36 protein-coding genes and 1 rRNA gene (1 of these 37 running past the window's edge) are annotated in these 57,671 nt (G+C 72.1%); 19 read left to right on the forward strand and 18 right to left on the reverse strand.

What is annotated here, in order from left to right; translation table 11 throughout:
• Positions 1 to 145 precede the first annotated feature (145 nt).
• Positions 146 to 262 (forward strand): 5S ribosomal RNA (gene rrf, locus ACIGXE_RS00005).
• 115 nt (positions 263 to 377) lie between these two features.
• Here the strand turns inward: rrf and ACIGXE_RS00010 are convergent.
• Genes ACIGXE_RS00010 through ACIGXE_RS00030 form a run of 5 tightly spaced genes read right to left on the reverse strand, consistent with a single transcriptional unit; the run spans position 378 to position 5,770 of the window.
• Positions 378 to 1,673, reverse strand: a complete 1,296-nt coding sequence (locus ACIGXE_RS00010) for a DUF58 domain-containing protein (protein WP_399740560.1) — start codon at positions 1,671 to 1,673, stop codon at positions 378 to 380.
• A 12-nt stretch (positions 1,674 to 1,685) separates the two neighbouring features.
• On the reverse strand, positions 1,686 to 2,669 hold the full coding sequence (locus ACIGXE_RS00015; protein ID WP_399740563.1) for an AAA family ATPase: 984 nt from the start codon (positions 2,667 to 2,669) through the stop codon (positions 1,686 to 1,688).
• Entirely contained in the window at positions 2,666 to 3,862 is a 1,197-nt protein-coding gene (locus ACIGXE_RS00020) for a DUF4350 domain-containing protein (RefSeq protein ID WP_399740565.1), read from the reverse strand. The genes ACIGXE_RS00015 and ACIGXE_RS00020 overlap by 4 nt, the downstream gene beginning before the upstream one ends.
• Positions 3,859 to 4,539 (reverse strand): DUF4129 domain-containing protein, encoded by a 681-nt coding sequence (locus ACIGXE_RS00025; protein ID WP_399740568.1) that lies wholly within the window; start codon positions 4,537 to 4,539, stop codon positions 3,859 to 3,861. Before ACIGXE_RS00025 ends, ACIGXE_RS00020 begins: the two co-directional genes overlap by 4 nt.
• 4 nt (positions 4,540 to 4,543) lie before the next feature.
• Positions 4,544 to 5,770: a glycerophosphoryl diester phosphodiesterase membrane domain-containing protein gene (locus ACIGXE_RS00030; RefSeq protein WP_399740571.1), complete on the reverse strand. Its 1,227-nt coding sequence runs from the start codon at positions 5,768 to 5,770 to the stop codon at positions 4,544 to 4,546.
• Positions 5,771 to 6,121: 351 nt separating this feature from the next.
• Here ACIGXE_RS00030 and mtrA point away from each other — a divergent pair, with 351 nt between their 5' ends.
• The 6 genes from mtrA to ACIGXE_RS00060 all read left to right on the forward strand — a co-directional run bounded on the left by mtrA (position 6,122) and on the right by ACIGXE_RS00060 (position 13,583).
• Positions 6,122 to 6,799, forward strand: a complete 678-nt coding sequence (gene mtrA / locus ACIGXE_RS00035; protein ID WP_030250475.1) for a two-component system response regulator MtrA — start codon at positions 6,122 to 6,124, stop codon at positions 6,797 to 6,799.
• Position 6,800: 1 nt separating this feature from the next.
• Positions 6,801 to 8,807: an MtrAB system histidine kinase MtrB gene (gene mtrB / locus ACIGXE_RS00040; protein ID WP_399740574.1), complete on the forward strand. Its 2,007-nt coding sequence runs from the start codon at positions 6,801 to 6,803 to the stop codon at positions 8,805 to 8,807.
• 97 nt (positions 8,808 to 8,904) lie between these two features.
• Complete coding sequence (locus tag ACIGXE_RS00045; protein WP_399743640.1) at positions 8,905 to 10,671, forward strand: LpqB family beta-propeller domain-containing protein; 1,767 nt, start codon at positions 8,905 to 8,907, stop codon at positions 10,669 to 10,671.
• A gap of 119 nt (positions 10,672 to 10,790) precedes the next feature.
• On the forward strand, positions 10,791 to 11,621 hold the full coding sequence (locus tag ACIGXE_RS00050) for a ComF family protein (RefSeq protein ID WP_399743643.1): 831 nt from the start codon (positions 10,791 to 10,793) through the stop codon (positions 11,619 to 11,621).
• A 293-nt stretch (positions 11,622 to 11,914) separates the two neighbouring features.
• Positions 11,915 to 12,592: a ribosome hibernation-promoting factor, HPF/YfiA family gene (gene hpf, locus ACIGXE_RS00055; protein WP_399740577.1), complete on the forward strand. Its 678-nt coding sequence runs from the start codon at positions 11,915 to 11,917 to the stop codon at positions 12,590 to 12,592.
• Positions 12,593 to 12,827: 235 nt separating this feature from the next.
• A complete protein-coding gene (locus ACIGXE_RS00060; RefSeq protein WP_399740580.1) occupies positions 12,828 to 13,583 on the forward strand; it encodes a response regulator in 756 nt (251 codons plus the stop codon).
• Positions 13,584 to 13,789: 206 nt separating this feature from the next.
• Here the strand turns inward: ACIGXE_RS00060 and ACIGXE_RS00065 are convergent, their stop codons facing one another.
• Together ACIGXE_RS00065 and ACIGXE_RS00070 are read right to left on the reverse strand one after the other, a co-directional pair.
• Complete coding sequence (locus ACIGXE_RS00065; protein WP_399740583.1) at positions 13,790 to 14,980, reverse strand: winged helix-turn-helix domain-containing protein; 1,191 nt, start codon at positions 14,978 to 14,980, stop codon at positions 13,790 to 13,792.
• 66 nt (positions 14,981 to 15,046) lie between these two features.
• Positions 15,047 to 15,628, reverse strand: a complete 582-nt coding sequence (locus tag ACIGXE_RS00070; protein ID WP_399740586.1) for a GNAT family N-acetyltransferase — start codon at positions 15,626 to 15,628, stop codon at positions 15,047 to 15,049.
• 252 nt (positions 15,629 to 15,880) lie between these two features.
• Between ACIGXE_RS00070 and secA the strand changes: the two genes are divergently transcribed.
• Positions 15,881 to 18,688, forward strand: coding sequence for a preprotein translocase subunit SecA (secA, locus tag ACIGXE_RS00075; RefSeq protein WP_399740590.1), 2,808 nt, complete (start codon positions 15,881 to 15,883; stop codon positions 18,686 to 18,688).
• Between the two features lie 484 nt (positions 18,689 to 19,172).
• Here the strand turns inward: secA and ACIGXE_RS00080 are convergent, their stop codons facing one another.
• Positions 19,173 to 19,601, reverse strand: a complete 429-nt coding sequence (locus ACIGXE_RS00080; RefSeq protein ID WP_399740593.1) for an Rv3235 family protein — start codon at positions 19,599 to 19,601, stop codon at positions 19,173 to 19,175.
• Positions 19,602 to 19,886: 285 nt separating this feature from the next.
• Between ACIGXE_RS00080 and ACIGXE_RS00085 the strand changes: the two genes are divergently transcribed.
• Complete coding sequence (locus ACIGXE_RS00085) at positions 19,887 to 20,393, forward strand: DUF6912 family protein (protein WP_399740596.1); 507 nt, start codon at positions 19,887 to 19,889, stop codon at positions 20,391 to 20,393.
• A gap of 119 nt (positions 20,394 to 20,512) precedes the next feature.
• Positions 20,513 to 21,172, forward strand: coding sequence for an HAD family hydrolase (locus ACIGXE_RS00090; protein ID WP_399740599.1), 660 nt, complete (start codon positions 20,513 to 20,515; stop codon positions 21,170 to 21,172).
• 135 nt (positions 21,173 to 21,307) lie between these two features.
• On the opposite strand, the gene ACIGXE_RS00095 is transcribed toward ACIGXE_RS00090, so the two are convergent.
• Positions 21,308 to 21,865 carry a DJ-1/PfpI family protein gene (locus ACIGXE_RS00095; RefSeq protein WP_399740602.1) on the reverse strand — a complete coding sequence of 186 codons (558 nt, stop codon included), beginning with the start codon at positions 21,863 to 21,865 and terminating at the stop codon, positions 21,308 to 21,310.
• Between the two features lie 389 nt (positions 21,866 to 22,254).
• Here ACIGXE_RS00095 and ACIGXE_RS00100 point away from each other — a divergent pair, with 389 nt between their 5' ends.
• On the forward strand, positions 22,255 to 27,213 hold the full coding sequence (locus ACIGXE_RS00100) for an NAD-glutamate dehydrogenase (RefSeq protein ID WP_399740605.1): 4,959 nt from the start codon (positions 22,255 to 22,257) through the stop codon (positions 27,211 to 27,213).
• A gap of 89 nt (positions 27,214 to 27,302) precedes the next feature.
• Here ACIGXE_RS00100 and ACIGXE_RS00105 read toward each other — a convergent pair whose 3' ends face one another.
• Genes ACIGXE_RS00105 through ACIGXE_RS00115 form a run of 3 tightly spaced genes read right to left on the reverse strand, consistent with a single transcriptional unit; the run spans position 27,303 to position 30,386 of the window.
• Entirely contained in the window at positions 27,303 to 28,706 is a 1,404-nt protein-coding gene (locus tag ACIGXE_RS00105) for a glycosyltransferase 87 family protein (protein ID WP_399740607.1), read from the reverse strand.
• 26 nt (positions 28,707 to 28,732) lie between these two features.
• On the reverse strand, positions 28,733 to 29,464 hold the full coding sequence (locus ACIGXE_RS00110; RefSeq protein ID WP_399740609.1) for an ABC transporter ATP-binding protein: 732 nt from the start codon (positions 29,462 to 29,464) through the stop codon (positions 28,733 to 28,735).
• On the reverse strand, positions 29,457 to 30,386 hold the full coding sequence (locus ACIGXE_RS00115; RefSeq protein ID WP_399743646.1) for an ABC transporter permease: 930 nt from the start codon (positions 30,384 to 30,386) through the stop codon (positions 29,457 to 29,459). Before ACIGXE_RS00115 ends, ACIGXE_RS00110 begins: the two co-directional genes overlap by 8 nt.
• A 287-nt stretch (positions 30,387 to 30,673) precedes the next feature.
• Here ACIGXE_RS00115 and ACIGXE_RS00120 point away from each other — a divergent pair, with 287 nt between their 5' ends.
• A complete protein-coding gene (locus ACIGXE_RS00120) occupies positions 30,674 to 31,288 on the forward strand; it encodes a TetR/AcrR family transcriptional regulator (protein ID WP_399740612.1) in 615 nt (204 codons plus the stop codon).
• A gap of 18 nt (positions 31,289 to 31,306) precedes the next feature.
• On the opposite strand, the gene ACIGXE_RS00125 is transcribed toward ACIGXE_RS00120, so the two are convergent.
• The 4 genes from ACIGXE_RS00125 to ACIGXE_RS00140 form a co-directional block, all read right to left on the reverse strand.
• Positions 31,307 to 32,182 (reverse strand): carbohydrate ABC transporter permease, encoded by an 876-nt coding sequence (locus ACIGXE_RS00125; RefSeq protein WP_399743649.1) that lies wholly within the window; start codon positions 32,180 to 32,182, stop codon positions 31,307 to 31,309.
• Positions 32,183 to 32,226: 44 nt separating this feature from the next.
• Positions 32,227 to 33,744, reverse strand: coding sequence for a carbohydrate ABC transporter permease (locus tag ACIGXE_RS00130; RefSeq protein ID WP_399740614.1), 1,518 nt, complete (start codon positions 33,742 to 33,744; stop codon positions 32,227 to 32,229).
• Positions 33,745 to 33,747: 3 nt separating this feature from the next.
• The gene (locus ACIGXE_RS00135; protein WP_399740617.1) at positions 33,748 to 35,118 is read right to left on the reverse strand and encodes an ABC transporter substrate-binding protein; all 1,371 of its coding nucleotides are present in this window, start codon (positions 35,116 to 35,118) and stop codon (positions 33,748 to 33,750) included.
• 121 nt (positions 35,119 to 35,239) lie between these two features.
• Positions 35,240 to 39,037, reverse strand: coding sequence for an FtsK/SpoIIIE domain-containing protein (locus ACIGXE_RS00140; protein WP_399740620.1), 3,798 nt, complete (start codon positions 39,035 to 39,037; stop codon positions 35,240 to 35,242).
• A 456-nt stretch (positions 39,038 to 39,493) separates the two neighbouring features.
• Here ACIGXE_RS00140 and ACIGXE_RS00145 point away from each other — a divergent pair, with 456 nt between their 5' ends.
• From ACIGXE_RS00145 to prfB, 3 genes are all read left to right on the forward strand, one after another.
• Positions 39,494 to 41,293 carry a protein kinase gene (locus ACIGXE_RS00145; RefSeq protein ID WP_399740623.1) on the forward strand — a complete coding sequence of 600 codons (1,800 nt, stop codon included), beginning with the start codon at positions 39,494 to 39,496 and terminating at the stop codon, positions 41,291 to 41,293.
• 137 nt (positions 41,294 to 41,430) lie between these two features.
• Positions 41,431 to 42,672 (forward strand): serine/threonine-protein kinase, encoded by a 1,242-nt coding sequence (locus ACIGXE_RS00150; protein ID WP_399740626.1) that lies wholly within the window; start codon positions 41,431 to 41,433, stop codon positions 42,670 to 42,672.
• Positions 42,673 to 42,715: 43 nt separating this feature from the next.
• Positions 42,716 to 43,828 carry a peptide chain release factor 2 gene (gene prfB, locus ACIGXE_RS00155; protein ID WP_399740628.1) on the forward strand — a complete coding sequence of 371 codons (1,113 nt, stop codon included), beginning with the start codon at positions 42,716 to 42,718 and terminating at the stop codon, positions 43,826 to 43,828.
• A 75-nt stretch (positions 43,829 to 43,903) separates the two neighbouring features.
• Here prfB and ACIGXE_RS00160 read toward each other — a convergent pair whose 3' ends face one another.
• Positions 43,904 to 47,818: a hypothetical protein gene (locus ACIGXE_RS00160; RefSeq protein ID WP_399740631.1), complete on the reverse strand. Its 3,915-nt coding sequence runs from the start codon at positions 47,816 to 47,818 to the stop codon at positions 43,904 to 43,906.
• A 588-nt stretch (positions 47,819 to 48,406) separates the two neighbouring features.
• Here ACIGXE_RS00160 and ACIGXE_RS00165 point away from each other — a divergent pair.
• The 3 genes from ACIGXE_RS00165 to ACIGXE_RS00175 all read left to right on the forward strand — a co-directional run bounded on the left by ACIGXE_RS00165 (position 48,407) and on the right by ACIGXE_RS00175 (position 56,723).
• A complete protein-coding gene (locus ACIGXE_RS00165) occupies positions 48,407 to 55,255 on the forward strand; it encodes an RHS repeat-associated core domain-containing protein (RefSeq protein WP_399740634.1) in 6,849 nt (2,282 codons plus the stop codon).
• Position 55,256: 1 nt separating this feature from the next.
• A complete protein-coding gene (locus ACIGXE_RS00170) occupies positions 55,257 to 55,745 on the forward strand; it encodes a hypothetical protein (RefSeq protein ID WP_399740637.1) in 489 nt (162 codons plus the stop codon).
• Positions 55,746 to 56,075: 330 nt separating this feature from the next.
• Entirely contained in the window at positions 56,076 to 56,723 is a 648-nt protein-coding gene (locus tag ACIGXE_RS00175; RefSeq protein ID WP_399740639.1) for a hypothetical protein, read from the forward strand.
• Between the two features lie 104 nt (positions 56,724 to 56,827).
• Here ACIGXE_RS00175 and ACIGXE_RS00180 read toward each other — a convergent pair whose 3' ends face one another.
• Positions 56,828 to 57,013 (reverse strand): hypothetical protein, encoded by a 186-nt coding sequence (locus ACIGXE_RS00180; RefSeq protein ID WP_376637865.1) that lies wholly within the window; start codon positions 57,011 to 57,013, stop codon positions 56,828 to 56,830.
• A gap of 225 nt (positions 57,014 to 57,238) precedes the next feature.
• Here ACIGXE_RS00180 and ftsE point away from each other — a divergent pair, with 225 nt between their 5' ends.
• Positions 57,239 to 57,671, forward strand: the 5' portion of a protein-coding gene (ftsE, locus tag ACIGXE_RS00185) for a cell division ATP-binding protein FtsE (RefSeq protein ID WP_345487862.1). 257 nt of this gene lie beyond the right edge of the window; the window shows 433 of its 690 coding nt (coding positions 1-433); its start codon is at positions 57,239 to 57,241; its stop codon lies beyond the right edge, outside the window.

Below are 57,671 nucleotides of genomic sequence, written 5' to 3' on the forward strand. Positions count from 1 at the left end.
CGGATGTGGAAGCCCAGTAATGGGTGGAGCTGACCGGTACTAATAGGCCGAGGGCTTGTCCTCAGTTGCTCGCGTCCACTGTGTTAGTTCTGAAGTAACGAACACGCCCCCCTTCGGGTGGTGCGGCGGTTCAACTTCATAGTGTTTCGGTGGTCATAGCGTTAGGGAAACGCCCGGTTACATTCCGAACCCGGAAGCTAAGCCTTTCAGCGCCGATGGTACTGCAGGGGGGACCCTGTGGGAGAGTAGGACGCCGCCGAACAATCATTGTGGGAAAGCCCCGCACCTTCTGGTGCGGGGCTTTTCTGCGTTTACGGGGTCCTTCTGTGCTGCGGTGGTACCCGGCGTGGGGACTCCCCTAGGGAATCCCCACGCCATCACAGACGGCCGGCCGCCTTCAGGGCGAGGTACGCGTCCGCGAGAGCGGGAGCCAGGTCGTCGGGGGAGGCGTCGACGACGGTGACGCCGTGGCGCTGGAGCTGTTCCGCCGTGCGGAGGCGCTGGGCTTGGGCCTGGGTCGCGGCGGCGGCCTCGTAGACGCCCTCGATCGTGCCGCGGTTGCCGGCCATGCGGTCGATGTGCGGGTCGCCGGGGGAGGCGACCAGGACCGTGTGGCGTTGGGTGAGCTGCGGCAGGACAGGGAGGAGGCCCTCCTCGACGGGGGCCGCGTCCAGGCCGGTGAGCAGGACGATGAGTGAGCTGCGCGGGGCGCGGGCCAGGGCGGTGGCCGCGAGACCGCGGGCGTCGGTCTCGACGAGTTCGGGTTCCAGCGGGGCCAGGGCGTCGACCACGGCGGGCAGGACGTCGCCGGCGGAGCGGCCCTGGACCTGGGCGCGGAGGCGGCGGTCGTAGGCCAGGAGGTCGACGCGGTCGCCGGCGCGGGAGGCCAGGGCGGTGAGGAGGAGAGCGGCGTCCATCGCGGCGTCGAGGCGGGGGACGTCGCCGACGCGTCCGGCGGAGGTGCGGCCGGTGTCGAGGACGATGAGGATGTGGCGGTCGCGTTCGGGGCGCCAGGTGCGGACGGCGACCGTGGTCTGCCGGGCGGTGGCGCGCCAGTCGATGGAGCGGATGTCGTCGCCGGGGACGTATGTGCGAAGACTGTCGAACTCGGTGCCCTCACCGCGTGTCAGGACGCTGGTGCGGCCGTCGAGTTCGCGGAGCCGGGCCAGCCGCGAGGGCAGGTGCTTGCGGCTGGCGAAGGGCGGCAGGACGCGTACGGTCCAGGGGACGTGGTGGTTGCCCTGGCGGGCGGCGAGGCCGAGGGGGCCGTAGGAGCGGACGGTGACGCGCTCGGCCTGGCGGTCGCCGCGGCGGGTGGGGCGCAGCGCCGTGGTGATGCGGCGGCGTTCCCCGGCGGGGACGGTCAGGCGCAGGCGCGTGGGGGTCTGGGCGGCGCTCGGTGCCCAGGCGTCGCGGAGCTGGGCGCGAAGGCGGCGGCGGGACGGGTTGGTGACGGTGAGTTGGATGTCGGCGCCGTCACCCAGTCGAACGGACGTATCACCACTTCGGGTGAACTGGAGCGTTCTTACTGGCGCGGCCATCGCGTAGTCGCACAGAATTGCGAGTGTGAGGGGCGCGTTCACCGCGAGCATCCCCGTCCAACTGGGGGCGAGGATGCCCACGGGGAGTGACCCGATGGCGGCGAGCAGGGCGGTGCGTCCGGTGAGGGCCATGGGGCGCCGTTCTCAGCGGGGTACGGGGACGTGGGCGAGGATCGAGTTGAGGACGGAGTCGGGAGTGACTCCCTCCATCTCGGCCTCGGGCCGCAGTTGGATGCGATGGCGCAGGGTCGGCAGCGCGAGGGCCTTCACATCGTCCGGGGTGACGTAGTCCCGGCCGGTGAGCCAGGCCCAGGCGCGGGCCGTGGAGAGCAGTGCGGTGGCTCCTCGGGGGGAGACGCCGAGAGTGAGCGAGGGGGATTCACGCGTGGCACGGCAGATATCGACGACGTAGCCGGCGATCTCGGCGGAGACCGCCACCTTGGCCACGGCCTCGCGGGCCGCCTCGAGTTCGGCGGGGCCGGCGACGGGGCGGACTCCGGCGGCCTTCAGGTCGCGGGGGTCGAAGCCCTGGGCGTGGCGGGTGAGGACATGGATCTCGTCCTGGCGTGAGGGCAGCGGGACCGTCAGCTTCAGCAGGAAACGGTCGAGTTGGGCCTCGGGCAGCGGATAGGTGCCCTCGTACTCGACGGGGTTCTGGGTCGCGGCGACGAGGAACGGCTCGGGGAGGGGACGGGGTGTGCCGTCCACCGTGACCTGGCGTTCCTCCATGGCCTCCAGGAGCGAGGACTGGGTCTTCGGGGGCGTCCGGTTGATCTCGTCGGCGAGCAGCAGGTTGGTGAAGACCGGGCCGGGCTGGAAGGAGAACTCGGCGGTCCGGGCGTCGTAGACGAGGGAGCCCGTGACGTCGCTCGGCATCAGGTCGGGGGTGAACTGGACGCGCTTGGTGTCGAGTTCGAGCGAGGTGGCGAGCGCCCGCACCAGGAGGGTCTTGGCGACTCCGGGTACTCCCTCGAGGAGGACGTGGCCCTTGCAGAGCAGGGCGACGACGAGACCGGTGACGGCGGGGTCCTGGCCGACCACGGCCTTCGCGATCTCGGTGCGCAGGGCCTCCAGGGAGGCGCGGGCGCTGTCCGAGGTCGTCATGGTCTCGGGGGTCGGGGCGCTCATGAGGTGCGTACCTCTCTTTCGAGGGCGTCGAGTTGGTCCGCGAGGCGGATGAGGGTGGCGTCGTCGGCGGGCGCCGGGCCGAAGAGGAGTTCCCGGTGGTCCCCGGGGGTGGCGGCGAGCCGGGCGGAGAGTGCGGGGAGGAGCAGATCGGGGGAGTGGGCGTCCTTGGTGGGGACGCCGAGGAGCGGGGCGATCCGGCCGCGGGTCGCGGTGCGCAGGACGGTGGCGGCGCGGTCGCGGGCGTCGGCCTTCCGGTAGAGGCGGGCGCGTCCCTCGGTGGCCTCGGAGGCGCGGACGGCGACGGGGAGGCGCTCGGGTACGAGGGGGCCCAGGCGGCGGGCGCGCCAGACGGCGGCGAGGACGGCCGCGACGGCGAGCTGGAGGGTGCCCCACAGCCAGCCGGACGGGATCAGTTCGAGGAAGGTGCCGGTGGGGTCGTCCGCGGCCTCGGGGTCGGCGGGGGTGTCGGTGAGCGAGGGGAGGTACCAGACGAGATGAGGGCGGGAACCGAGGAGTTGCAGGGCGAGGGACGCGTTGCCCTGGTGGGCGAGGTGCTTGTTGTACAGGAGTTCGGCGGAGCCGAGCAGGACCGTATCGGTGGTGCCGGGGCCGGGGAGGCGCACGAGGGTCGGCAGGCCGTCGGAGAGGTAGCAGGCGTCGGCCGCGGTGGTGCCGGTGTCGTAGCGCTCCCCGCCGAGGTCGACGCTGCCGGCGCGGGTGGCGGCGGGCAGGGTGCAGGCCGGTTGCAGGGGTTCGACGGCGGTGCTCGTAGCGGTGTCGAGGCCGGGGGCGAGGGTGTCGAGGGAGGAGACGCCGGCGCCGAGGAGGACCGTGCGGCCGGCCGAACCGGTCATCGCCGCGTGGAGGGTGGACTGCTGAACGGGGGTGAGCAGGTCCGGGGCGGTGACGAGGAGGGTGGTGTCGGCGCCGGTGGCGGCGGTGGCCTCGGTGAGGGTTTCGGCGACGTCGACGGTGACGCCCTGGGCCTTGAGGAGTTCGGCGACGGCCCGGCTGCCGTAGGGGTCGGCGGAGCGGGGATCGAGGAGGCCGTGGTGGCCGGTGGAGCGGGCGGTGGCCAGGACGATCCCGCCGATCAGGAGCAGCGCGAGCACCAGGAGGGTGCCGCGTGCGCGGGTCCAGATCTGGCGGGGGGTGAGCGAGGTGGAGGTGGTGCTGGTGGCCGGTCGGCTCATCGGGGCGCCTCCGTGAAGGCGCCGCCTGCGGCGGCCGTGTCGAAGGACGGTTTCGTCCGCTCCAGGGCGGTGTCCAGTTGCTCGATGCGCCGGTACGTGGGCTCGTCGGCGCTGCGGCCGCCGTATGTGACGTCGTCGAAGGCGCGGGCGGCGGAGCGCAGGGCGTCGGCGTGGGCGGGCAGGGACCGGCCGGCCTCGGCCGCCGCCTCGTCGGCGGTGCGGCCGGGGCGCGGGTCGAGCAGGGTGCGTTCTTCGAGGGAGCGGACGATGGCGCGCATGCGTTCCTGGACGGCCTGGTTCCACTGGCCGGCGGAGGCGTGGCGGGCTGCGGCGGCCCGGTGCTCGGCGGCGGTGCGGGGGCCGTCGTCGAAGAGGGAGTCGCCGCCGCCGGTTGCGGTGCGCCGGGGGGTGCCCAGGCGCCACCAGAGGGCGGCGATCACGGCGAGCACGACGAGGACGACGGCCACGAGACCGACGACGCCTCCGGGCGTGGCTCCGGAGGCCGCGTCGAAGAGGCCGTCGACCCAGTCCCAGAAGCGGTCGAGTCCGCGTTGGAGAAGGCTGGGGTCGTTCTCGTGGTACATCGGCTTGGACAGTTCCCGCTCCGCCGCCTCCTGGGCGGGGACGCGGGGAACCTGCACCGGTACGTCGCCGGCCGTGCCCCCCGTGACCGTCACGCCATCAGCCTCCGTAGCCGGGGAGTCCGGCGGCGCGGGCCAGTTCGAGGTCGAGGGCCTCGCGGCGGATGCGCTGGTCGATGTAGAGGAGGACGGTCACGCCGGCGGAGATCGGGTAGGTGATCGCGCTGGTGACGACGCCTCCGATGCCCATGACGATCAGGTAGGACCAGCTGGTCTCGGAGATGGTGCCGTCGAGGATGTCGCCGATCCCGTCGCCCGCGACGCCCATCGCGAGGAAGGCGAAGGGGAAGGCGATCAGCATCGAGAAGAGGAAGATCAGCAGCTGGGTCAGCATGTTGATGCCGAAGATGCGCCACCAGGAGCCCTGGACCAGCTTCGCCGAGCGCTTCAGCGCCTTCATGACGCCCTGCCGCTCCAGCATCAGCGCGGGCGAGGCGAGGCTGAAGCGGATCGTCAGCCAGACCACGGCCGCGAAGGCGCAGGTGCCGCCGAGGAAGGCGAGGCCGACACCGCTGTTGCCGCCGAGGAGCAGACCGGGCAGCAGGCCGACGAACATGATGCCGGCGGCCATCAGCGGCACCAGCAGGGTCAGTCCGAGCAACTGGAGCAGGCGCGGGCGCGCCTCCTGCCAGGCGGTCCCCAGGGTGACGGGGCGGCCGAGGACGGCGCGGCTGATGACGACGGTGAGCAGTGCGGCGCTGACGAGGGTCGCGGCGACCATGATGAGGTAGGCCGGGCCCATGGCGATCAGGCTGCTCTGCATGGCGTCGACGCTCTGGGAGAGGGCCTCGGCGGGGCTCGCGTCCGGGTTGATCTGCGGAGGCGCGGGGATCAGGTAGCGCTGGGCGAGGATCTCCGCGACCTGCATGACGACGGCGACCGTGACGGAGACGGTGAGGACGGTCTGCCAGTAGCGGCGCAGGGTGGCGACGGAGCCGTCGAGGATGTCGCCGATGGTCAGCGGGCGGAGCGGGATCACGCCGGGCTTGGCGGCCGGTGCCGGGCCCCACTGGCCGTGCTGCTGTCCCCAGGGGCCCGGTGCGGCCTGGCTGTGCGAGCCGCTGTCGGCGCGGGCCGGGGTCGCGGGCGGTGCGCCGTGCACGGGGGCGGTCGGCGGCTGCCACTGTCCGGCCGGCGGCTGATCCTTGGACCACTGCGGGGCGGAGCCGTTCGCGTCGCCGGGCGAGGCGGGCCGGGGCACCCCCTGGCCGTCCTGGTCGTCGGAGGGGGCAGATCCGGGCGAGGCCCAGCCCGGAGTGTCGTTCACGGTCGTCCACCTCGAGGAATGGTCGCGGGGCCGGATCGGCGAACCGGCTCGGTCTCTGCGGCCGACCGCCTGGAGCGGCGGGCCGGGAGCCATCGTGCCACGCGGGGCCCGCACGCGGGCGGGGCCGGGCTTTCCTCCCACGCCTTCCCTCCGGAGGCGGCGGCGGTCACACTGTCCCGATGCCCGATTCGTGCGCGCGCACCGTGCTTTTCGTCCCGTCGTGGCGGCACGGGGTACGGTGCAGGCCGGTCACGGGGGCCTTCGTTGGTGACACCCATGTCCGTCACCGCAGGTCAGTGAGGTATCTCACCAGCCGCCTTGAGACTGATACGGAAATGGGATGATGTCGATATGAAGGGACGCGTTCTTGTCGTCGATGACGACACCGCACTGGCCGAGATGCTCGGGATCGTGCTGCGAGGAGAAGGCTTCGAGCCGTCGTTCGTCTCGGACGGCGACAAGGCGCTCGCCGCTTTCCGTGAGGCCAAGCCGGACCTGGTGCTGCTCGACCTGATGCTGCCCGGCCGGGACGGCATCGAGGTGTGCCGGCTCATCAGGGCCGAGTCCGGTGTGCCCATCGTCATGCTCACGGCCAAGAGCGACACCGTCGACGTCGTGGTGGGCCTGGAGTCCGGGGCCGACGACTACATCGTGAAGCCGTTCAAGCCGAAGGAGCTCGTCGCCCGCATCCGGGCGCGGCTGCGGAGGTCGGAGGAGCCGGCGCCCGAGCAGCTGGCCATCGGTGACCTGGTCATCGACGTGGCCGGGCACTCCGTGAAGCGGGACGGGCAGTCCATCGCCCTGACGCCGCTGGAGTTCGACCTGCTCGTCGCCCTGGCCCGCAAGCCGTGGCAGGTGTTCACGCGCGAGGTGCTCCTGGAGCAGGTCTGGGGCTACCGGCACGCCGCCGACACCCGTCTGGTGAACGTGCACGTCCAGCGACTGCGCTCGAAGGTCGAGAAGGACCCCGAGCGCCCGGAGATCGTGGTGACCGTCCGCGGTGTCGGTTACAAGGCAGGACCGAGCTGACATGAACGCAGGCAGTGCTGCTCCGAAGCCCGGGGACCCGGGAGTCCGTACGGGGCGGACTGCCGGACCGGGGCGGGGGGGCTCGAGTCTTGGCCGTCTGCTCCAGGACGGGACACCGGGAGGACCGGTGTTCCGGCTCGTCGCGCGCTGGGTGCGCCGGCCGCTGCTGCCCGCCGTGCGGCTGTGGCGGCGGAACCTCCAGGTGCGGGTGGTCGCCGGCACCCTGTTGATGTCGCTCGGAGTGGTGCTGCTGCTCGGCCTGGTCGTCATCGGCCAGGTCCGTAACGGTCTGCTCGACGCCAAGGAGAGGGCCGCGCAGAGCCAGGCGGCGGGCGGTTTCTCCGCAGCCCAGGACCGGGCCGCGACCACGCCGTCCGCGCCGGGCGGCGACCAGGGCGGCGGCCGGGCCGGTTCGTCGGTGAACTGGCGTTCCACGCTCGTCGAGCAGCTCGCGAGCGGCGGCCAGAGCGCCTTCAACGTCGTCGCGCTCTCCCTGGAGACCGGGGACACCGCGAGCCGCGGCGCCCGTGCCTCCGGCGAGGTCGACCCGACCACGAGCATCCCCGCCGAACTGCGGCACAGCGTGGCGCAGGGCACCAACACCTTCCAGACGTACGCCCGCATCCACTACACCAGCGGCAAGGCCTCCGAGCCCGGCCTGGTGGTCGGCAAGCGCCTCAACGACGCCGACGGCACCCCGTACGAGCTGTACTACCTCTTCCCGCTGGCGCAGGAGGAGGACTCCCTCGCCCTGGTCAAGGGCACCCTGGCGACCGCCGGTCTGTTCGTGGTCGTGCTGCTCGGCGCCATCGCGTGGCTGGTGGTGCGGCAGGTCGTCACGCCCGTGCGGATGGCGGCCGGGATCGCCGAGCGGCTCTCGGCCGGCCGGCTCCAGGAACGCATGAAGGTCACCGGCGAGGACGACATCGCGCGGCTCGGCGAGGCCTTCAACAAGATGGCGCAGAACCTCCAGCACAAGATCATGCAGCTGGAGGACCTCTCCCGGATGCAGCGGCGCTTCGTCTCGGACGTCTCGCACGAGCTGCGTACCCCGCTGACGACGGTGCGGATGGCGGCCGACGTCATCCACGACGCGCGGGCCGACTTCGACCCGGTCACCGCGCGTTCCGCGGAGCTGCTCGGCGACCAGCTCGACCGCTTCGAGTCGCTGCTGTCGGACCTCCTGGAGATCAGCCGGTTCGACGCGGGCGCCGCGGCCCTGGAGGCCGCGCCGATAGACCTGCGCGAGGTGGTGCGGCGGGTCATCGGCGGCGCGGAGCCGCTGGCCGAGCGCAAGGGCTGCCGGATCGTCGTCGTCGGCGACGAGCAGCCCGTCGTGGCCGAGGCGGACGCGCGCCGCGTCGAGCGGGTGCTGCGCAATCTGGTCGTGAACGCCCTGGAGCACGGGGAGGGCCGGGACGTGGTCGTGCGGCTCGCCGCCGCGGGCGGGGCCGTCGCCGTGGCCGTACGGGACTACGGCGTGGGGCTCAAGCCGGGCGAGGCGACCCGGGTCTTCAACCGGTTCTGGCGCGCCGACCCGGCGCGCGCCCGTACCACCGGTGGTACGGGTCTGGGCCTGTCGATCGCGGTGGAGGACGCGCGGCTGCACGGCGGCTGGCTCCAGGCGTGGGGCGAGGCGGGCGGCGGTTCGCAGTTCCGGCTGACGCTGCCGCGCACCGCGGACGAGCCGCTGCGCGGCTCCCCGATCCCGCTGGAGCCGGACGACTCCCGCCGCAACCGCGAGCAGGCGGCGGCCGCCCAGGCGGCCGTGGCCGGTACCGAGGCGCGCCTGTCTGCGGTGCCGGCGCAGTCGGCCGGGGACCGCTCCGCCGCCCTGCCCGTACCGCCGCGGATGCCGTCCGTGCCGAGGGCGACGGTGGATCCGACGGCCCTGCCGGGCAACGGTGCCCGGGTGGTGGCCAGGACGTCCGAGGGTGCGGACGGCGACGGTGGTGAGGCGATGGCGTCGACGCGCGCCGAGCGGGAGGACGGAACACGTGGGCGCTGACCTTCGAGGGCCGCGGCAGGCCCCGGGGCGGGGACGGTCGGTGCGAGGCGTGGTCCTCGCCGCGTGCGGTTCGCTGCTGGTGGCCGGCTGCGCGACCATGCCCGACAGCGGTGACGTGAGCGCGGTGAAGGCGTCCAACGCGGGCGATTCGCAGGTGCGGGTGTACGCGGTCGCGCCGCGCGAGAACGCGGATCCGGACGAGATCGTCGACGGCTTCCTGGAGGCCATGACGAGTGACGACCCCGGCTTCGCGACGGCGCGGAAGTACCTGACGAAGCAGGCCGCCCGCACGTGGAAGCCGGAGGAGAGCATCACGGTGCTCGCCGACGCTCCCGACCGCGACCAGGCCGACCGGCTGGCCGACCCGGAGTCGAAGGGGCGGGCCTATCCGCTGTCGGGGCGGCGGATCGCGACGGTCGACGCGAGCCACGCCTACCAGTCGCAGACGCCCGCCGAGTTCAACGAGTCGATCCACGTGGTGCAGCAGCCCTCGGCGGACGGCAAGAGCAGGGAATGGCGCATCGACAGCCTGCCGAAGGGCCTGGTCCTCGGCGAGGCGGACTTCCTGCGCAACTACCGCTCGGTCAACAAGTACTACTTCGCCTCCGGGGAGAACTGGGTCGTCGCCGATCCCGTGTACATCCGGCAGCGCCAGGACCCGGTCACCCGCATGGACCCGGTGACCCAGACCGTCAAGGCGCTCCTGGACGGGCCGACGGGCTGGCTGGGCCGGGCCGTGGACTCGCGCTTCCCGTCCGGTACGCAGCTGCGGACCGGGGTCACCACGCTGACGACCGACGACCAGTCCACGCTCAAGGTGCCGCTCAACGCGAAGGCCGACCACGTCAGCTCCCCGGCCTGCAAGGGGATGGCGGCGCAGCTGCTGTTCACGCTGGGCGACCTGACCTCGGTCCGGGTCGAGCAGGTCGAGATCCTGGGCAGCGACGGCAACTCGCTGTGCCGCCTCGGCAAGGGGCAGGCCCTGGAGGAGTACTCGCCGGTGCGGGATCCGCGCCGGGGCGAGAACCCGTACTTCGTCGACGAGCACGGCAAGCTGATGATGCTGTCGATCGGCGCGAAGCAGGCCGACAGGCCGGCCGAGGTGCCCGGCCCGTTCGGCAAGGGAGCGACCCCGCTGCGCTACGTGGCGGTGGACCGCGACGAGAGCCAGGCGGCCGGGGTGGGCCAGGACGGGCGCGAGCTGCGCGTCGGCTCCCTCACGACCGAGGAGGAGCTGCCGGCCCCGGTCGTGATCAGCAGTGCGCTGAGGCCCGACGACCGGCTGTCCGCGCCGAGCTGGGACGGCCGCGGTGACCTGTGGGTGGCCGACCGCAATCCGGTGCGGCCGCGGCTGTGGATGGTGCCGGGCGGCCGGGGCGACCGGGTCGAGGTGAGCACGCCGTGGCTGAAGGACGGCGCCCGCGTCGAGTCGCTGCGCGTCTCCGCGGACGGCGTCCGCATCGCGCTGCTGGTGACCGAGGACAAGAAGACCACCCTGCAGATCGGGCGGGTCGAGCGGAGCTACGCCGACGGCCACGAGAGCGTGTCCGTGATGGACCTGCAGAACGCGGCGCCGCGCCTGGAGTCCGTCACCGCCGTGTCCTGGGCCGGCCCGAGCCGTCTCGTCGTCGTCGGCACGGAGGCCGGCGGGGTGCAGCAGGTGCGGTATGTGCAGACGGACGGCTCGACGTCGACGACGTCCGTCCTGCCGGGCCTGAACGGCGTCACCGCGGTGGCCGCGCCGCACGGCGACCAGGCCCCGGTGGTCGCGGACTCCGGCCCTGACGGCATCGTGCGCCTGGTGCCCGGCGCGAACTGGCAGCCCGTGGTCAAGGAGGGCGGCTCGCCGGTCTATCCGGGTTAGGCCCTGTCGTCGAACTCCTGCCTGCCCCGTCGCGTCTGTCCGTGGAGAACCCGTCCGGTCGTCCGGGCGGGTTTTCCACAGGGGTGGCCGGAGCGGCCCGGCAGGAGCACAGTGGAGCCATGCGGGGGTGGTGGCGAGAGTTCGCCGGGCTGGTGCTGCCGGTCTCCTGCGGAGGATGCGGGAGGCCCCGTACAGCGCTGTGCCCGCTGTGCGCGGCCGAGCTCACCGGGAGCGGGCCGGGGCCGGTGCGGCCGGCGCCCGAGCCCGAGGGGCTGCCGGACGTGCACGCGGCGGCGCCGTACGAGGGCGGGGTGCGCGCGCTGATCCTGGCCCACAAGGAGCGCGGCGCGCTGGCACTCGCCGGACCGTTGGGCGGTGCGCTGGCCGGTGCCGTGGAGGCCGCCGAGCGGGCCTCTGGCGGACCGGGGCCGGGCCCTCTGCTGCTGGTACCGGTGCCGTCCTCGCGGCGGTCGGTGCGCGCGCGTGGGCACGATCCGACGCGGCGGATCGCACTGGCGGCGGCGGGGCGGCTGCGGCGTACCGGACGGGCGGCGCGGGTGCTGGCGGTGCTGCGTCAGCGCCGTCGGGTGGCCGACCAGTCGGAGCTCGACGCACGGGGGCGGCTCGCGAACCTGGCGGGCGCCCTGGAGGTCTCCGCGGGTGGTGTGCGGCTCCTGGACGAGGCCGCGCGGGCGGGTGGCCGGGTGGTGCTCGTGGACGACCTGATGACCACCGGGGCGTCGCTCGCGGAGGCCGCGCGGGCGCTCGCGGCGGCACGTCCCGGCGGACCCCGTCCGTTCATTCCCGGATTGCGGGACAGCCCGAAGGGAGAGGGGGCGGAAGCGCTATTCGAACAGCCGGCGGCAGCGGTAGTCGCATCTTCTCCGTCCTCGTTCGAAATAAACCGGAACTCGCGGGGAAGTTGCATCGTTGCAGGTGGTGAGAGGTGAATGCACCCGAATGGAGGTAAGTGGCTGCAGCGGGTGCCGACACCCGTCCGAACGAGCTATGTTCGGTTGTGAGGAATGGCGAATGCTACGCCTCACCGAATGCACGGGTGCGCCTACAGGACAGGAGTTCAGGGCGAATTAACCTCTGGTTGGTGGGGTGGGGAGCTTGTCGACTGGGGAGGAGGAGGTCAGGTCGCCAAGTCCGAGACTCCGGTAATCGCCGGAGTCTGGTGCAAAGGGAGATGCTCGCCGGCCAAGGCGCCGGACCGAGCGATCCGGGAACGGAGTTCTGCGTGGACATCGTCGTCAAGGGCCGCAAGACCGAGGTGCCCGAGCGGTTCCGGAAGCACGTGGCCGAGAAGCTGAACCTGGAGAAGATCCAGAAGCTCGACGGCAAGGTGATCAGCCTCGACGTCGAGGTGTCCAAGGAACACAATCCGCGGCAGGCCGACCGGTCCGACCGCGTGGAGATCACCGTCCATTCCCGAGGCCCGGTGATCCGGGCGGAAGCGGCGGCAGGCGACCCGTACGCAGCGCTCGACCTCGCCCACGGCAAGCTGGAAGCGCGCCTGCGCAAGCAGCACGACAAGCGGTACACCCGCCGCGGCACCGGCAGGCTGTCCGCCGCCGAGGTCGCCGACGTCGTGCCCGGTGTCGCCCAGCTCAACGGCAGCGGCGAGCTCGTGTCCGAGGAGCCCGGTGTGCCCACCACGATGATGGGCTCGATCGAGGTCCAGGGCGAAGGGCCGCTGGTGGTCCGGGAGAAGACCCACCAGGCCGCCCCCATGACGCTCGACCAGGCGCTCTACGAGATGGAGCTGGTCGGGCACGACTTCTATCTCTTCGTCGACTCCGACACGAAGCAGCCGAGTGTCGTCTACCGGCGGCACGCCTATGACTACGGCGTCATCCACCTCGAGAGCGACCCGCTCGCCGGGAGCGGAGGCGCGGGCGGTGCGCTGGGCGGCTGACCCTCGGCCGCAGGAACACGACACCGTCGACCACGACCCACCCGGTGCCCCTGAAGCGCCCCTCGCGCTCCCAGGGGCACCCCTTTGCGCCCCCGCGCTGCCACGGGATCACCGCTGGGCCGTCGGGGCATGAAATCATGGCGTGCACGCCAACCGGTGCTCCCCGAGCAGCGGTTGGAGGACCGAAAGCTCAATCAGACACGACTTCAGGCCACGGCCTTCAGGGGGAGGAACGATGGCGGACGGCTTCGGGCCGGTGCACAGCGGGCGGGACGATCACGGGCCGGGGAATCCGGAGGGATCGGATTCGGCCAACGGCGCGTCACGGGACGAGCCGATCCGGGTCCTCGTCGTGGACGATCACGCTCTTTTCCGCCGCGGTCTGGAGATCGTCCTCGCGCAGGAAGAGGACATCCAGGTCGTCGGAGAGGCGGGTGACGGCGCCGAGGCCGTCGACAAGGCCGCCGACCTTCTCCCCGACATCGTCCTCATGGACGTCCGGATGCCCAAGCGGGGCGGGATCGAGGCCTGCACCTCCATCAAGGAGGTGGCCCCCAGCGCGAAGATCATCATGTTGACGATCAGCGACGAGGAGGCCGATCTCTACGACGCGATCAAGGCGGGCGCGACCGGCTACCTCCTGAAGGAGATCTCCACCGACGAGGTCGCCACCGCGATCCGCGCGGTGGCCGACGGGCAGTCGCAGATCAGCCCGTCGATGGCGTCCAAGCTGCTGACCGAGTTCAAGTCGATGATCCAGCGCACCGACGAGCGCCGGCTCGTGCCCGCGCCCCGGCTGACCGACCGCGAGCTGGAGGTCCTCAAACTCGTCGCGACCGGGATGAACAACCGGGACATCGCCAAGGAGCTGTTCATCTCCGAGAACACCGTGAAGAACCACGTCCGCAACATCCTGGAGAAGCTGCAGCTCCACTCCCGGATGGAGGCCGTGGTCTACGCGATGCGGGAGAAGATCCTCGAGATCCGCTGACGCCCCGGCAGCCGGCCCGCGGGCCGGGCGGATCCGCTCGCGGGGCAGGCCCCGCGGATCGCCTCACCGGTCTGGGCGGCCGCCGGTCCCGTGGACGGTGTCGCCTGCGCCTCGGAAGGCCCCGCGGACGGTCTCGCAGACCTGCGGGCGCCCTTGGATGGCTCGCCGGCCCCGCGGACGCCCTCTCCGGCTGCGAGGGGTCTCCCTCAGCCGAGGGCCTTCACCAGCTCCGGCGCGAGCTCGGGCGCGTCCACCCGCTCCACCGCCACCGCGTCGCAGCCCACCCACGCGGCCGCCTCGCGCAGCGCGGTCGCCACCGCGGGCACCGCCTTCGGGCCCTCCAGCGACACCTGCCGCGCGACCAGGGTCCGGCCGTCGCGCGCCGGGTCCACCCGGCCCACCAGCCGGCCGCCGGCCAGGACCGGCATCGCGAAGTACCCGTACACCCGCTTCTGCTTCGGCACGTACGCCTCCAGGCGGTGCGTGAAGCCGAAGACGCGCTCGGTGCGGGCCCGCTCCCAGATCAGCGAGTCGAAGGGCGACAGCAGCGTCGTCCGGTGCCGGCCGCGCGGCTCCGTCGCCAGCGCCGCCGGATCCGCCCAGGCAGGCTTCCCCCAGCCCGCCACCGTCACCGGGACGAGACCCGAGTCCGCCACCACCGCGTCGAAGGCCTCGGCCTTGATCCGGTGGTAGTCGGCGATGTCCGCCCTCGTGCCGACGCCGAGCGCCTCGCCCGCCTGGCGCACCAGCCGGCGCAGGCACTCCGTGTCGTCCAGGTCGTCGTGGAGCAGCGCGTCCGGGACGGCGCGCTCGGCCAGGTCGTACACCCGCTTCCAGCCGCGTCGCTCGGTGACCACCACCTCGCCGTACATCAGGGCCCGCTCCACGGCGATCTTCGAGTCGGACCAGTCCCACCACTCGCCCTTGTTCTTGGCGCCGCCGAGCTCGGTCGCGGTCTGCGGCCCCTCCGCCCTGAGCTGGGCGATCACCGCCTCGTAGGCGCCGTCCGACAGCTGGTGGCCCCAGTGCGGGCGGTCGCGGTAGGCGCGGCGGCGGAAGGCGAAGAGCGGCCACTCCTCGATGGGCAGGATGCAGGCCGCGTGCGACCAGTACTCGAAGGCGTGGGGCCGGGGCGCGGCCGCGCCCTCGGACGAGGCCGTCCAGTACGCGTCCTCGACCGTGCGGCGGCCGACGGCGCCCAGACGCGCGTACGGGATGAGCTCGTGCGAGCGGGCCAGCACGGAGATGGTGTCCAGCTGGACCTGACCGAGGTGGCGCAGCACGCCCCGGACCCCGGCCCGGCGGTCCGGGGCGCCGAGGAACCCCTGGGCCCGCAGGGCGATCCGGCGGGCTTCGTCGGCGGACAGTTCGGCGGCGGGGCGCGGGTCGGTCGTCATGGTCGGCAGCCTAGGCGGCGGCACCGACAACCGGCCGGGACGTGCGCGCGGGCCGATGGGCGGGGCTCAGGCCCGCGTCGGGGCCTTCGCCGGCAGGTACGGCAGCGGCGAGGGAAGCCCCAGGTCGGAGGGGAGGAGCGAGCCGAGCCAGCAGTCGCGGACCGTGTCGTGGTGGACCAGGCCCGCCCGCTCGACGCCCTCGACGACGAAGCCGGCCCGCTCGGCCACCGCGCGCGAGGGGGCGTTGCCGACCTCGGCACGCCACAGCAGGCGGTGCACGCCGATCGAGAAGGCCCAGCGGGCGACGGCGGCGACGGCCTCCGTCATGTAGCCCTGGCCGCGGTGCTCCTTGGACTGCCAGTAGCCGACCTCCCGGACGCCCTGGCTGCGCGGGTGGAGGCCGGTGGCAGCGAGCAGCGGGCCGCCGTCCAGGGGCTCGACCGCGAAGGCGTACTCGCCGTCCTGGCGCCAGCCCTCCGGCACGAGGCGGGTCACGAAGAGCTCGGCGTCCGCACGCGTGTACGGGGAGGGGACGGTGGTCCAGCGCTGGATGTCGGGGTCCTGGCAAGCCTCGTAGACGGCGTCCACGTCCGCCGCCGCGAAGGGGCGCAGGCGCAGCCGTTCGGTCGTGAGTGTGATGGGCTCCATGACGGAATTCTGCGGACCCGCCCGGACCGGCGCGAACAGTTTTCGGCGGAGGCGGCACCTTCCGGCGCCCTTGTGCGTTCTCTCTTCACGGGAGGCGTCACGGGCGCGAACGGAGCTCCGGCACTGCGGGCCTCCCTTCGTGAGGGCGGTCTCGCTTACGATGGCCGTTGCGGTGGGGACCACCTGCCGTGCCCGCGCCCGAGTCATGACAAGACCCAGTGCCAGGCCCGACCGGCAAGGAGACCAGCCTCAGTGTCCGTCTTCCACAAGCTCATGCGTGCAGGCGAAGGTAAGATCCTGCGCAAACTGCACCGCATCGCGGACCAGGTCAACTCCATCGAAGAGGACTTCGTCAACCTCTCCGACGCCGAGTTGCGGGCGCTCACGGACGAGTACAAGCAGCGGTACGCGGACGGCGAGAGCCTCGACGACCTGCTGCCCGAGGCCTTCGCCACCGTCCGCGAGGCCGCCAAGCGTGTCCTCGGCCAGCGCCACTACGACGTGCAGATCATGGGCGGCGCGGCCCTCCACCTCGGCTACGTCGCCGAGATGAAGACCGGTGAGGGCAAGACCCTCGTCGGTACCCTCCCGGCGTATCTGAACGCGCTGTCCGGCAAGGGCGTGCACCTGATCACGGTGAACGACTACCTGGCCGAGCGCGACTCCGAGATGATGGGCCGGGTCCACCGCTTCCTGGGTCTCCAGGTCGGCTGCATCCTCGCCAACATGACCCCGGCCCAGCGCCGCGAGCAGTACGCCTGCGACATCACGTACGGCACGAACAACGAGTTCGGCTTCGACTACCTGCGCGACAACATGGCGTGGTCCCAGGACGAGCTCGTCCAGCGCGGCCACAACTACGCCTGCGTCGACGAGGTCGACTCGATCCTCGTCGACGAGGCCCGTACGCCGCTGATCATCTCCGGCCCGGCGGACCAGGCCACCAAGTGGTACGGCGACTTCGCGAAGCTCGTCACCCGCCTCACCAAGGGCGAGCCGGGCAACCCGCTCAAGGGCATCGAGGAGACCGGCGACTACGAGGTCGACGAGAAGAAGCGCACCGTCGGCATCCACGAGTCCGGCGTCGCCAAGGTCGAGGACTGGCTGGGCATCGACAACCTGTACGAGTCGGTGAACACCCCGCTCGTCGGTTACCTGAACAACGCCATCAAGGCCAAGGAACTGTTCAAGAAGGACAAGGACTACGTCGTCATCGACGGCGAGGTCATGATCGTCGACGAGCACACCGGCCGTATCCTCGCCGGCCGTCGCTACAACGAGGGCATGCACCAGGCCATCGAGGCCAAGGAGGGCGTGCCGATCAAGGACGAGAACCAGACCCTCGCCACGATCACCCTCCAGAACTTCTTCCGCCTCTACGACAAGCTCTCCGGCATGACCGGTACGGCCATGACCGAGGCGGCCGAGTTCCACCAGATCTACAAGCTGGGCGTCGTCCCGATCCCGACGAACAAGCCCATGCAGCGCAAGGACCAGCCGGACCTGATCTACCGGACCGAGGTCGCCAAGTTCGCCGCGGTCGTCGACGACATCGCGGAGAAGTACGAGAAGGGCCAGCCGGTCCTCGTCGGCACCACCTCGGTCGAGAAGTCCGAGTACCTGTCGCAGCAGCTCAGCAAGCGGGGCGTCCCGCACGAGGTGCTGAACGCCAAGCACCACGAGCGCGAGGCCGCGATCGTCGCGCAGGCGGGCCGCAAGGGCGCCGTCACCGTCGCCACGAACATGGCCGGCCGCGGTACGGACATCAAGCTCGGCGGCAACCCGGACGACCTCGCCGAGGCGGAGCTGCGCCAGGCGGGTCTCGACCCCGTCGAGCACGTCGAGGAGTGGGCGGCGGCCCTGCCGGGCGCCCTGGAGCGTGCCGAGAAGGCCGTGAAGGCGGAGTTCGAGGAGGTCAAGGAGCTCGGCGGCCTGTACGTCCTGGGCACCGAGCGCCACGAGTCCCGCCGTATCGACAACCAGCTCCGCGGCCGCTCCGGCCGTCAGGGCGACCCGGGCGAGTCCCGCTTCTACCTGTCGCTCGGCGACGACCTGATGCGCCTCTTCAAGGCGCAGATGGTCGAGCGCGTGATGGCCATGGCCAACGTGCCGGACGACGTGCCGATCGAGAACAAGATGGTCACCCGGGCCATCGCCTCCGCGCAGGCCCAGGTCGAGTCCCAGAACTTCGAGACGCGTAAGAACGTCCTGAAGTACGACGAGGTCCTCAACCGGCAGCGCGAGGTCATCTACGGCGAGCGCCGCCGTGTCCTGGAGGGCGAGGACCTGCACGAGCAGGTGCGCCACTTCATGGACGACACCATCGACGACTACATCCGCCAGGAGACCGCCGACGGCTTCGCCGAGGAGTGGGACCTGGACCGGCTGTGGACCGCGTTCAAGCAGCTCTACCCGGTGAAGGTCACCGTCGAGGAGCTGGAGGAGGCGGTGGGCGACCGCGCGGGCATCACCGCCGAGTTCATCGCCGAGGCCGTCAAGGACGACATCCACGCGCAGTACGACGCGCGCGAGAAGCAGCTCGGCTCGGAGATCATGCGTGAGCTGGAGCGCCGCGTGGTCCTCTCGGTCCTCGACCGCAAGTGGCGCGAGCACCTCTACGAGATGGACTACCTCCAGGAGGGCATCGGCCTGCGCGCCATGGCCCAGAAGGACCCGCTCGTCGAGTACCAGCGCGAGGGCTTCGACATGTTCTCCGCGATGATGGAGGGCATCAAGGAGGAGTCCGTCGGCTACCTGTTCAACCTGGAGGTCCAGGTCGAGCAGCAGGTCGAGGAGGTCCCGGTGCAGGACGCGGCCCCGTCCCTGCAGAAGCAGGACGCGGTCCCGGCCGGCGCCGGCCGCCCGGAGATCCGCGCCAAGGGCCTCGACGCCCCGCAGCGCCCGGACCGCCTGCACTTCTCCGCGCCGAAGGTCGACGGCGACGGCTCGGTCGTCGAGGGCGACTTCGCCTCGGACGGCGACGGCTCCGGCGACGGCATGACCCGCGCGGAGCGCCGCAAGGCCCAGAAGAGCGCGGGCGGACGCCGACGCAAGAAGTAAGTCCCCGCGACGCCGCACGCACGTCGTGGTGCGGCGCCGCGAGCCACAGGACGCCGAGAGAGGGCCGGTCGCCGGGCGACCGGCCCTTTCGCGTGCCCGGGGTCGGACTGCTTCGGGGTCGGCGTGCCTCGGGGGCCGCGTACCCCGGGGCCCTCATGCCTGGGGGCACGCGGGCCCTGGGGGCGGGGTCGCGCGGCGGGACGGCGGTTCCTGGGCCGGAGCCTTGGGCCGCGGTCCTGGGGTGGCGTCCCGTGCCGCAGTCCGGGGCCGGAGTCCGGGGCCGGAGTCCTGGGCCGCAGTCCGGGGCCGGAGTCCGGGGCCGGAGTCCGGGGCCGGAGTCCTGGGCCGGAGTCCTCGGCCGGTGTCCTCCCAGGGCTTGGCCGGAGCCTGGTCCGGGCGTGTTCGGCAGGAGCGCTCTTTCGGGGATGCCGGGGTGCCGACCGTCCCTCGGGGATGCCCGGTGCCGGCCGTCCGTCGGGGCGGGTCACGCGTGGGGCAGGCCGTCCAGTTCCACGGCCGCGCAGCGCCAGCGGCGGTCCGGGCCGCGCTCCAGGCGGAAGGCCATGGCGCGGACTCGATCGCCGGCGGTGACGGTGGCGCAGGCTTCGACGGTGTTGTCGGCCGGGACGCGGCAGTGGCAGCGCTGGAGGACCGGGCGGGGGCCCGAGGAGCGCAAAGGCGTCGCCGGAGCCAGGTGGACCAGCTGCTCGTACGCCTCGCCGATGGTGTGGCCGAGCATCCAGTGGACGGGGCGTTCGCCGCTCAGGACGGCGAGCAGGCGCTCCGCGAAGACGACGTGGGCCGGCAGCACCCGGCGCGGGGCGGTGCCCGCGCGGCCGTGCGGGTGGGTGCCCGCCGGGCCGGACGGGCGGCGTGGGGCGGTGTGCCGGCGCGTGGGCGTGGGTGTGGTCATCGGATCCCCGTTCGTAGCGCTGGGTGAGCGGCGCGTACCAGTCGGTAACTTCGTAGGGGATCTTTTACGGGGGTGCGCCGCCGAGCGGCAAGGGGAGACCGAGGGGCGCCCGTCACGCAGCGCGATTCACCTATCAGGGGGACGGGGCCGCGACGGCGGGCGCGGGCGTACGAGGGAGTGCGGAGGAGTTCCGTCGGCGACGCCCCTGAGTGCCCGGGGCACCGCCCCTGAAGGGGGACTCCGCACGTATCCTGAGGCTGTTTCCGACTACGAAAGCGGCCAGCCATGCGCGTGTACGTACCCCTGACCCTCCCCGGTCTCGCACAGGCGCACAAGGCGGGCGAGCTCGGCCCCGGGCCGCTCACCGCCTACGCCGTCACCCCCGCCCTGCGCGAGTGGTACGTCTCCGACGACCTCGAGGAGCTGGAGTACGCCGCGCTCAACCGCGCCGCCGCCGCCTCGCTCCGGCTGCTCGCCGGTGACCCCGAGGCCGCGCGCCGGCGGGTCGTCGTGGCCGTGGACGTGCCGGACAAGGAGGCCGTCGTCGACCCCGACCGCGGGCTCGACGCGAGCTCGCTCGGCGAGGTCCGTATCGCGGGCGCCGTGCCGCTGGCCAAGGCCGCGGCCGTGCACGCCGACGCCGACGACGCCGAGTCGGACGTCTCGGCGGCGGCCGACGCGCTCGGCGCGGCCGACCAGGGCGACGACGACGCCCAGTTCGTCGTGGACGGCGCGGAGGACCACGAGCTCCTCTGGTACGGCGTGCAGGAGATCCCCGGTCTCCTCGGCTGAGACCCCGGCCGCCGCCCCACCCCGCCCTGCTCGGCTGAGGCCTCGACCCGGCCTTCGACCTCGTCCACCGACCGGTCCTCGGCCTCGGCGTCACCCGGCCGGCCGGTACCGTGCTTCCCATGGGGAAGCACGCGAAGCATCTGGTCTGGGACTGGAACGGCACTCTGCTCGACGACATCGCCGCGGTCATCGGCGCCACCAACGCGGCCTTCGCCGAGCTGGGGCTCGAACCGATCACCCTGGAGCGGTACCGGGAGCTGTACACGGTGCCGGTGCCGAAGTTCTACGAGCGGCTGATGGGGCGGCTCCCCACGGACGACGAGTGGGTCGTCATGGACGACGCCTTCCACCGTCACTACTGGCTGCGGGCCGAGGACTGCGGGCTCACCCTGGGCGCGGCGGAGCTGCTCGCGGCGCGGCAGGCGTCCGGGTTCACGCAGTCGCTGCTCTCGCTCGCGCCGCACGCGGAGCTCGTGCCGCTCGTGCGGCGGCACGGGATCGCCGAGCGGTTCGTGCGGGTCGACGGGCGGACCGACCGGTCCACGGACGGGAAGTCCGGGCACATGGTGCGGCACCTGGCGGCCTTGGAAGGCGTGCCTGCGGAGCGGATCGTCGTCATCGGGGACGCGGCGGACGATGCCCGGGCGGCGGCGTACGTGGGCGCCAAGGCGGTGCTGTACACCGGGGGCTCGCACAGCCGGCGGAGCCTCGAGGTGGCGGGGGTGCCGGTGGTGGACTCCCTCGCCGAGGCGGTGGCCGTGGCGGACGAGCTCGTCTGACGGCCGGGGGAGCGAGGCCGGGTGCGGCCCGTGGCGGGGCGTGCCCATCCGTTCCGCCCCGCGGAACAGGTGCTCACGAACCCCCGCCCCGGCCCGCGGCCCGCAGGCTCGAAGGCCGCCTTCGGGCGGCCGGTGTCACCCCTTGGCTTCGCGGAGGATCTTGAGGAACTCCCTCATCCAGGTCGGGTGGTCCGGCCAGGCGCGGGACGAGACCAGCTGGCCGTCGACCACCGCCGCCGTGTCCTGGAAGGTCGCGCCCGCGGACTGCATGTCGAGCTCCAGGGCCGGGTACGCGGTGACGCGGCGGCCCTCCAGGCTGCCGATGGCGGCGGTCAGGAGGGGGCCGTGGCAGATCTGGGCGACGGGCTTGTCCGCGTCGAAGAAGGACTTCAGGATCTTGCGGAGCTCCGGGTCGTTGCGCAGGTACTCCGGGGCGCGGCCGCCGGGGATGACCACGGCCAGGTACTCGCCGGGGTCGACCTCGGAGAAGGACAGGTCGGCGGGCCACGTGTAGCCCGGCTTCTCCGTGTACGTGTCGTAGCCCGGTTCGAAGTCGTGGACGACGAAGCGGAGCTGCTTGCGGGCGGGCGCCGCGATGTCGACCTCGTACCCCTCCTCCAGGAGGCGCTGGTACGGGTACATCACCTCCAGCGACTCCGCCGCGTCTCCCGTCACGATCAAGATCTTCGCCATGGCGACTCTCCCCGGTCTGTCGATCCGTCGGTGGCCGTGCGTGGCCGTGTGCCCCGGGGAACCATTCGTCGCTGTCCAGATCGTCAAACTTCCCGACCCGCTTTTGTACACATAAGGCTCATGACGGCCGGGGGGTCAACAGCGATAGGCTTTTCCCGTGATCAGCGCGATACGCCGAGGGGGCAACGCAGCCCCCGGCTTCCGCCCGGTGCGCCTCAGCGGCCGGGCCGACGGTGCGTTCGCCGAGATCCCTCGTCCGGTGGCCGAGAAGCGCCCGGACATCTCTCATCGCGGCATAACGTCTCTTTCGACCGGTACCACCGCGTCGTGGCGTTGTGTCCTTTCTTCCACCGACGTCACGCAACGGCGCGCGACAGGAGTCAGAGGACATGCAGACCAAGCTGGACGAAGCCAAGGCCGAGCTGCTCGATCGGGCCGCCCGGGTAGCTGAGAACAGCCCGGTCGGGGGGCGACTTCCGACAGGGCCGGAGACGGGCAGGCGTCCGGACCACGCGACCCTGCTCGACTACCTCCAGCGCTATTACCTGCACACCGCGCCCGAGGACCTGACGGGCCGCGACGCCGACGACGTCTTCGGCGCCGCGCTCTCGCACTACCGCCTCGCCGAGAACCGTCCGCAGGGCACCGCGAACGTCCGCGTCCACACCCCGACGGTCGAGGAGAACGGCTGGACCTGCAGCCACTCCGTCGTCGAGGTGGTCACCGACGACATGCCCTTCCTCGTCGACTCCGTGACGAACGAGCTGTCGCGCCAGGGGCGCGGCATCCACGTCGTCATCCACCCGCAGGTCATGGTCCGCCGTGACGTGACCGGCAAGCTCATCGAGGTGCTCGCCAAGGAGCCCAAGGGCGAGCTGCCGCACGACGCGCTCACCGAGTCCTGGATCCACGTCGAGATCGACCGCGAGACCGACAAGGCCGACCTCAAGCAGATCACCGCCGACCTGCTGCGCGTCCTGTCCGACGTCCGCGAGGCCGTCGAGGACTGGGAGAAGATGCGCGACGCCGCGCTGCGCATCGCCGAGGGCCTGCCGGCCGAGCCCACCGCCTCCGACCTGCGGCCCACCGAGGTCGAGGAGGCCCGTGAGCTGCTGCGCTGGCTGGCCGACGACCACTTCACCTTCCTCGGCTTCCGCGAGTACGAGCTGGTCAACGGCGACGCCCTGGCGGCCGTCCCGGGCACCGGGCTCGGCATCCTGCGCTCCGACCCGCACCACAGCGGCGACGACCACCACGCCCACCCCGTCTCGCCGTCCTTCAGCCGGCTGCCCGCCGACGCCCGCGCCAAGGCGCGCGAGCACAAGCTGCTGATCCTGACGAAGGCCAACAGCCGCGCGACCGTGCACCGGCCCTCGTACCTCGACTACATCGGCGTGAAGAAGTTCGACGCCCAGGGCAACGTCGTCGGTGAGCGGCGGTTCCTCGGCCTGTTCTCCTCGGCCGCGTACACCGAGTCCGTGCGCCGCGTCCCCGTGGTCAAGCGCAAGGTGCAGGAGGTCCTGGAGGGCGCCGGCTTCTCGCCGAGCAGCCACGACGGCCGCGACCTGCTCCAGATCCTGGAGACCTACCCGCGCGACGAGCTCTTCCAGACCCCGGTCGACGAGCTGCAGTCCATCGTCACCAGCGTCCTGTACCTGCAGGAGCGGCGGCGCCTGCGCCTCTACCTGCGCCAGGACGAGTACGGCCGCTACTACTCGGCCCTCGTCTACCTGCCGCGCGACCGCTACACCACCCGCGTCCGGCTGCGGATCATCGAGCTCCTGAAGGAGGAGCTCAACGGCACCTCCGTCGACTTCACGGCCTGGAACACCGAGTCGATCCTGTCGCGGCTGCACTTCGTCATCCGCGTCGAGCCCGGCACCGCGCTCAGCAAGCTGACCGAGGCCGACGTCGACCGCATCGAGTCCCGGCTCGCCGACGCCGCCCGCTCCTGGTCCGACGGCTTCGGCGAGGCGCTCAACGCCGAGCTGGGCGAGGAGCGCGCCGCCGAGCTGCTGCGCCGCTACGGCAACGCCTTCCCCGAGGGCTACAAGGCCGACCACTCCCCGCGCGCCGCCGTCGCCGACCTGTGCCACCTGGAGGCCCTCGCCGACAGCGACAAGGACTTCGCGCTGTCGCTGTACGAGCCGGTCGCCTCCGGCACCGGCGAGCGCCGCTTCAAGATCTACAAGACGGGCGAGCAGATCTCGCTGTCCGCCGTGCTGCCGGTCCTCAACCGGCTGGGCGTCGAGGTCACCGACGAGCGTCCGTACGAGCTGCGCTGCTCGGACCGCACCCACGCCTGGATCTACGACTTCGGCCTGCGGATGCCGCTGCCCACCGGCAACGGCGGCGACTACCTCGCCGACGACGCCCGCGAGCGCTTCCAGGAGGCCTTCGCGGCCACCTGGACCGGCCTGGCCGAGAACGACAACTTCAACTCGCTCGTCCTGTCCGCCGGGCTCAACTGGCGCGAGGCGATGGTGCTGCGCGCCTACGCGAAGTACCTGCGCCAGGCCGGTTCGACGTTCAGCCAGGACTACATGGAGGACACCCTCCGCAACAACGTCCACACCACCCGACTGCTCGTCAACCTGTTCGAGGCCCGCATGGCCCCGGAGCGGCAGCGCGCCGGCACCGAGCTGATCGACGGGCTCCTGGAGGAGCTGGACGGCGCCCTGGACCAGGTCGCCTCCCTCGACGAGGACCGCATCCTGCGTTCCTTCCTCACCGTCATCAAGGCCACCCTGCGGACGAACTTCTTCCAGAAGGCCGCCGACGGCAAGCCGCACTCCTACGTGTCGATGAAGTTCGACCCGCAGGCCATCCCGGACCTGCCGGCCCCGCGCCCGGCCTTCGAGATCTGGGTCTACTCGCCGCGCGTCGAGGGCGTCCACCTGCGCTTCGGCAAGGTCGCCCGAGGCGGTCTGCGCTGGTCCGACCGCCGTGAGGACTTCCGCACCGAGATCCTCGGCCTGGTCAAGGCGCAGATGGTGAAGAACACCGTCATCGTGCCGGTCGGCGCCAAGGGCGGCTTCGTCGCCAAGCAGCTGCCGGACCCGTCGGTCGACCGCGACGCGTGGATGGCCGAGGGCATCGCCTCGTACCGGACCTTCATCTCCGCGCTGCTCGACATCACCGACAACCTGGTGGCCGGCGAGGTCGTGCCCCCGGTCGACGTGGTCCGCCACGACGAGGACGACACCTACCTGGTCGTCGCCGCCGACAAGGGCACCGCGACCTTCTCCGACATCGCCAACGGCGTCGCCGAGTCGTACGGCTTCTGGCTGGGCGACGCGTTCGCCTCCGGTGGTTCGGCCGGCTACGACCACAAGGGCATGGGCATCACCGCCCGCGGTGCCTGGGAGTCCGTCAAGCGCCACTTCCGCGAGCTGGGCCACGACACCCAGACCGAGGACTTCACCGTCGTCGGCGTCGGCGACATGTCCGGCGACGTCTTCGGCAACGGCATGCTGCTCTCCGAGCACATCCGCCTCGTCGCGGCGTTCGACCACCGCCACATCTTCATCGACCCCAACCCGGACGCGGCCGTCTCGTACGCCGAGCGCCGCCGCCTCTTCGAGCTGCCGCGCAGCTCCTGGGCCGACTACGACACCCAGCTGCTCTCGGCGGGCGGCGGCGTCCACCCGCGTACCGCCAAGTCGATCCCGGTCAACGCGCACATGCGGGCCGCCCTCGGCATCGAGGACGGTGTCACCAAGCTGACCCCGGCCGAGCTGATGAAGGCGATCCTGCAGGCCCCCGTCGACCTGCTGTGGAACGGCGGCATCGGCACGTACGTGAAGTCCTCGGCCGAGTCGAACGCCGACGTCGGCGACAAGGCCAACGACGCCATCCGCGTCGACGGCCAGGACGTCCGCGCCAAGGTGATCGGCGAGGGCGGCAACCTCGGCGCGACCCAGCTGGGCCGCATCGAGTTCGCCCGCTCCGGCGGACCCGAGGGCGAGGGCGGCAAGGTCAACACCGACGCCATCGACAACAGCGCCGGTGTGGACACCTCCGACCACGAGGTCAACATCAAGATCCTGCTGAACGGGCTCGTCGCCGAGGGCGACATGACCGTCAAGCAGCGCAACAAGATCCTCGCCGAGATGACGGACGAGGTCGGCGCGCTCGTGCTGCGCAACAACTACGCGCAGAACACCGCCCTGGCCAACGCCGTCGCCCAGTCGCCGTCCCTGCTCCACGCCCACCAGCGCTTCATGCGCCGCCTGGGCCGGGACGGGGCGCTCGACCGCTCGCTCGAGTTCCTGCCCAACGACCGGCAGATCCGCGAGCTGCTGAACAACGGCAAGGGCCTGTCCCAGCCGGAGCTCGCCGTCCTGCTCGCGTACACCAAGATCACGGTGGCCGACGAGCTGATCGGCACGGACCTCCCGGACGACCCGTACCTGCGCGGGCTGCTCCACGCGTACTTCCCGACGCTGCTGCGCGAGCAGTTCACGGACGCCGTCGACAGCCACCCGCTGCGCCGCGAGATCATCACCACGGTCCTGGTCAACGACACCGTCAACACCGGTGGCTCGACCTTCCTGCACCGCCTCCGCGAGGAGTCCGGCGCGTCGATCGAGGAGATCGTCCGCGCCCAGACCGCGGCCCGGGCGATCTTCCGCCTGAGCGAGGTCTGGGACGCCGTCGAGGCCCTCGACAACAAGGTCGCGGCCGAGTTCCAGACCCGGATGCGCCTGCACTCGCGCCGGCTGGTCGAGCGCGGCACCCGCTGGCTGCTGAACAACCGCCCGCAGCCGCTCCAGATCGGCGAGACCATCGACTTCTTCTCGGAGCGGGTCGAGCAGGTCTGGGAGAAGCTGCCGCAGCTGCTGCGCGGCGCCGACCTGGAGTGGTACGAGTCGATCCTGGAGGAGCTGACCTCGGTCGGCGTCCCGGAGGAGCTGGCGCTGCGGGTGGCCGGGTTCTCCTCGGCCTTCCCGACGCTCGACATCGTCGCGATCGCGGACCGGACCGGCAAGGACGCGCTGGCGGTCGCCGAGGTCTACTACGACCTGGCGGACCGGCTGAGGATCACCGACCTGATGGACCGGATCATCGAGCTGCCGCGGGCCGACCGCTGGCAGTCGATGGCCCGCGCCTCCATCCGCGAGGACCTGTTCGCCGCGCACGCGGCGCTCACCGCGGACGTCCTCGCGGCCGGGAACGGCACCTCCACGCCGGAGGAGCGGTTCAAGGCCTGGGAGGAGAAGAACGCGCCGATCCTGGGCCGGGCGCGCACGACCCTGGAGGAGATCCAGGGCTCGGACGCCTTCGACCTGGCGAACCTGTCGGTCGCCATGCGGACGATGCGCACGCTGCTGCGTACGCACAGCTGATCGCTCGACGCCAAGGGGGCGCCCCCGTCGGTCCTGGGACCGGCGGGGGCGCCCCTTCGCTGTGGGTGCCTTTCGGCCTTTCGCGCCCGTCAGGCGGTCGGGGTGACCGTGGACGTCCACAGCCGCCGGGCGGCGAGCGCCGCCGCCGCGAGGAGAAGGACGTTGCGCAGCACCAGCACGCCGAGGCCGGGCCAGTGGCCGAGGACGACGTCCGCGTAGAGGACCGGGTAGGCGAGGGCGCTCAGGGCCGCGGCCGGCAGGAGGAGCAGGGCGACCGGGCGCATGACCGTGTCACGGGAGGTCAGACACACGGCGGCCAGGCCGAGCAGCCAGATCATGTACTGCGGGCTGATCACCCGGCTGGTGACGGTGAAGAGCAGGACGGCGGCGAGGGCGGCGTCGAGCGGGGTGGCGGCGGTCCAGCGGGCGGCGCGGACCCGCCACAGCAGCAGCCAGATGAAGGCCAGGGCGGTCAGCAGCAGGGCGAGGTGCCCGACGGTGGAGACGTACGGGCCGACGTACTCGAAGGCGCCGTAACGGAACTCCACGCCGCCGGGCCAGATGCCCGCGGCCTTCGCGAGGGCGAGCCCGGTGCCGCCCAGGGACTCGATCTGCACACCCCGGTCGCCCTGCTGGCGCAGGAAGCCGAGCGGCTCCGAGAAGAGCAGCGCCAGCATGGCGAGCAGGGTCACGGCGGCGACGGCCGCGGCCGTCCAGGCGTCGCGGGTGGTGCGCCCGCGCGGGGTGCCGATCAGGGCGAGGGCGGGCCAGACCTTGACCATGGCGCCGAGTCCGGCGAGCGCCCCGCCGAGTCGGTGCGCGGCGGGGGAGCGGGCGGTGAAGGCGAGCAGGGCGAGGACGGCGAGCGCGGTGGTCTGCACGTCGTAGCGGGCGAGCGGGATGTGCAGGAGCAGCGGAAGCCCGAGCACCCAGTACCAGGCGCCGTGGGTGAGCCGGGCGCTGTCGGCGCGGGCGAGCGCCGCGATGATCGCCAGGTCGGCCACCAGGGTGAGGAGGACGAAGCCCTGGAAGTACGTGAGCGAGGGCAGGATCCCCGGCGACATGATGACCAGGCCGGCGCCCGGCGGGTACTGCCAGGTGACGTCGCCGGGCGGGAACGTCCCGTGCGCGAACTGGCCGTACCAGTGCCGGTAGAGCACGTGGACCTCGCTCGCCACGCCGCCGATGCCGAGGTTGTCGCGGTCGAGCAGGAACAGCATGCCGGCGCGGGTGAGCAGCCAGACGACGGCGAGGGCGAGCAGCGGGCCGCGGCCGACGGCCACGAAGGTGGCGGAGGTGAAGGTCTCCGACTCGAAGGGGGAGCGGGTGAGGGCGGGCGGCGCCGAACCGGTGCGGGCGGCTCCGGGGCCGCCGGCGGTCGTGCCGGTCGCGGTTCCGGAGGCTCCGGTGGTGGTCCCGGCGGCCGCGCCGGGGGCGGTCCCGGTCGTCGGGCTTCCCGTGGTGGGTTCGGGCGAGGGCGGATCGGTCGTCATCTTTCCGCACTCTAGACCGCTATGTCCTATTTGCCCCTTCTCTTGGCTTCCGACGCGGTGACGTGTTCGTAGGCCGCCACCACCTCGTCCGCCGGTCCGTCCATCCGCAGCGTGCCCGACTCCAGCCACAGCGCGCGGTCGCAGGTCTCGGTGATGGTGGAGTTCGAGTGGCTGACCAGGAAGACCGTGCCCGCCTCGGCACGCAGTTCGTCGATCCTGCGCCGGCTGCGGCGGCGGAAGGGCGCGTCGCCCGTCGCCAGGGCCTCGTCGATGAGCAGCACGTCGTGGCTGCGGGCCGCGGCGATGGAGAAGCGCAGCCGGGCGCCCATGCCGGAGGAGTACGTGCGCATCGGACGCGAGATGGCCTCGTCGTCCTTGTCGTTGATCCCGGAGAACTCCACGATGCCGGCGTAGCGCTCGGCGATCTCCTTGCGGCTCATGCCCATCGCGAGGCCGCCGAGGATCACGTTCCGCTCGCCCGTCAGATCGCCCATGAGCGCCGCGTTGACGCCGAGCAGGGCGGGCCGGCCGCGGGTGTAGACGCGGCCCGCGCTGGTGGGCAGCAGGCCCGCGACGGCCTTCAGGAGGGTCGACTTCCCCGATCCGTTCGAACCGATCAGGCCGATCGCCTCGCCCCGGTACGCGGCGAAGCTGACGCCCTTGACCGCGTGGACCGTCTGCTTGCCGCCCCGCTCGGTGTAGGTGACGTGGACGCCGTCGGCGACGACGGTGGGTTCTCGTTCCGCGCGCTCAGCCACGGCCGTACCTCTCCTCCGCCTTCCAGAAGTAGACGAAGCCGCCGGCGAAGGTGAGGGTCGCCCAGCCGGCCGCGAGTGCCCAGACGTGCGGCGGCAGTTGGGAGCCGGTGAAGCTCTCGACCAGCGCGAAGCGCATCAGGTCGATGTAGACGGCGGCGGGGTTCGCCTGGAGCAGCAGGATCACCGTGTGCGGCAGGTCGCGGCCGTGGGTGAGGTGGGCGATCGACCACATGACCCCGGAGGCGTACATCCAGGTGCGCAGCACGAACGGCATCAGCTGGGTGATGTCGGGGGTGCGGGCGGCCAGCCGGGCCATGGCCAGCGCGAGCCCGGTGCCGAAGAGGGTCTGGAGCGACAGCGCGGGGATCGCGAGCAGCCAGCTCCAGCGCGGGAACTCGCCGAAGCAGAAGAGGATCGCGACCAGCGCGCCCAGCGAGAAGACCAGCTGCTGCAGCTGCTGGAGCGCGAGGGCGATGGGCAGGCTCGCGCGCGGGAAGTGCAGGGCCCGGACCAGGCCCAGGTTGCCGCTGATGGCGCGGGTGCCGGTCATGATCGTCTGCGAGGTGAAGGTCCACACGAAGACGCCCGTGATCAGGAACGGGACGTAGTCGGGGATGCCCCGCTGGACGTCCATGAGGACGCCGAAGATCGCGTAGTAGACGGCCGCGTTGAGCAGCGGGTTCATCACCTGCCAGATCTGGCCGAGCCGGGCCTGGCTGTACTGCGCGGTCAGCTTGGCCGTCGCGAAGGCGGTGATGAAGTCGCGCCGGGACCACAGCTGCCGCACGTACGAGGGGAGCGAGGGGCGCGCACCGCTCACGGTGAGCCCGTGGCGCAGGGCGAGGGCGCGCAGCTCCTCGGAGGAGGCGGGGGCGGGCGGAGTCGGCGTGGTCGGAGGGGTCGGTGAAGCCGGAGGAGTCAGTGAAGCCGGCGGGGTCGGCGAGGTCGGCGAAGGGGGCCGCGGGGGTGCTGAGGGCCGGGCGGGCGCGGGTGCGGGCGGCGGCGTCGGTTCGCCGGGCCGGCCGGACGGGGTGAGGGTCTGGGGCGTCACGTGCTTCGCCTTCGGTGGGGCGGTGGAGGGGCGGCGGACCCGTTCGACGGAACGGGTCCGTATCGTCGCTACGAGGAGAGTAGGACGGCCCGACGTCGGAACGCAACCGTCTCGTCGTGTCGTGCCCCGCCGCGTGACCGCTGGTTAAGATCCTGTGCATGACGACACCTTCCGGACCCTCGGGAACCCCTCGCCGCGCCCCCGCGGGAGCCGCCGTGCTCCGGGAGGACGTCACCGAGGCCATCCGCGCCGCCGTCTTCGAGGAGCTCGCCGCCGTCGGCTTCGCCCGGATGTCCATCGAGGGCATCGCCCGCCGCGCCGGGGTCGGCAAGACCGCCGTCTACCGGCGCTGGAAGTCCAAGCTCTCCCTGGTCCTCGACCTGGTCGGCGCGGTCGCCCTGCAGGGCCTGCCCGCCCCCGCCACCGGTTCGCTGCACGGCGACGTCCGCGCCCTCCTGGAGGTCGCCTCCCACGCCCTGCGCCACCCGGTGGCCTCGCAGGTGATCCCCGACCTGCTCGTCGAGGCCGCCCGGCACCCCGAGATCGCCGACACCCTCAAGGCCGCCCTCCTCGATCCCCAGCAGGGCGTCGTCGCCCAGGTCGTCCGGGCGGCCGTCGAGCGCGGGGACCTGCCCGCCGGCGCCGACCCCGACCGGGCCCTCGACCTGGTGGTCGGGCCGCTCTACTGGCGGCTCGTCGTGGTCCGCACCGAGCCGCCCCAGGGCTACCTCGACGACCTGGCGCGCTCGGCGGTCGCCGCCCTCACGGCGTAGGACGAAGGCGGGTGCCGCCTACTTGACCGCGCCGGCCATCACGCCCGACACGAACTGCCGCTGGAAGGCGAAGAAGACCAGCAGCGGGATCACCATCGACACGAAGGCGCCCGGCGCGAGCACGTCGACGTTGTTGCCGAACTGCCGGACCTGCTGTTGCAGCGCCACCGTGATCGGCGGCGACTGGGCGTCGGCGAAGATCAGCGCCACCAGCATGTCGTTCCACACCCACAGGAACTGGAAGATCCCGAGCGAGGCCAGCGCCGGGCCGCCCAGCGGCAGCACCACCCGGGCGAACAGGCGCACCTCGCCGGCCCCGTCGAGCCGGGCCGCCTCCAGCAGCTCGCGCGGGATCTCCGCGAAGAAGTTCCGCAGCAGGAAGATCGCGAACGGCAGCCCGAAGGCCGTGTGGAACAGCACCACGCCCAGCGTCGTCTCGAAGATCCCGACCGCGCCGAACAGCTTCGACACCGGCACCAGAGCCACCTGCACCGGCACCACGAGCAGCCCCACGACCAGCAGGAACCACCAGTCCCTGCCCGGGAAGTCCAGCCACGCGAAGGCGTAGCCGGCGAACGCGCCGATGACGACCACGAGGAGCGTCGCCGGGACGGTGATGAGGACCGTGGCGACGAGGGAGTCGGTGATCGCCTCGTTGGAGAGCAGCTGCCGGTAGTTCTCGGTGGTCAGCTGGGCGGGGGCCGTGAAGACCTGCCACCAGCCCCCCGAGGCGATGTCGGACGGCGAGCGCAGCGAGGAGATCAGCAGCCCGACCGTCGGCATCAGCCAGAACAGGGCGACCAGGACGAGCAGGATCCGCACCCCGCCGGAGGCGGCGCGAGCGGCGATCCGGGACGCCGGCCCGCCCGCCGGCCGGCCTGCCGGGCCGCTCATCGCACTGCCCGCCGGGCTGGTCACCGGTCGGCTCGTCGGGCCGCTCATCGGCGGGTCTCCCTTCGCGTGCGGCGGACACGGCGGATGTTGACCGCCATCACCGGCAGGACGAGCAGCAGGAGCAGCACCGCGATGGCCGAGCCGACCCCGAGGTCCGCGTCCGTGCCGAAGGACGAGCGGTACAGCTGGAGCGCCAGCACGTTCGCGTCGTCCTGCGCCGAGCCCGGCGCGATGATGAAGACCAGGTCGAAGACCTTCAGGACGTTGATCATCAGGGTGACGAGGACGACGCCGAGGACCGGCGCGAGCAGCGGGACGGTGATCCGGCGGAAGACCTGCCACTCGTTCGCCCCGTCGACCCGCGCCGCCTCCAGGAGTTCCCGCGGCAGGCCCGCGAGCCCGGCGGCGATGAGCACCATCGCGAAGCCGGCCCACATCCACACGTAACTCCCGATGATCGCGGGGGTGACGAGCGAGGGGCCGAGCCACTCCACGCCGTCGTACTGCGCGCGGAAGTTGCTCGCGGGCAGCCGCAGGACGGCCCCGTCGGCGGCGGCCGGGAGCGTGAAGGTGCCGTCGGCGCCGGCCGTCGCCCGGGCCACCACCCGGCCGTCCTTGACCGCCTCGATCCGCAGCCCCTTCAGACCGCGTTCCTGCGGATCCACGGCGTTCGGCTTCCCGCCGCCGCCCCGGGTGAAGTCCAGCCACGCGACCCCGGTGACGCCGTCGCCGGCCGGTGCGGGGGTACGGGCCGGCCGGGCGTCCTCCGGCATCTGCGCCGGGGCCACGCCGACCAGCGGCAGCCGGGCGATCTCCCCCGTTCGCACCGGGGACTTCGTGACGTACGCCCCGCCGCCCGCCGCCTCCAGCGGGTGGACGGGCAGCGGGCGGGCGCGCGGGAAGACGGACGCCTCGGCGAAGGTGTCGTGGACGCCGACCCAGACCGCGTTGGCGACCCCGCGGTCCGGATCCTGCTCGTAGACGAGCCGGAAGATGATGCCGGCGGCGAGCATCGAGATCGCCATCGGCATGAAGACGACCAGCTTGAACGCCGTTCCCCAGCGCACCCGTTCGGTGAGCACCGCGAAGACCAGACCGAGGGCGGTCGCCACGGTGGGCGCGACGACCACCCAGATCAGGTTGTTGCGGACGGCGGTGCGGATCGACTCGTCGGTGAAGAGCGTGACGTAGTTGTCCAGTCCGGCGAAGGAATCACCCGATCGGTCGAACAGGGAGCGCTGGACGGAATAGCCGATGGGGTAGACGACGAGCGCGCCCAGGAGGACGAGGGCGGGCAGCAGGAAGGCCGCGGCGGTGAGCGTGGTGCGGTTGCCGCGACCACGGCTCCGGTTCCCGCTACGGGTCCCGCGCCGGCTCGGGGTCCCGCTGCGGGCCGGCGGCGCGGGGCGTTCGGTGCGCAGGCCGTCGCCGGCGGCGTCGGAGCCGGTCGGGCCGGGGTTCGCGGTCCCGTCGGGGCGTCGGGTGCCGCCGGGGCCTTCGTCGCCGGCCCCGGGGGCGGCTTCCCGGCCTTCGCCGGATGCGTGGGCTTCGGTGCCGGTCATGGCTCAGCCCTTGTACGCCTTGGCGGCCTCGGCCTCCAGTCTGGCCTGTGTCCCCGCCACGTCCTTCGGGTTCTTCAGGAAGTCCTGGAGCGCCTTCCACTCGCCCTTGCCGGGCGTCCCGCCGAACGACTGCGGCATCTGGTCCGACATGTCGAAGCGGAAGGCGTCCCCCGCGCCGATCAGCGACGTCGCGATCCTGCGCTGCACGTCGTTCGGGTAGGCGGCCGGGTCGAGCGCCTTGTTCGGGGAGAGGAAGCCGCCCTCGGCCGCCCAGATCCTGGCCGCGTCGGGCGAGGCGAGGAACGTCAGCAGGGCCTGCGCGCCCTTCGTGTCCTTCAGCGCCACGGCCGCGTCGCCGCCGGTCACCACCGGGGCCTTCGCGCCGTCGCCGACGGCGGGGAACGGGAAGACCTTCGCGTCGGTGCCGATCTTCGCGCCGGTCTCCGCGATGTTGACCGCCGAGAAGTCGCCCTCGAAGACCATCGCGGCCTTGGCCTGGTCGCCGCCCGTGAAGGTCTGCGTCACGGAGACCGGGAACTCGGTCTGCAGCGCGCCGTTCGTGCCGCCCGCGAGCAGGGCCGGCTTGCCGAACAGCTCGGCCAGGGTCGTGAGCGCCTTGGCCACGGACGGGTCCGTCCACTTGAGGGTGTGCCGGGCCAACTGGTCGTACTTCTCCGGGCCCGCCTGGGAGAGGTAGACGTTCTCGAACCAGTCGGTGAGCGTCCAGCCGTCCGCGCCGCCGACCGAGACCGGGGTGACGCCGGAGGCGGAGATCGTCTCGGCGGTCGCGAGGAAGTCCTTCCAGGTCTTCGGCTCGCTCGCGCCCGCGTTGTCGAAGGCGGCGGCGTTATACCAGACGAGGGACTTGTTGGCCGCCTTGAAGTAGACGCCGTAGGCCGTGCCGTCGACCGCGCCGAGGTCCTGCCAGCCCTTGGAGTAGTTCTTCGCGAGCTGGGCCTTCGCCTCCGGGCCGAGCGGCTTGATCCACTTCTGGGCCGCGGCCTGGTGGATCGCGCCGACCTGCGGCAGCATCGCCACGTCCGGCGGGGAGCCGCCGGCGATCTTCGTACCGAGGAAGTTCACGATCGGGTCCTGGGCGGGCACGAAGGTGACGGTCGCGCCCGTGCGCTTCTCGAACTCCTTCAGGACCTTCGTGAAGTTCGCCTGTTCGGGGCCCGTCCAGACGGCGGCGACCTCGATCTTCTCGCCCTTGAGGGACGGCAGGGCCAGTGCGGACCCGTCCGTGGGGGCCTTCGTGCCGGGCATGGAGCCCGTACCGCCGCCGTCGTCGTCGCTGCCGCAGCCCGCGGCCGCGAGCACGGCGGCCGTGGTCGCCGCCACGACGCCGAGTCGAAGAGTTCTGCCGTTACGCATCCGAGCCCCGCCTCTCCCGCGTGTACCGGTCCCGTTCGCACAGGTCTACGCCGGGTGCCGGAGGCTCGCAATACCGCCTTCCGTGTCAAGCGGGGGATCGTGATCGGCTCGTGACGTGTTGTCAGGCCGGGGCGGGGGAGGTGAGCGGTGCTATCGGAGTGGCCTCCACGGACCGGGCGGCGCGGTCGAGAGCGCTGGCCAACAGGGCCAGATCCGTCGGGCCGTTGCCCAGCTCGCGGACCGGGCGGCGGGTGGGCGGGTCACCCATCCGCTCCCACTCCAACGGGACCACGGTCGGGCGCTGCGTGGCCGTGCGCGGGATGCGCCCGGTGACCCGGCCTGCCTGGAACGGCGTCACCCGGCCGTCCGGATGACCCAGCCTGCCCCGGCCGGGCTGCGGCTCGTCCGGGCCCTGCCCGGGCGCCGCGGGCGGCGGGTCGAGCACGATCCGCAGCCGCGCGCCGTGCGCCAGCTCGGTGTCCGCCGTGCGGTCCGGTCGCGCCGAGGTCGCCACCAGATGCACCCCGAGCCGCGCCCCGTTCCGCGCCACCGCCTCCAGGGCCCGGACCACGGACCCGGCCGCCGGCCGGCCGGGCGCGCCGAGCGCGGGCGCGACCAGCGCGTCGAAGTCGTCGACGAGGACGACGAGGCGGGGCAGCGCGCCGGCCCCCTCGGCGGCGCCGGTGCGCGCGCCACCCGCCTGCGGGCCGCCGTGCGGGACGGCCCGGCCCCCACCCGTGCCCGCCGCGCCGGTCCCGTCCGCGTGGGTCTCGTCCGTACGCAGGGTGCGGCTGCCGGCGCGCTCGCCGAGGAGATCGGAGCCGGGCGGCGGGGTGCGCTCGCCGAGGGCGCCCGCGCGGTACGTACGGGCGCCGGCCGGGTCGTCCAGGGCGCCTCCGCCCGTGCGGTACGTGCGGCCGCCGGCCGTGTCGTCGGGGCCGCCGGTCGCTGTGCGGGGGGTACGGCTGCTGCCGGTGTCGTCGAGGGACCCCGGGCCCGTGTGGGAGGTCCGGCCGCTCGGGCGGTCGCCCAGCAGGTCGGAGCCCGGCGGCGGGGTCCGGTACGCGGACCCGCCGTCCTGGTCGTACACCTCGCGCGTTTCGGTGCGGTGCGTCCGGCCGGCGGCGGTGTCGTCCGAGACGCCGGGGCCCCTGCGGTGCGTCCGGCCGCTCGCCGTGTCGTCGAGGGACCCCGGGCCCGTGTGGGAGGTCCGGGCGCTCGGGCGGTCGCCCAGCAGGTCCGAGCCCGCCGGCGGGGTCCGGTCGGTGAGCGGGGCCGTGGCGTGCCGGGGGAGGCGGGCGCTCGGGGTGTCGCCCACCGCGCCGTCGGGCGCCACGCGGAGGGTGCGGCCGCTCGCGCGGTCGCCGAGCAGGTCCGAGCCGGGGGGCGGGGTGCGGTCGCCGGCCGTGGTCGCACCGGGAGCCGGGCGGGGGACGCGGCCGCTGCCCGCGTCCGCCAGGTCGCCCGTGCGGGCGTCCGGGATGCGGGCCGTGGCGCGCGGGCCGGCCGGGACGGACTCGGCGGGGCTCGCCGTTCGCTGGCCGATCAGGCGGGCCGAGCGCCGGTCCGCGAAGTGCGTGTCGCCGAGGAGCTCGGCCCGGCGCTTCAGCTCGGCGCCCAGGGCCTGGGCGAACTCCCTCATGCGGACCGGATCGGCGGCCACCAGATGCTCGGTGACGTGTGGCAGCTCCGTACAGGCGCCGAGGCCCTCGCCGCGCTCGCCGCCCGCGCCGTCGACCAGGAGCAGGCCGAGCCGGTCGGGGCGGCCGCCGGCCGCGAGGGAGGCGGCGATCGAGCGCAGCAGCTCGGTCCGGCCGCTCCCCGCCGGGCCCTCGATCAGCAGGTGGGGGCCCTCCTGGGTGAGGTCCACGGCCACCGGACCGCGCGGCCCGGCGCCCAGGATCGCCGTGCCGTCCGAGGAGGAGGCCCAGCGGGCCATCAGGGAGGCGGGGGTGGCCCGGGCCAGGCCCAGCTCGTCGAGGAGCCGGGCCGAGGGCGGCAGCGCGGCGGCCGCCCGCCCCTGCCCGGGGACGCCGGCCGTCTCCGTGCGCAAGGGGGCGAGGGCCCGTCCGAACCGTTCGGCCCAGGCGACGGACACCGCGTCCACCACGCCGACCGTGCCGTGCCCGGCGGCCCGGCCGCCGGCGGTGCGCAGCAGCCGCAGGGCCGTCGCCACGTCGCCGCTGAGCAGCGCCACGGCCCCGCACTCGCGGAAGGCGAAGGAGGCGGCGCACGCCTCCTCGTAGGTGGCCGCGACGGGCGAGGCGGGCGAGGCGGAGGGCGCCTCGGCGAGGCAGAGGAGATGGATGCCGGCGGCGGCGCCGACTCCGGCGAGCCGCGCCGCCGTCTCGCGCAGCGCCGCGGAGCCCGGGTCGCCGTCGATGACCACGACGGTCGCGGGTCCCTCGTACCGGGCGGCGGCCTCGGCGACCGCGGCCCGGTCGGCGCTCGGCCAGCCCGGCCCGAGCGGCCCGTCGTCGAGGCGGCGGGTGAGTTCGGTCAGTCGCGCGTGCGCCTGCTCGCGGTCGTACGCGAGGAGCAGCCGGCAGTCCTGCCCGTGCGCGGGGCGTACGTGCGGCAGCCAGCCGAGCCACCCCCAGGCCCGGCGCCGCTCCTCCAGGGGACGGTTCCGGTCGGCGCTGACCAGGACGATCTCGAGGTCGGCGGGGGAGTGCAGGGCGGCGAGCTGGGCGAGGACGGAGCGGGCCAGTCCGGCGAGCCGGGGCGCGGGCCCGGCGAGGCCCAGCGAGCCGGCCTCGCGCAGCCCGACGGTGACGGGCACCCCGGACAGCTCGGCGCGGTCCGTGGTGCCGAGCCGGACCACGAGGGCCTCGGGGTGTTCGGGGCCCCGCTCCCACAGGCGCGGTCCGGGGCCGAGCGCGGTGAGCAGCACGGCGGCCGGGTCGGGCCAGCTGTCGGGCGAGGGGCCGGCGCCGGGCGCGGACCCGGGGGCCGCTCCGGCGAAGGCGGGCACGGGCTCCACCCCGTACTCGCCGGGGGACGGCTCCTCGCGGCCGCCCGCGAGCCGCCGGGCCCAGGCGCCGAGCCCCCGTCTGCGGGTCTGGGTCTGGCGGGTCCTGCTGTGCGCCTCGATCTCGCCCTGGGGCTCGGCGGACTCCTCAGCGCGCGTGTGGCCGTCGCCGTCGCCGTACGCGACGCCGGCGCCGTGCGTGGCGTCCTCGGGGGTCGTGCCCGCCGCGTACGGCGGCGCGTAGGCCCCGGCGCCCGGGCGGTCCTGGTCCAGGGGGCGGGCCGCCTCGGGGAGGGCCACGCGCAGATGGCCCTCGCCGTCCGGGGCGGTGGCGGGCGCCGCCCGGTCGGCGCCGTCCGGGCCGCCGGGGCCGGTCAGGCGCAGGGCGGACTCGCCGACCCGCAGGAGGGCGCCGGAGGGGAAGCGGACGGGCTGCGGCCCGACGGGGACGCCGTCGACGCTCGTGCCGTTCGTGGAGCCCGGGTCGCTCACGGTGACACGGCCGTCCGCGCCGACCGTCACCGTGCAGTGGGAGCGGGACACGTCGGGGTCGTCGAGCGGCACGTCCGCGTCCACGGAACGGCCGATTCTGATCGCTCCGCCGTGCAGCAGGTGCACCCCGCCGGCGTCCGGTCCGGCCACCACGTGCAGCCGGGCGGGGGCGCCCTCGCCGACGCCGTCGTCCGGGCCGGGCACCTGGAGGGAGAGCACGGCGCCGTCGACCAGCGGCGGCATGCCGAGCAGGCAGCGGCGGGTGTCGAGGCGCTCGCCGCCCGCGTAGAGGACGGTGGTCCCCGAAGACGAGGTGTCCGGGCCGGAGACGGCCGCGGCGAGGGAGGAGGCCACGGCGGCCAGCTCGGTCCCCGCGGGCGCGGTGACGAGCACGTCGCAGGCGCGCCCGGCGCCATGGCCGGCGTGCGGCGCGAGGACGGTCAGCCGGATCTGCATCGCCGTCAGCGGTCCCTTCTGCGCGGCGTACCCGGCAGGGGAATCCCACTCGCTCCCCCCACCCGGCACGGACGCGTCGTCCGGTACAGGTCGGCACGGCGCGGGGGGCTCCCGACCCCCGACACGACGTGCTGTAGGCATCCTCGCACCTGCCACTGACAACCCGCCCCCGGGCCGCCCAGAAGTGATCTTGTTCGGTCGCGCTCGAAGCGTCACCGGTCGTGAATTCGCCTGGTTACGTACGTCTCGCCGTGCTTGCGGCAACCCCCGGCGCGCCTCGGGCGTCTCCTTTCCGGACACGTACGGAGTCGGAATCGGCCGTCCTGGGGACAGCCGGTGACCCGTTCGGCGGCACTAAAGTGGGTCGGACACCCGGACGGGTCACAGAACACACAGGGACCCCGGGGACACTTCGACGAACCACCCCAGGACCACGATCAGCAGGGAGCGCGTGACGTGCGGCCTATCGGCAGCAAGTACCTGCTCGAGGAGCCGCTCGGCCGCGGCGCCACGGGCACCGTCTGGCGAGCCCGCCAGCGGGAGACGGCCGGCGCGGAGGCGGCGGTGCCGGGGCAGCCCGGCGAGACCGTCGCGATCAAGGTCCTCAAGGAGGAGCTGGCCAACGACGCGGACATCGTGATGCGCTTCCTGCGCGAGCGGTCCGTGCTGTTGCGGCTCACCCACCCCAACATCGTGCGCACCCGCGACCTCGTCGTGGAGGGTGACGTCCTCGCCCTGGTGATGGACCTCGTCGAGGGCCCCGACCTGCACCGCTACATCCGCGAGAACGGACCGCTCACCCCCGTCGCCGCCGCGCTGCTCACCGCGCAGATCGCGGACGCGCTCGCCGCCAGCCACGCCGACGGCGTCGTCCACCGCGACCTCAAGCCGGCGAACGTGCTGCTCGCCGAGCGGGACGGCGCGATGCACCCGATGCTCACCGACTTCGGCATCGCGCGCCTCGCCGACTCCCCGGGCCTGACCCGCACCCACGAGTTCGTCGGTACGCCCGCGTACGTCGCCCCCGAGTCCGCCGAGGGGCGCCCGCAGACCTCCGCGGTCGACATCTACGGCGCCGGCATCCTCCTGTACGAGCTGGTCACCGGCCGGCCGCCGTTCGCCGGCGGCACCGCCCTGGAGGTCCTGCACCGCCACCTGAGCGAGGAGCCGCGCCGCCCCTCGACCGTGCCCGGGCCGCTGTGGACGGTGATAGAGCGCTGCCTCAGCAAGGACCCGGACCGGCGGCCCAGCGCCGAGAACCTGGCCCGCGGGCTGCGCACGGTCGCCGCCGGCATCGGCGTGCACGCGACCCCCGCCCAGATCGAGGCCGCCGACGGCGTCGGCGCGCTGCTCGCCCCCGACCCGGCCCCGGCGCCGGTGCCGCAGGCACCGGGCGTGGACCCGGCCGGCGCGACCCAGGTCCTGCCGAGCGGCTCGGGCGCCCCGCAGCCGCCGCTGTACGACCCGGCGGCGCCGACCGGCGTCATGCCGACCAGCGGCCCGGCCGGCGCGGCCGACCCGACCGCCGTGCTCCCGGCGACCGGCCGCGGCCCCGTGGACGCGGCGGATCCGACCGCGGTCATGCCTCCCGTGCCGCAGGACCCGCCGGCCGAGCAGCCGCACCCGTGGCAGACGCAGCTGCGCGCCGCCCGGGACCGCAACGAGCAGACCCAGGTGCAGTACCTCGACCCGAGCGAGGACCCGCTGCGCCGCCGGCCGCAGCGCCGCGCGCAGCCGCCGCAGGACGGGCCGCCGCAGTACCAGCAGCAGCCGCCGCAGTACCAGCAGCCGCACCAGCCCCAGCAGCAGTACCCGCAGCGCCCGCCGCAGCCGTACCAGCAGCGCCCGCAGCCCCAGCCGTACGCCCCGCAGCCGCCGCAGCGGCAGCAGTACGCGCCCCAGCCGCCCCAGCAGCAGTACGCGCCGCCGCAGCCGCCGCCGCAGGCCCCCGCGCCCGCCCCGGCCCCGCGCGAGCCGCGCCCGCCGCGGCAGCGCAGCGCCAACCCGATGCGCATCCCGGGCCTCGGCTGCCTCAAGGGCTGCCTGTTCACGATCGTGCTGTTCGTGGTCGCGGGCTGGCTCGTGTGGGAGCTCACGCCGCTCCAGGACTGGGTCGCCGAGGGCAAGGGCTACTGGCAGGCGATCGGCGACGGGATCAGCTCCTTCATGGACTGGGTCTCCTCGCTCACCGACAGCGCGAGCGGTGGCTCGGGCAGTGGTTCGGGCAGCGGTTCGGGTGCCGGTACCGGCCAGTAGGCACCCACGAGGAGCCGTGAAGACCGGCGATTCTGTCGCTTTGTCGACTTCCGAGGGGTGATTTCCCCTCGGAAGTGCCGGTGGGCGCCCTCGGCCGCGTAACTTTGACGCGAACCGCAGCCGCTGAGGGAGCAGTCTTGGCACGGAATATCGGCAGCCGCTACACGGCCCACCAGATCCTCGGGCGGGGCAGCGCGGGCACGGTGTGGCTCGGCGAGGGCCCCGAGGGCCCCGTCGCCATCAAGCTGCTGCGCGAGGACCTCGCCTCCGACCAGGAGCTCGTCGGCCGTTTCGTCCAGGAGCGCACCGCGCTGCTCGGACTCGACCACCCGCACGTCGTCTCCGTCCGCGACCTCGTCGTCGACGGCAACGACCTCGCGCTCGTCATGGACCTGGTCCGCGGCACGGACCTGCGCACCCGCCTCGACCGCGAGCGCCGGCTCGCGCCCGAGGCCGCCGTCGCGATCATCGCCGACGTCGCCGACGGCCTCGCCGCCGCCCACAAGGCCGGCGTGGTCCACCGGGACGTCAAACCCGAGAACATCCTGCTCGACATGGAGGGCCCGCTCGGCCCCGGCGGGGCCCACCCGGCGCTCCTCACCGACTTCGGCGTCGCCAAGCTCATCGACACCCCCGGCCGCACCAAGGCCACCCGGATCATCGGCACCCCCGACTACCTCGCCCCCGAGATCGTCGAGGGCCTGCCGCCGCGCGCCGCCGTCGACATCTACGCCCTCGCGACCGTCCTATACGAGCTGCTCGCCGGCTTCACCCCGTTCGGCGGCGGCCACCCCGGCGCCGTACTGCGCCGGCACGTCACCGAGACCGTCGTCCCGCTGCCCGGCATCCCCGAGGAGCTGTGGCAGCTGATCGTCCAGTGCCTCGCCAAGGCCCCCGCCTCCCGGCTGCGCGCCTCCGAGCTCGGGACCCGGCTGCGGGACGTGCTGCCGATGCTCAAGGGCATCCCGCCGCTCGACGTGGACGAGCCGGACGCGGACCCGGCGGCGGAACCGGCGTACGAGGAGGACCCGTACGCGACCAAGGGAGCCGGCGACGAGCCCGCGCCGCGCCGCGCCGCCGTCCCGCTCGTCCCCGGCGCCTCCACCGACTCCAACCGGGACACCCACACCTCCATGCGGGTCCCCGGCCCCGACGAGCTCTCCGGCGGCCCCCTCGGCACCGCCCGGGCCCCGCGCCCGGCCGGCGCGCCGCGACCCGGCTCCGCCCGGCACAAGGCGGACGCCGTCCGCAAGCGCCGGATCACGCTCACGGTCGCGGCCGTGGTGATCGCGGGCGCGCTGGGCGCGGGCGGCTATCTGGCGGCCTCCGGGGACACCGAGACCCCGCCCCAGGACAGCAGCCCGTCGGCGCGGCCGTAGTCGCGGGGTCCGGGTCCTTGCCACGAGCCGTTACGCTGGACGCGTGGCAGTCGTCGATGTATCCGAAGAGCTGAAGTCCCTCTCCTCGACCATGGGGTCGATCGAGGCCGTCCTGGACCTCGACAAGATGAGGGCAGACATCGCCGTGCTCGAAGAGCAGGCCGCGGCCCCGTCCCTGTGGGACGACCCGGAGGCGGCGCAGAAGATCACGAGCAAGCTTTCGCACCTCCAGGCCGAGGTCCGCAAGGCCGAGGCGCTGCGCGGCCGCATCGACGACCTCGCGGTCCTGTTCGAGCTGGCCGAGGAGATGGACGACCCGGACACCCGGGCCGAGGCCGAGACCGAGCTCACGGCCGTCCGCAAGGCGCTCGACGAGATGGAGGTCCGTACCCTCCTCTCCGGCGAGTACGACGAGCGCGAGGCCCTGGTGAACATCCGGGCCGAGGCCGGCGGCGTCGACGCCTCCGACTTCGCCGAGCGCCTGCAGCGCATGTACCTGCGGTGGGCCGAGCGCCACGGCTACTCCACGGAGGTCTACGAGACCTCGTACGCGGAAGAGGCCGGCATCAAGTCCACCACCTTCGTGGTCAAGGCCCCCTACGCCTACGGCACCCTCTCCGTCGAGCAGGGCACCCACCGTCTGGTCCGCATCTCGCCCTTCGACAACCAGGGCCGCCGCCAGACCTCCTTCGCCGGCGTCGAGATCCTCCCGGTCGTCGAGTCGTCCGACCACGTCGAGATCGACGACTCGGACCTCCGCGTCGACGTCTACCGCGCCTCCGGCCCCGGCGGCCAGGGCGTCAACACCACCGACTCGGCGGTGCGCATCACGCACCTCCCGACCGGCATCGTGGTGTCCTGCCAGAACGAGCGCTCCCAGATCCAGAACAAGGCGAGCGCCATGAACGTCCTCCAGGCCAAGCTCCTCGAGCGCCAGCGCCAGGAGGAGCGCGCCAAGATGGACGCCCTCAAGGGCGACGGCGGCAGCTCCTGGGGCAACCAGATGCGCTCGTACGTCCTGCACCCGTACCAGATGGTCAAGGACCTCCGCACGGAGTTCGAGGTCGGCAACCCGCAGTCCGTCCTGGACGGCGAGATCGACGGCTTCCTGGAGGCGGGCATCCGCTGGCGCAAGCAGCAGGAGCAGGCGCAGTAAGCCGTCCCGTACCTTCACATGACAGCGGGTCCCACTCGAATCGAGTGGGACCCGCTGTCATGTGTCGTGGAGGTGTCAGGTGCCGGGCATCACGCCCGGAACCAGCGTCCGCAGGTCGAACGCGTCGGCCTTGGCCTGCAGGCCGGCGGGCGAGAGATTCACATGGTCGCCCGAGTCGTACGCGGCCTCCGCCGCCGAGCTGATCACCCGGGGCTGCGGGTCCCGGGTGCTGGTGGTGTCGGTGACGCCCAGCACGGCCTCGGTGTCGACCACGTCGACGTAGGGCGGGGTGTATTCCCGCTGCTCCGAGGTCCAGGCGTTGACGGCGGCCCAGTTCAGGTCGTTGGCGTCGGTGCACCTGCTGTAGCCGTGGCAGGGGGTGAGTGTCGTGAACACCGTCTTGATGCCCCAGGCGGAGAGCTCGTCGCGCAGGACGATGAACGAGGCGTTCAGCGCGGTGTCGTCCACCCCGGCGGCCACGTCCTGCACGCCCATGGAGACGACCGCTGTGCGCACGCCGGCCGCCGACAGGACATCCCGGTCGAGCCGGGTCAGCAGCGCCGGATTGCCGTTCTCGTTGGCCATGACCCGGTTTCCGCGGATGGCCGCGCTGTGCATACCCCACGCCGGCAGGTCCGCCTGCGGGTTGACGCGCAGGCGGGCGGCGAGGCGGTGCATGAACGTGGGCGTGTTCATCACCGGCGTGGAGCCTGTCCAGCCCGGGTCGACGATGTCGTCACCGAGCACGGAGATGCCCGGCTGGGCCGTCTCCGTGGCCACGTCGACGCCGGTCAGAAGGTTGGTGCAGAAGCAGCGGAAGCTGCCGGTGGCCATGAAGGTGTCGGCGACGGTGTCCATCGTGTGGTCGCCGGAGCCGACGGGCGCCATGTACTGGAAGTCCCAGGGAGAGTAGCTGTGCTGCACGAGGTACTGCGCGGAGTTGGCCAGGTGGTAGCTGACCAGCAGTGCCCGCCCAGCCGTCACCGGGTAGTCCAGGGGATCGCTGTAGACCTCGCCGCCCACGGGGATCGTGACGCTCTTGCTGCCGCCGAAGGTGAACTCCACCGGGGCGGCGGTCGCCGTGGCGGTGCCGCCCGACCGTGGTGCCGCGGTGGCGCGTCCGATGGTGAGGGGAGACGTGCCGTAGCTGTTCGAGAGGCGGATCCGTACGGTCGGACCGCTGCTCTGGGGAACCGCCGCGATACGGAAGGTCTGGTTGGAGTACGCGGTGCCCGACAGGTAGTTGAACGCGCCCACGTTCGGGGCGCTCCAGCCGGTGTTCCAGGTGCCCGTGCCCGGGGCCGCCTCGGTGTCGCGTACCGCCATGCCGAAGATGTGCAGGGCCGGCACGGAGGCGCCCACCTTGTCGGCGATGTCCGGGAGGCTCACCGAGGTGACGGCCACGCCCGGCTTCAGGGGCACGGCGAAGGCGTAGATCTTCGACTGCACGTCGTCCTGTCCCGTCGGCTTGTTCCGGTGCGGTAGAGCCACGGCGGAAAGCATGTACTCGCCCTGCGAACCCCAGTCGGGCGAGGCGAGGTAGTAGGGGGAGTTGGTGCCGTCCGCGTACGTGACGCTGCCGCTCGCCGATGAGCACTCCGTCGGCGTGCCCGCCCGGTAGTCGCAGTCGGTCGCCGTGGTGCCCTCGCCGTCGGGGATGACGGGCAGGGAGTGGTCGGCGGGGTTGCGGTTGTAGGCCACGTTGGCCCAGGTGCCGGTGGCGAGGAAGACCAGAGCTCGGCCCTTGGCACCGCTCATGAGGATCGTCTGATTGGCCGCGAGGGTGTTGTCGGGGCCGGAGCCGAAGGTGGGCAGTGTGAACGTCGCGCCGTTCACGGTGACCTTGCCACCGCCGTGCCAGCCCGCGGCCGCCAGGTCCTGCTTCGAGAAGCTGTACCCGGCGCCGTCGGCGTTGGCGGCGGTCCGTGCGGCGTCGTCCGACACGGCGGTGTTGTCGAAGGCGTCGGCGAGGCTCGCGTACGTCTTCGGGGCGTGTCCGAGCGCGACGAACTCGTAGCCGTACATTTCGGAGGAGTTGCCGGCCGCGTCCAGTGCGTAGACCCACAGAATGTGGGTGCCGGGGGTGGGCGGGACGACCGCCTTGGAAGCGGTGTTGTTCACCGCGGTCACGATCTGCGTAGCGGGCGGGTTGCTCGTGGGCGGCTTGATGTCGAGTCCCCAGACGAACTTGGCCGCGGTGTTGTTCGTGGTGCCCGGATCGACCTTGAAGGTGAAGGTGCCCGAGGTTCCGGCGGCCGCCCCGGGCTGGTGCTCGGGGTAGACGTTGTTCACGGAGGAGACCAGCGGGCGGGCGGGCGCCCGGCGGTCGACGGTGAAGTGGCAGACGGACGTGTTGGCACGGGTGTCCTTGCCGTCCGTGGCCGTCACCTGCCAGGCGATGGTCGTGCCGTCGGCGAGGCCACTGATGAAGGTGGACGGTACCTGGACCGGGGCCTTGTAGCCGCTCGCCACGTTGGCGCTCGTCAGGGAGAGCTTGTTCGGGGTGCCGTCGTCGACCCAGTACGTGTAGCTGCCGGCCAGCGTGTCCTTGTCGGCGTCGCTCAGCGTCGACGTGAGCGTCGGCGGAGTGGTGGAGACCGTCTTGCCGATCAGGGGGTACGGCGCGGCCGTGTCACAGCCGTACGAGGAGGTCCCCACGTTCACGGAGGGGCTGGCCGGCGCGTTCGGCACGTGGTTGTACGTGATGCTCATCGACGGGTTCGGCGCGAAGCGCTTGAACTTGTTCTTGTCGCTCTCGTCCGCGTTGAGGAGGGCAAAGGTCCAACTCGACGACTTGGCCGCGGCGACCTTGGCGATGGTGGACGTCACGTTGAAGCCGCCGGACGGCTGGCTCGTGCACGCGGGGCCGTAGGAACGGGTGGCGAGCTTGGCGACCAGCCCCGGACGGCTGCTCCAACTGGTGCTCGCGATGATGGCGTTGGCGGAGTACAGATTGACGTCCTCGGACAGGCTGCAGCTTGCCGAGTAGGTCTCCATGGCGTTCACCGTCGCGGTGACGATGTGCGTGCTCCATACCGCTGACGGGATACCGAGTTGGAAGTACGCCCGTTCCCGGCCGACGCAGCCCGACCAGCCGTTGTAGCCGACACCGGGGTTGCCGTACGCCGTCGAGTCGTAGTTCTTCGCCGACGGGCAGCCCTCCTGCACGTGAACGAAGTGCTGCTTGGCCGCGGTCTGGTAGTGCGGGCTCCACGAGGGGTCGATGAACACCGGGAACCGGGTGGACGGATCCTTGAGCATGCGGACGTCCGGGGCGAGGGTGAGCTTCGAGCCGCTCATCGTGCTGCGTACGGGGGCGCTGTGCGCCCCCCGGCCGGGGCCTCGGGCGTCCGACGGGGCGTCCGTGGGGCCCGCCGCCCTGCTGCTGCCGGAGCGGGCGGCCGTGCCGGCGGAGCCGGTCACGGCGGAGGAGTCCCACATGCGGGGCGCGGGGGCGCTGAACAGCACCTGACCCGCGGGGGCGGTGGCCTGGAGGTTGCCCTGGCCGTCGTCGTCCACACGGACGCCGATTCCACTGGTGGTCATCGACAGTGAGGCGAGCTTCGGGTCGGCGGCGGCCTTGGGCGTCTTGACGACGAGGACCTGGGTGAAGCCGCCACGGCTGTCGGCCGTCAGCGTCAGGTCCACATCCGGCAGTACGCCGGGGTAGGTGACGGTGGAGCCCGCGACGGTCGGCCGGGGGAGCGGGGTGGGCCACGACAGCTGCAGGGAGGCCTTGCCGTTCCTCATGGTGACCAGGGGGTGGTCGCCGCCCCCGGAGAAGACGAGCGGTGCCGCCGTGGCCGCCGTTCGGTAGGAGCCGTCGGCTGCTCGGCGGAGCGTGCTGTCGACCGGGACCCACGCGCCGTTCCTCCGCACCCGCTGCGGTAGGACGCTCGATGTCCAGGTGACCGTGCCGCCGGTGTTCGCGGTGACGACGTCGGTCTCGGTGGTGAGCGCGTCTACCTGAACCGGGTGGCCGGTCCTCAACGCCTCACGCTGCGCTGCAGCGAGTGCCTTTTCCTGCGCGCCGGTCAGGCCGGAATCCGCCTCTTCTCGCATTGTGCCGAGTCGGCCAGGTTCTGATTTATGCGGAATCGGTGCAGGTATGCCGGCGCCGGGAGAGGCTGCGGAATTGGAAATTCCGGAGCCGGGTTCAGGGCCGGCCATTGCCGTGCTCGGAGCTGCCGCGCTGATGAGCGCAATGCAGGTCACGGCGGCCAGCCGGCATCTGATCCTGGAGCTGCGGCCTACTGGGTCGCGCATACAAGTCCCCCCTGATGCATGGGATGGAAGGGCGATCGCGCGGGACGCTGCCACAGGTAAGGCGCGTCGGGCAAGGAATTCCTTTGATGTGGCCCGATTAATTCGGTTGACAACGACTCATCCTTGCGAGTCTGTGACTCTTTGCTATTTCTTTGCCGACGTGTTTCCTCGCTTGTACCTGAACGAGGGCGTCCGCTGATAATTTCGCCCGCGCTGTCTCGGTCGATTTGTGGGGGGTCACGAATGGTGCGGCGAATATCGGGCAGATGGGCATTTCTGAGACGCGGCAGGGCGACGGCGACCGCCGCATCGGTGGCACTTGCCACCGCATTCACCCTGGTCGCGACGCTCGCCGACCCCACCGCGGTCGCCTTCGCCACCGACAAGCCGCGCAACTACGCGGTCTCGCCCGGCAAAACCCGCCCCGTCCCGGTCGGCCCGGTCAAGGGCCGTCCGGTCCCGTCCACCACATCGCCGCAGTGGGATCCCGGCAAGGCCCGTAAGGCCTGGCCGGCCGAGGCCACAGCCGAGACCGCGCTCGCCCCCGCCGCCACCGGGCGGCGAACCGCGGCCGTCCGGGTCGGCACCCTGCCCGTGTCGGTGGCCCCGGCGGCCTCCGCGGCCGAGACCTCGGTCGCCCGGGTCAAGGTCCGGACCGCCGGCCGCGCGGTCGCCACCCGCGCGGGTATCGCCGGCCTGATCACCTCCGTGGCGCGCACCGACGGCGGCAGCGGCGGCAGGGTGCGCCTGAGCGTCGACTACCGGTCGTTCGCCCAGGCGTACGGCGGTGACTGGTCCTCGCGTCTGCGGCTCGTACGTCTCCCCGAGTGCGTGCTGACGACGCCCCAGCGACCCGAGTGCCGCACTCAGACGCCCGTGGCCTCTGTCAACGACGCCAAGGCCGGGACCGTCAGCGGCGAGGTGCCACTTCCGAACGCCCCGTCGTCCGCGACGGTCCTCGCCGCGGTGGCCGAGGCCGCCGGCGGCGGCGGCTCGTACGCCGCCACATCGCTCTCGCCCTCCGGGCAGTGGTCCGCGGGCGGTTCGACCGGTGGCTTCTCCTACACCTACCCGATCGGTGTGCCGGACGTACCCGGCAGCTTCAAGCCCTCCGTGGCCCTCAGCTACAGCTCCCAAGGTGTGGACGGCCGTACGTCCTCCACCAACGCCCAAGCCTCCTGGATCGGCGACGGCTGGGACTATGCGCCCGGATTCATCGAGCGCTCCTACCGCTCCTGCGCCGACGACGCGGCCGGCGGCACGCCGAAGACGTCCGACCAGTGCTGGAACGGTGCGGCACAGACGCTCACCCTCTCCCTCAACGGCGCTTCGAACACCCTCGTCTATGACGACGCCTCGAAGACGTGGCACCAGCAGAGCGACAGCGGCGAGAAGATCAGCGTCAGGACCGACACGGTCAACGGCGACAACGACAACGAGTACTGGGTCGTCACGACCGCCGACGGCACCGACTACTACTTCGGCCTCAATCGTCTTCCTGGCTGGGTCACGGGCAAGGCGACGACCAACTCGGTGTGGACCACGCCGGTCTTCGGCAACGACGCGAACGAGCCCTGCCACCAGTCCACGTTCGCCGCCTCGTCCTGCGCCCAGGCGTACCGCTGGAACCTCGACTACGCGGTCGACGACCACAGCAACGCCATGAGCTTCTGGTACAAGCCGGAGACGGGCTACTACGGCAAGAACAACTCCACCGCGCCCACCGCCTACACCCGCGGCGGCCAGCTGGAGAAGATCCAGTACGGTCAGCGTGACGGCAAGATCTACGACACCACCACACCCCCGACCGGCCAGGTCTTCTTCGACACCTTCGAACGCTGTCTGCCGGGCGGGGGCTTCGACTGCGCCGAGTCCAAGCTCACCACGACGCCCACCCGCTGGCCCGACGTGCCCGCCGACCAGAACTGCCCGTCCACGGGCACCTGCGCCAACCACGGGCCGTCGTACTGGACCACCAAACGCCTCATCGGCATCCGCACCGAGGTCCTTGTGGGCGGCGCCTATCAGAAGGCGGACTCCTGGGCCCTGACCCACACCTTCCCGCCCACCGGTGACACGACCACCCCCTCGCTCTGGCTGAACTCCATCGTCCGAACCGGCCAGGTCGGCGGATCCCTCGCGATGCCGGAGCTGACCTTCGAGGGCACCGGCCTCGCCAACCGGGTCGACGGCCTCGACGGCTACCAGCCCATTACGCGCCGCCGCATGACCAAGATCGTCAGTGAATCGGGCGGTGTGACCGCGATCAACTACCTGGCGGCGCAGTGCCACCGCGCCGGCACGGTCGTGATGCCGTCCTCCCCGGACAACAACACGCTTCGCTGCTACCCCTCGTACTGGACACCGGCGGGCCAGACCACCCCGCAGCTCGACTGGTTCAACAAGTTCGTCGTCAACACCGTGACCGAGCAGGACCCGTTCGGCGGCGGGCTGCCCGTGCAGACCTCGTACAAGTACCTGGGGGGCGCCGCCTGGCACTTCAACGACGACTCGCTCAGCGAGCCCAAGTACCGCACCTGGAACCAGTGGCGGGGATACGGTCAGGTCGAGGTCTCGACCGGCACCGCGCCCGACCGGCTCACGCTCTCGCGGTCCGTCTACTTCCGCGGTATGAAGGGCGAGAAGCTCGGGTCCGGTACCTGGCCCGCCTCCCTCACCAGCAGCACGGGTGGAGTCACCGCCGCCGACGAGGACCAGTTCGCCGGGCAGGTCTTCGAGACGCTCAGCTACGACGGGTCGGGCGGAGCCCGGCTCGCGAGCACCGTCACCACTCCCGCGCTGGGCAAGGCGACAGCCACGCATGCACGGACGACTGTCGGGCTGGATCCGCTCGTCGCCCGGCTGGCGGTCGAGAACCGGTCCACGCGCACCACGACCACCAAAGCCGACGGAACCGACCGCGTCACCGAATCGGTCACCAACTACGACTCGGTCACCGGCCTGCCGACCGAGGTCGACGACAAGGGCGATCTGTCCACGGCGGCCGACGACAAATGCACCACCACCTGGTACCTGAAGGACGCCGCAGGCAACACCCTGCCCCTGCCCAGGCGCATACAGACCGTCGCGGTCAACTGCGTGGCCACGCCGCAGTACCCGGGTGACCTGATCAGCGACGACCTGACCTTCTACGACGGCCACACGGACAACCTCGCCGCGCCCACGACCGGCGACGTGACGATGGTGCAGAAGGCCGACTCCGTCGACACGGCGGGCACGGCCCACTACATCCCGACGCTGAAGGCGAGCTACGACACCTACGGCCGTCAGATCACCGAGACCGACGCCCGCGGCTACACCACGACCACGTCCTACACGGCGGCCACAGCCACCGCTCCGGCCACGATCAAGGTCACCCAGCCGCTGGTCACCGGCCAGACCACCGCGTTCTCCTCGACCACGACGCTCGACGCGCGGAGTCTCGCCACCAAGGTGACGGACGCGGCCGGATACTCCACCACGAACGCCTACGACCCGCTCGGCCGGCTCATCGCGGTGTGGAAGCCCGGCTTCGCCACCAGCAACGGCGCCAACACCAAGTTCACGTACAACCTCTCGCGTACCGGCGTGTCCACGGTCACCACCCAGACGCTCAACGACGACACCAGCTATCGGACCTCCCTCTCGCTCTACGACGCACTCCTGCGCGCCCGCGAGACCCAGACCGAGACGGCCGACGGCGGCCGGGTCATCACCGAGACCGTCTACGACACCCACGGCTGGCCGGTGAAGACCGCCGGCCCGTACTACGCCACCGGCGCCCCCTCCGGCACGCTCGTCTCCGCCCCCGACAACCAGGTGCCCACCCAGACCGGCACCGTCTACGACGGCGCGGGCCGCGTCACCGACGCGATCTCGTACACCCGGGCCACCGAGACCTGGCGCACGACGTACGCCTACCGAGGATCGGACCGCACCGACACCACCCCGCCGGCCGGCTCCACCCCGACCAGCACCTTCGTCGACGCCCGAGGCAAGACCACCAGCCTGTGGCGGTACCACGGCACGACGCCCACCGGCACGTACGACGAGGTCACCTACACCTACGACCCGTCCGGCAGGCAGACCGGCCAGGACGACAAGAAGGGCCACGCCTGGTCCAGCGGCTACGACCTGCTGGGGCGCAAGACCACCCAGAGTGATCCGGACACCGGCATCACGGACTCCACGTACGACAACGCAGGACACGTGCTGACCGTCACGGACGCACGGAAGAAGCAGGTCACCTACACGTACGACGAGCTCGGACGCCGGAAGGCTCAGTACGACACCACCGGCGACGTTGCCCCTGCCCCGGCCAACCAGCTGGCCTCGTGGACGTACGACACGCTGAAGAAGGGCTTGCCCACCTCGTCGACCAGCTACGACAACGGGCGGGCCTACACCGACAAGATCCTGGGTTACGACTCCTACGGCAGGGTCACGGCCACCGCCCGGGTCATCCCGGCGGAGGAGGGGAACCTCCAGGGCACCTACATCACCCAGAACCGCTACAACCTCACCGGCACGCTCGCCTCGTACACCGACAGCGCGGCGGGCCTCCTGCCGCAGGAAACGGTGAGCTACGGCTACGACCGCTTCGGCCGGCCGAAGACGGCCGGCAGCGAGTCGATGGCCGCCTCGCTGGACTGGACGCAGTACGACGAGCCGCAGCAGTTCACGCTCGGCACCTCCGGGAACTTCGCCCAGCAGACGCTCCAGTACGACGAGCAGACGCATCGGCTGGCCAGCTCCTTCACCGTGGCGGCCTCCGGCACGAAGATCGCCGACCGCACGACCTACGCCTACCAGCCGTCCGGCAACGTCACCCGGATCGCCTCCGAGCAGGGCGACGGCACCACCGACACCCAGTGCTTCCGCTACGACTGGGCCCAGCGACTGGCGGCCGCGTGGACGGCGACGGACGACTGCGCCGCGACACCTGCCCCCGGCGCGGCGGGCACGGTCTCCCGGAGCCCGTCCTCCTACTGGCAGACCTGGACGTACGACGGCACGGGCAACCGGGAGACACAGACCGACCACGCCGTCGACGGTGACGCCACGAAGAACACCGTCTCCACATACGCACAGCCGGCGGCCGGCAAGGGCCCGGCACACGCCGTGGCCTCGATCAGCAAGGTCGCGCCCGGCGGCCCCGAGAACACCCTGGAGACGTCGTACACCTACGACGTCTCGGGCAACATCGAGAGCCGCACCGACCGGGCCGGCACCGACTCGTTCCGCTTCGGCACCCAGGGCAAGCTCGTAGAGCTGGCGCGCACGGCCACGGGCAAGTCTACGAAGTACGTGTACGACGCCGCCGGCAACCTGCTGATCCGGCGCGACGCCGACAAAACGGTGCTGTACACCGGCGACCAGGAGTTGACCCTCAAGACCGGGGCAGCGAAGGCCGAAGGCACCCGCTACATCGGCCTCGGCGGCCAGACCGTCGCCGTACGCACCGTCGACGCCGCCGGGGACCGGGTCGCCTATCTGGTCTCCGATCGTCAGGGCACGGGTCAGATCCAGATCGACGCCGTCTCACAGACGGTCACCCGGCGCCAGTACAAGCCGTTCGGCGAGAAGCGCACCGCCCCGGCGACGTGGCAGGGCAGTCGAGGCTTCGTTGGTGGCCAGGAGGACGAGGACACCGGCCTCGTCAACCTGGGCGCCCGGCAGTACGACCCTGCGGCGGGGCGCTTCCTCTCACCGGATCCGCTGCTCGACGCCAACGACCCCGAGCAGTGGAACGCGTACTCCTACGCCAACAACAGCCCGGTCACGCTCAGCGACCCGGACGGCCTGTGCCCGAAGGACGGGGACGTCTGCGGTGTCCAGGGCCAGACGCCCTCGAAGCCGCCGACGCAGAAGGAGATCGACGACTACAACAAGCAGAACAAGGCCGCCGCTCCCGCCACTACCAGCACCACGACGCACACCGACAGCGCCACCGCGAAGGCCGAGGCCGAGGCGGCGGACCGCGCCAAGGCCACCGCGGACGCGGCGGCGGCCGCGGCGCGGAAGGAGAAGGAGGGCTTCAAGGACAAGATCGTCAACCTGGTCGCGGACCTGATCGGCATCACCGACGCCGTCAACTGCTTCACCAAGGGCGACGTGATGGCCTGCATCAACACGGCCCTCAACGCGGTGCCCTGGGGCAAGGTCTTCAAGGCGATCAAGGTCGGCTACAAGGCCTTCAAGCTGTGGCGCTCCATCCAGAAGGCCGAGAAGGCGGTCAAGGAGGCCGAGGACGCGGCGGCCGCGGCGGCGGTCCTGGCCCGGGAGAGACGGGCACAGGCGGCGGCAGCGGAAGCGGAGGAGGCCGCGGCGGCGAAGGCATCGTCCTGCCCGACGCACAGCTTCACCGGAGACACGCGCGTCCTGCTGGCCGACGGCAACACGAAACCCATCTCGGAGATCGAGGCCGGCGACGAGGTCGCGGCCGCCGACCCGCAGACGAACGTGTCGGCGGGCGAGCCGGTCGAGCGGCAGATCGTCACGACGGACGACACCGAGTTCACCGACCTGACGGTCGTCGCCTCGGAAACCCCCGGATCGAAGCCGTCGAAGCTCACGACGACCTGGCACCACCCCTTCTGGGACGTCGCCAAGCACCGCTGGACCGACGCGAAGAACCTGACCCCGGGCACGGAACTCCGCCAGCCGGACGGCACGACCCTCAAGATCCTCCACGCCCGCAACTACAACGCACGCGCGATCACGTACGACCTGACGGTCAGGACCGTTCACACCTACTACGTGCTGGCGGGTGGCGAGCCTGCCCTGGTGCACAACTGCGACACGCCTGCGGAGCTGAATGCGTTCGGAAATGCTTCCGGTCCGCGGCCACCGCGTGAGGGTGTCGATTTCCAGGTGGGAGACGACGGTCTCGTGATTCCGCAGTCCGGCCCGTCGCCGCACGGAGCCTCGACCTTCGCAGATCCGGACAGTGCACCTGTGACAGGCGTCTATCACTCGATTCCTCGTGGGACGCCGTTGCCTCGGGGCTTCGGGGTGGTGGCTGACGGCGTGGACGTCCTGCCAGGCTCTACGCAAGCCGCCACGCACCATACGATTTTCCCCACCGAACCCATGACTCCGCAGCAGTTCGTGGACGGGTTCATGAACCTGCCATGGACCCGGGCGGGAAGGAAGAAATGACGTGAGCGGCAGCGAGGCTGAATCGGCTTGGAACGCCTTCGTCCAAGCCGAGCAGGTCTACCGAGATGCGCTGGGCAGGCTGCGTGACTTCGATATGCGGTCGATGCTCGGCGAGGCGCTCCTGCGCCTCGACTGGAGGCGCCAAGCACTCACGGTGATCGGTATCAGTGACTGGCATGTCGCGGAGGCGCTGCTTCCTGAGCTGCTCCCCCTCTCGTGCGTGTCGCACTCGCTCTTGGGGGAGGTGCGCCGTTGCATCCTGCGAATCCCGCGCGACGCCTTGCTGCCGGCCATGGATGAGCACGTGACTTCGTTGATCACGAACCCTGAGAGTGACTATGAGGCGTACCGACGGACTGCCGAGCTCCTCAGGCTCTTGAAGGCCGGTTCCCTCATGGGGGAGCTCGTGGAAGCGGCCGACCAGTCGCCAGACCCGGACATCCGCGAAGTTGCGGAGGACTTCCGAGGGGAGGTACAGGGGACCGCTTGAGCCGATCCGGGAGAGCAGATTCGCGGCCGCAAGCAGCCGATCGGTGATTCTGACGCTTTGTCGACATGGGAACTGCCATAGCGGGGCCCGGAGTTCAGGGTTTACGTCACAGTTGCATCGCCGCATGGCGGGCAGAAGGTGATCTTTCGGGCATCGCACGCGCAACGACCTTGACGTGTCATCGGAAACTCGGAAGGGTGGCACGCGGCATGCGTGTTTCTGGGGCGCGTGTGAACGGGGGCAGGTCCAGTTTCTTGTGACGGCTTCCGGTGTCCGCCGCCCCGAGCGCAGCTCTACAGACGATTTTGAGCTACTGGGGGTAGCAGCCAGATGACGAAGAAGACGCGGGTCCGCGTTGCGCGGATCGCCGCCGGTGTGGTCATCGCCGCCGGTGCGTCGCTGACGGCGGCCGGTGCCGCGCAGGCCGTGGGTGTCAGCGTCTCGCTCGGTGCCGAGGACGAGCCGCCCACCTGTGAGATCGACCCGACGCTTTGCCAGACGACCCCGCCCACGACGGAGCCGACCACGGCCCCGCCGACGACGGAGCCGACCACCGCGCCTCCGACCACGGAGCCGACCACGGCCCCGCCCACGACGGAGCCGACCACGGCCCCGCCGACCACCGCGCCTCCGACCACGCAGCCGACCGGCCACCCCACGGGCAAGCCGACCGGCAAGCCGACCCCCGGCAAGCCTGGTCCGACCGGTCAGCCCACCACCCCGGGTGACGACGACAACGACAACGGCGCCGGCACCTGCACCGTCGACCTCGACGGTGCCGAGTGCGTCGACAACGACCCGGGCACCAACAACGCCGGGTCCCAGCCGGTCGAGCAGGGCAAGGCCAAGGAGGAGCTGGCCGAGACCGGTGCCGCCGAGACCTCGTTCCTGATCATCGGCGCCGCCACCATGATCGCCGGTGGCATCGGCTTCCGCTTCCTGCCGCGTCTCGCGGCCGGCGGCCGTACCGCTGCCTGACGTAAGGCGTAAGGCGCAGAAGCGCCGAGAAGGCCCGGACGCCCCTTCTGGGGGTCCGGGCCTTCTCTGTGGTGCTTCCGGGGGCTCGGAGGGCTACGGCGGCCCTACGTGCCCTTCAGGGCTGCCAGCAGGGCCATCGTCGCCACCAGGGCGATCACCAGGGTCAGCAGCATCGCCGGGGTCAGGCCCGTCGGCTGGGGCAGTCGCTCGCGGTTCGCGCGGCAGACGGGGCAGCGGCCCTCCGCGACGGGGGCCGCGCAGTTGGCGCACACCAGTCGGTCGTAGGTCATGCGCTCTCCTCCTCCCGCACGGGGGTCCTCACCGGAAGAACGCTCCGGATGAGCCGCGCGTTCCCCTACCACTGTGCCAGCTCGCGAGCGTTTCGGCGCGCCCCGTGGGAGTGGGATCGGAAGGACGAAAAGGATAAAGCACACAAGCCCGGACCGCGACTGCGCGGGCCATCCCCGTTCGCGTATGGTCACGCACACCTACTCCCGGCCGACCGTGGTGCATCCGTGATCCGATTCGACAACGTCTCCAAGTCCTATCCGAAGCAGAACCGCCCCGCGCTCCGGGATGTCTCCCTGGAGATCGAGAAGGGGGAGTTCGTCTTTCTCGTCGGTTCGTCCGGCTCCGGAAAGTCGACCTTCCTGCGACTGATCCTGCGCGAGGAGCGCGCCAGCCACGGCCAGGTGCATGTCCTCGGCAAGGACCTCGCCCGGCTGTCGAACTGGAAGGTGCCGCACATGCGGCGCCAGCTCGGCACCGTCTTCCAGGACTTCCGCCTGCTGCCCAACAAGACCGTCGCCGAGAACGTGGCCTTCGCCCAGGAGGTCATCGGCAAGCCCCGCGGCGAGATCCGCAAGGCCGTCCCCCAGGTCCTCGACCTGGTCGGCCTCGGGGGCAAGGAGGACCGCATGCCCGGCGAGCTCTCCGGCGGTGAGCAGC

This window comes from Streptomyces sp. NPDC053431 (assembly GCF_044544925.1).
In the GTDB taxonomy this organism is placed as follows: Bacteria; Actinomycetota; Actinomycetes; order Streptomycetales; family Streptomycetaceae; genus Streptomyces.

Coding starts and splice junctions, on each gene's coding strand:
- ACIGXE_RS00010 (WP_399740560.1), bottom strand. CDS start 1,673: ATGGCCCTCACCGGACGCACCGCCCTGCTCGCCGCCATCGGGTCACTC.
- ACIGXE_RS00015 (WP_399740563.1), bottom strand. CDS start 2,669: ATGAGCGCCCCGACCCCCGAGACCATGACGACCTCGGACAGCGCCCGC.
- ACIGXE_RS00020 (WP_399740565.1), bottom strand. CDS start 3,862: ATGAGCCGACCGGCCACCAGCACCACCTCCACCTCGCTCACCCCCCGC.
- mtrA (WP_030250475.1), top strand. CDS start 6,122: ATGAAGGGACGCGTTCTTGTCGTCGATGACGACACCGCACTGGCCGAG.
- mtrB (WP_399740574.1), top strand. CDS start 6,801: ATGAACGCAGGCAGTGCTGCTCCGAAGCCCGGGGACCCGGGAGTCCGT.
- ACIGXE_RS00045 (WP_399743640.1), top strand. CDS start 8,905: ATGCCCGACAGCGGTGACGTGAGCGCGGTGAAGGCGTCCAACGCGGGC.
- ACIGXE_RS00050 (WP_399743643.1), top strand. CDS start 10,791: ATGCGGGGGTGGTGGCGAGAGTTCGCCGGGCTGGTGCTGCCGGTCTCC.
- ACIGXE_RS00060 (WP_399740580.1), top strand. CDS start 12,828: ATGGCGGACGGCTTCGGGCCGGTGCACAGCGGGCGGGACGATCACGGG.
- ACIGXE_RS00065 (WP_399740583.1), bottom strand. CDS start 14,980: ATGACGACCGACCCGCGCCCCGCCGCCGAACTGTCCGCCGACGAAGCC.
- ACIGXE_RS00070 (WP_399740586.1), bottom strand. CDS start 15,628: ATGGAGCCCATCACACTCACGACCGAACGGCTGCGCCTGCGCCCCTTC.
- ACIGXE_RS00080 (WP_399740593.1), bottom strand. CDS start 19,601: ATGACCACACCCACGCCCACGCGCCGGCACACCGCCCCACGCCGCCCG.
- ACIGXE_RS00085 (WP_399740596.1), top strand. CDS start 19,887: ATGCGCGTGTACGTACCCCTGACCCTCCCCGGTCTCGCACAGGCGCAC.
- ACIGXE_RS00090 (WP_399740599.1), top strand. CDS start 20,513: ATGGGGAAGCACGCGAAGCATCTGGTCTGGGACTGGAACGGCACTCTG.
- ACIGXE_RS00095 (WP_399740602.1), bottom strand. CDS start 21,865: ATGGCGAAGATCTTGATCGTGACGGGAGACGCGGCGGAGTCGCTGGAG.
- ACIGXE_RS00100 (WP_399740605.1), top strand. CDS start 22,255: ATGCAGACCAAGCTGGACGAAGCCAAGGCCGAGCTGCTCGATCGGGCC.
- ACIGXE_RS00105 (WP_399740607.1), bottom strand. CDS start 28,706: ATGACGACCGATCCGCCCTCGCCCGAACCCACCACGGGAAGCCCGACG.
- ACIGXE_RS00120 (WP_399740612.1), top strand. CDS start 30,674: ATGACGACACCTTCCGGACCCTCGGGAACCCCTCGCCGCGCCCCCGCG.
- ACIGXE_RS00125 (WP_399743649.1), bottom strand. CDS start 32,182: ATGAGCGGCCCGGCAGGCCGGCCGGCGGGCGGGCCGGCGTCCCGGATC.
- ACIGXE_RS00130 (WP_399740614.1), bottom strand. CDS start 33,744: ATGACCGGCACCGAAGCCCACGCATCCGGCGAAGGCCGGGAAGCCGCC.
- ACIGXE_RS00135 (WP_399740617.1), bottom strand. CDS start 35,118: ATGCGTAACGGCAGAACTCTTCGACTCGGCGTCGTGGCGGCGACCACG.
- ACIGXE_RS00140 (WP_399740620.1), bottom strand. CDS start 39,037: ATGCAGATCCGGCTGACCGTCCTCGCGCCGCACGCCGGCCATGGCGCC.
- ACIGXE_RS00175 (WP_399740639.1), top strand. CDS start 56,076: ATGACGAAGAAGACGCGGGTCCGCGTTGCGCGGATCGCCGCCGGTGTG.
- ACIGXE_RS00180 (WP_376637865.1), bottom strand. CDS start 57,013: ATGACCTACGACCGACTGGTGTGCGCCAACTGCGCGGCCCCCGTCGCG.